Origin of the sequence: Curtobacterium sp. MCPF17_003, assembly GCF_003224385.1 — a bacterium.
Classification (GTDB): domain Bacteria; phylum Actinomycetota; class Actinomycetes; order Actinomycetales; family Microbacteriaceae; genus Curtobacterium; species Curtobacterium flaccumfaciens.
In genome coordinates, this window is sequence record NZ_QKLC01000006.1 from 168,965 (window position 1) to 215,726 (window position 46,762).

41 protein-coding genes and 1 pseudogene are annotated in these 46,762 nt (G+C 70.0%); 31 read left to right on the plus strand and 11 right to left on the minus strand.

The annotated features are described in order from the left end of the window. The first annotated feature begins 655 nt into the window (after positions 1 to 655). The 3 genes from DEJ30_RS08460 to DEJ30_RS18135 all read left to right on the plus strand — a co-directional run bounded on the left by DEJ30_RS08460 (position 656) and on the right by DEJ30_RS18135 (position 2,809). Positions 656 to 949, plus strand: coding sequence for a hypothetical protein (locus tag DEJ30_RS08460; RefSeq protein WP_110860387.1), 294 nt, complete (start codon positions 656 to 658; stop codon positions 947 to 949). A 776-nt stretch (positions 950 to 1,725) separates the two neighbouring features. Continuing rightward, positions 1,726 to 2,115, plus strand: coding sequence for a nuclease-related domain-containing protein (locus DEJ30_RS18650; RefSeq protein WP_375231873.1), 390 nt, complete (start codon positions 1,726 to 1,728; stop codon positions 2,113 to 2,115). 340 nt (positions 2,116 to 2,455) lie between these two features. After that, positions 2,456 to 2,809 carry a nuclease-related domain-containing protein gene (locus DEJ30_RS18135; protein ID WP_181420057.1) on the plus strand — a complete coding sequence of 118 codons (354 nt, stop codon included), beginning with the start codon at positions 2,456 to 2,458 and terminating at the stop codon, positions 2,807 to 2,809. Between the two features lie 709 nt (positions 2,810 to 3,518). Here DEJ30_RS18135 and DEJ30_RS08475 read toward each other — a convergent pair. The 5 genes from DEJ30_RS08475 to DEJ30_RS08495 all read right to left on the minus strand — a co-directional run bounded on the left by DEJ30_RS08475 (position 3,519) and on the right by DEJ30_RS08495 (position 10,659). After that, a complete protein-coding gene (locus DEJ30_RS08475) occupies positions 3,519 to 4,235 on the minus strand; it encodes an NYN domain-containing protein (protein ID WP_110860391.1) in 717 nt (238 codons plus the stop codon). Between the two features lie 457 nt (positions 4,236 to 4,692). Further along, the gene (locus DEJ30_RS08480; RefSeq protein WP_110860393.1) at positions 4,693 to 5,835 is read right to left on the minus strand and encodes a plasmid recombination protein; all 1,143 of its coding nucleotides are present in this window, start codon (positions 5,833 to 5,835) and stop codon (positions 4,693 to 4,695) included. A gap of 481 nt (positions 5,836 to 6,316) precedes the next feature. Next, entirely contained in the window at positions 6,317 to 7,756 is a 1,440-nt protein-coding gene (locus DEJ30_RS08485; protein WP_181420058.1) for a phage/plasmid primase, P4 family, read from the minus strand. A gap of 574 nt (positions 7,757 to 8,330) precedes the next feature. Further along, positions 8,331 to 8,660, minus strand: a complete 330-nt coding sequence (locus DEJ30_RS08490) for a helix-turn-helix domain-containing protein (protein ID WP_220032940.1) — start codon at positions 8,658 to 8,660, stop codon at positions 8,331 to 8,333. Between the two features lie 466 nt (positions 8,661 to 9,126). Beyond that, on the minus strand, positions 9,127 to 10,659 hold the full coding sequence (locus DEJ30_RS08495; RefSeq protein WP_110860399.1) for a recombinase family protein: 1,533 nt from the start codon (positions 10,657 to 10,659) through the stop codon (positions 9,127 to 9,129). Between DEJ30_RS08495 and DEJ30_RS18655 the strand changes: the two are divergent. Further along, positions 10,620 to 11,726 (plus strand): annotated as a pseudogene (locus DEJ30_RS18655) (ComEC/Rec2 family competence protein); the annotation flags it as partial. The gene DEJ30_RS08495 and the pseudogene DEJ30_RS18655 sit on opposite strands and share 40 nt — an antisense overlap. 616 nt (positions 11,727 to 12,342) lie before the next feature. Then, positions 12,343 to 13,362, plus strand: a complete 1,020-nt coding sequence (holA, locus tag DEJ30_RS08505; protein ID WP_027465301.1) for a DNA polymerase III subunit delta — start codon at positions 12,343 to 12,345, stop codon at positions 13,360 to 13,362. A gap of 184 nt (positions 13,363 to 13,546) precedes the next feature. On the opposite strand, the gene rpsT is transcribed toward holA, so the two are convergent. Next, entirely contained in the window at positions 13,547 to 13,807 is a 261-nt protein-coding gene (gene rpsT / locus DEJ30_RS08510; protein WP_017886662.1) for a 30S ribosomal protein S20, read from the minus strand. A gap of 222 nt (positions 13,808 to 14,029) precedes the next feature. Between rpsT and DEJ30_RS08515 the strand changes: the two genes are divergently transcribed. Together DEJ30_RS08515 and lepA are read left to right on the plus strand one after the other, a co-directional pair. Beyond that, positions 14,030 to 15,196 carry a pyridoxal phosphate-dependent aminotransferase gene (locus DEJ30_RS08515; RefSeq protein WP_110860401.1) on the plus strand — a complete coding sequence of 389 codons (1,167 nt, stop codon included), beginning with the start codon at positions 14,030 to 14,032 and terminating at the stop codon, positions 15,194 to 15,196. Positions 15,197 to 15,343: 147 nt separating this feature from the next. Next, positions 15,344 to 17,191, plus strand: coding sequence for a translation elongation factor 4 (lepA, locus tag DEJ30_RS08520; RefSeq protein ID WP_110860403.1), 1,848 nt, complete (start codon positions 15,344 to 15,346; stop codon positions 17,189 to 17,191). Between the two features lie 90 nt (positions 17,192 to 17,281). Here the strand turns inward: lepA and DEJ30_RS08525 are convergent, their stop codons facing one another. After that, positions 17,282 to 17,779, minus strand: a complete 498-nt coding sequence (locus DEJ30_RS08525) for a hypothetical protein (protein ID WP_110860405.1) — start codon at positions 17,777 to 17,779, stop codon at positions 17,282 to 17,284. A gap of 131 nt (positions 17,780 to 17,910) precedes the next feature. Here DEJ30_RS08525 and DEJ30_RS08530 point away from each other — a divergent pair, with 131 nt between their 5' ends. Beyond that, positions 17,911 to 18,558 (plus strand): DUF1990 family protein, encoded by a 648-nt coding sequence (locus DEJ30_RS08530; protein WP_110860407.1) that lies wholly within the window; start codon positions 17,911 to 17,913, stop codon positions 18,556 to 18,558. Between the two features lie 95 nt (positions 18,559 to 18,653). On the opposite strand, the gene DEJ30_RS08535 is transcribed toward DEJ30_RS08530, so the two are convergent. After that, positions 18,654 to 19,346, minus strand: a complete 693-nt coding sequence (locus tag DEJ30_RS08535) for an HAD family hydrolase (RefSeq protein ID WP_181420059.1) — start codon at positions 19,344 to 19,346, stop codon at positions 18,654 to 18,656. Positions 19,347 to 19,374: 28 nt separating this feature from the next. Between DEJ30_RS08535 and hemW the strand changes: the two genes are divergently transcribed. Then, the gene (gene hemW, locus DEJ30_RS08540) at positions 19,375 to 20,628 is read left to right on the plus strand and encodes a radical SAM family heme chaperone HemW (RefSeq protein ID WP_110860411.1); all 1,254 of its coding nucleotides are present in this window, start codon (positions 19,375 to 19,377) and stop codon (positions 20,626 to 20,628) included. A gap of 35 nt (positions 20,629 to 20,663) precedes the next feature. On the opposite strand, the gene DEJ30_RS08545 is transcribed toward hemW, so the two are convergent. After that, positions 20,664 to 21,137, minus strand: coding sequence for a DUF4870 domain-containing protein (locus DEJ30_RS08545; RefSeq protein WP_309146762.1), 474 nt, complete (start codon positions 21,135 to 21,137; stop codon positions 20,664 to 20,666). Between the two features lie 110 nt (positions 21,138 to 21,247). Here DEJ30_RS08545 and hrcA point away from each other — a divergent pair, with 110 nt between their 5' ends. The 15 genes from hrcA to DEJ30_RS08620 all read left to right on the plus strand — a co-directional run bounded on the left by hrcA (position 21,248) and on the right by DEJ30_RS08620 (position 36,717). Continuing rightward, a complete protein-coding gene (gene hrcA, locus DEJ30_RS08550; RefSeq protein WP_110860413.1) occupies positions 21,248 to 22,267 on the plus strand; it encodes a heat-inducible transcriptional repressor HrcA in 1,020 nt (339 codons plus the stop codon). A 33-nt stretch (positions 22,268 to 22,300) separates the two neighbouring features. Then, on the plus strand, positions 22,301 to 23,416 hold the full coding sequence (gene dnaJ / locus DEJ30_RS08555; protein ID WP_110860415.1) for a molecular chaperone DnaJ: 1,116 nt from the start codon (positions 22,301 to 22,303) through the stop codon (positions 23,414 to 23,416). Then, entirely contained in the window at positions 23,416 to 24,153 is a 738-nt protein-coding gene (locus DEJ30_RS08560; protein WP_110860417.1) for a 16S rRNA (uracil(1498)-N(3))-methyltransferase, read from the plus strand. Before dnaJ ends, DEJ30_RS08560 begins: the two co-directional genes overlap by 1 nt. 38 nt (positions 24,154 to 24,191) lie before the next feature. Next, positions 24,192 to 24,545, plus strand: coding sequence for a histidine triad nucleotide-binding protein (locus DEJ30_RS08565; protein WP_110860419.1), 354 nt, complete (start codon positions 24,192 to 24,194; stop codon positions 24,543 to 24,545). Continuing rightward, entirely contained in the window at positions 24,535 to 25,677 is a 1,143-nt protein-coding gene (locus DEJ30_RS08570; RefSeq protein ID WP_110860422.1) for a PhoH family protein, read from the plus strand. Before DEJ30_RS08565 ends, DEJ30_RS08570 begins: the two co-directional genes overlap by 11 nt. Continuing rightward, positions 25,674 to 26,135, plus strand: a complete 462-nt coding sequence (gene ybeY, locus DEJ30_RS08575; protein ID WP_017886675.1) for an rRNA maturation RNase YbeY — start codon at positions 25,674 to 25,676, stop codon at positions 26,133 to 26,135. Before DEJ30_RS08570 ends, ybeY begins: the two co-directional genes overlap by 4 nt. 3 nt (positions 26,136 to 26,138) lie before the next feature. Then, complete coding sequence (locus DEJ30_RS08580; RefSeq protein ID WP_110860424.1) at positions 26,139 to 27,461, plus strand: hemolysin family protein; 1,323 nt, start codon at positions 26,139 to 26,141, stop codon at positions 27,459 to 27,461. Next, complete coding sequence (gene era / locus DEJ30_RS08585) at positions 27,458 to 28,396, plus strand: GTPase Era (RefSeq protein ID WP_110860426.1); 939 nt, start codon at positions 27,458 to 27,460, stop codon at positions 28,394 to 28,396. The genes DEJ30_RS08580 and era overlap by 4 nt, the downstream gene beginning before the upstream one ends. Before the next feature lie 73 nt (positions 28,397 to 28,469). Beyond that, positions 28,470 to 29,708, plus strand: a complete 1,239-nt coding sequence (locus tag DEJ30_RS08590) for a sensor histidine kinase (RefSeq protein WP_220032941.1) — start codon at positions 28,470 to 28,472, stop codon at positions 29,706 to 29,708. Continuing rightward, positions 29,705 to 30,394: a response regulator transcription factor gene (locus DEJ30_RS08595; protein WP_110860430.1), complete on the plus strand. Its 690-nt coding sequence runs from the start codon at positions 29,705 to 29,707 to the stop codon at positions 30,392 to 30,394. Before DEJ30_RS08590 ends, DEJ30_RS08595 begins: the two co-directional genes overlap by 4 nt. Positions 30,395 to 30,505: 111 nt before the next feature. Beyond that, the gene (locus DEJ30_RS08600) at positions 30,506 to 31,258 is read left to right on the plus strand and encodes an ABC transporter ATP-binding protein (RefSeq protein ID WP_110860432.1); all 753 of its coding nucleotides are present in this window, start codon (positions 30,506 to 30,508) and stop codon (positions 31,256 to 31,258) included. Then, positions 31,255 to 32,655, plus strand: coding sequence for an ABC transporter permease (locus DEJ30_RS08605; protein WP_110860434.1), 1,401 nt, complete (start codon positions 31,255 to 31,257; stop codon positions 32,653 to 32,655). Before DEJ30_RS08600 ends, DEJ30_RS08605 begins: the two co-directional genes overlap by 4 nt. 433 nt (positions 32,656 to 33,088) lie before the next feature. Next, on the plus strand, positions 33,089 to 34,858 hold the full coding sequence (gene leuA, locus DEJ30_RS08610) for a 2-isopropylmalate synthase (protein WP_110860436.1): 1,770 nt from the start codon (positions 33,089 to 33,091) through the stop codon (positions 34,856 to 34,858). Between the two features lie 210 nt (positions 34,859 to 35,068). Further along, positions 35,069 to 35,923: a DNA repair protein RecO gene (gene recO, locus DEJ30_RS08615; protein WP_110860438.1), complete on the plus strand. Its 855-nt coding sequence runs from the start codon at positions 35,069 to 35,071 to the stop codon at positions 35,921 to 35,923. Next, a complete protein-coding gene (locus DEJ30_RS08620; RefSeq protein ID WP_110860440.1) occupies positions 35,920 to 36,717 on the plus strand; it encodes an isoprenyl transferase in 798 nt (265 codons plus the stop codon). Before recO ends, DEJ30_RS08620 begins: the two co-directional genes overlap by 4 nt. A 158-nt stretch (positions 36,718 to 36,875) precedes the next feature. Here DEJ30_RS08620 and DEJ30_RS08625 read toward each other — a convergent pair whose 3' ends face one another. Beyond that, positions 36,876 to 37,823, minus strand: a complete 948-nt coding sequence (locus DEJ30_RS08625; protein WP_110860442.1) for a LysR family transcriptional regulator — start codon at positions 37,821 to 37,823, stop codon at positions 36,876 to 36,878. Between the two features lie 70 nt (positions 37,824 to 37,893). Between DEJ30_RS08625 and DEJ30_RS08630 the strand changes: the two genes are divergently transcribed. From DEJ30_RS08630 to DEJ30_RS08645, 4 genes are all read left to right on the plus strand, one after another. Then, a complete protein-coding gene (locus DEJ30_RS08630; protein ID WP_110860445.1) occupies positions 37,894 to 38,949 on the plus strand; it encodes an aminotransferase class V-fold PLP-dependent enzyme in 1,056 nt (351 codons plus the stop codon). A gap of 107 nt (positions 38,950 to 39,056) precedes the next feature. Continuing rightward, positions 39,057 to 40,442, plus strand: a complete 1,386-nt coding sequence (locus DEJ30_RS08635) for a glycine--tRNA ligase (RefSeq protein ID WP_110860447.1) — start codon at positions 39,057 to 39,059, stop codon at positions 40,440 to 40,442. A gap of 128 nt (positions 40,443 to 40,570) precedes the next feature. Further along, positions 40,571 to 41,305 carry a DsbA family protein gene (locus DEJ30_RS08640; protein ID WP_110860449.1) on the plus strand — a complete coding sequence of 245 codons (735 nt, stop codon included), beginning with the start codon at positions 40,571 to 40,573 and terminating at the stop codon, positions 41,303 to 41,305. After that, complete coding sequence (locus DEJ30_RS08645; protein ID WP_110860451.1) at positions 41,302 to 41,556, plus strand: hypothetical protein; 255 nt, start codon at positions 41,302 to 41,304, stop codon at positions 41,554 to 41,556. The genes DEJ30_RS08640 and DEJ30_RS08645 overlap by 4 nt, the downstream gene beginning before the upstream one ends. An 8-nt stretch (positions 41,557 to 41,564) precedes the next feature. Here DEJ30_RS08645 and DEJ30_RS08650 read toward each other — a convergent pair whose 3' ends face one another. Further along, complete coding sequence (locus DEJ30_RS08650) at positions 41,565 to 42,050, minus strand: aminoacyl-tRNA deacylase (protein WP_110860453.1); 486 nt, start codon at positions 42,048 to 42,050, stop codon at positions 41,565 to 41,567. A 47-nt stretch (positions 42,051 to 42,097) separates the two neighbouring features. Here DEJ30_RS08650 and dusB point away from each other — a divergent pair, with 47 nt between their 5' ends. From dusB to dnaG, 3 genes are read left to right on the plus strand one after another with little or no spacing between them, the layout of a single operon-like run. Next, positions 42,098 to 43,264, plus strand: a complete 1,167-nt coding sequence (dusB, locus tag DEJ30_RS08655) for a tRNA dihydrouridine synthase DusB (protein ID WP_110860455.1) — start codon at positions 42,098 to 42,100, stop codon at positions 43,262 to 43,264. Beyond that, the gene (locus DEJ30_RS08660) at positions 43,261 to 44,556 is read left to right on the plus strand and encodes a deoxyguanosinetriphosphate triphosphohydrolase (RefSeq protein ID WP_110860457.1); all 1,296 of its coding nucleotides are present in this window, start codon (positions 43,261 to 43,263) and stop codon (positions 44,554 to 44,556) included. Before dusB ends, DEJ30_RS08660 begins: the two co-directional genes overlap by 4 nt. 40 nt (positions 44,557 to 44,596) lie before the next feature. After that, positions 44,597 to 46,516, plus strand: a complete 1,920-nt coding sequence (gene dnaG / locus DEJ30_RS08665) for a DNA primase (RefSeq protein WP_110860459.1) — start codon at positions 44,597 to 44,599, stop codon at positions 46,514 to 46,516. Positions 46,517 to 46,762 lie beyond the last annotated feature (246 nt).

The following is a 46,762-nucleotide window of genomic DNA, read 5'->3' on the forward strand; positions in this document are numbered from 1 at the left end:
AGCAAGGGTGCGGCACTTCCAGTCGGGTGACGCCAGCGCGGGGACCAGATCGCTGCGCGTCCCGCTCGAGCACGTCCCTGCCGAACGCCGTGTTCACCCCGCCGGCGACCTAGCGCGCACGGCACGCTGCTCCTGACTCGCCGGGAGGCGACCCCTGACGAAGGCAGCACCGAGGAACGCGCTGCGGCGACAAGTTGTGTGCGAAGGAGACAAGTTATTCGCGCGGCGACACCGGGGCTCCTCGATTCACCCCCCGGCATCAGCTTCCGAGAATGACTATTATCGGAACTGAGAAGGTCGGGGCCACAGGGCCGTTCTGGACACTGTCGTCCGTCAGCTCATGTGAAGTGAAGGACAAGCTGCCGTCTTGAAATGCAAGTTCTCGCGATTGGTACCCAACTTGTCGCGCCACCAGTGGCCAATTTGCCCCTCACCGATGAGCCGAAGTAGTGGCGGATGCAGGACCCTTGCGACTACAACGAGGGCGGCTGCCACCACCTGGTGCACGCGTTTGGCGAACCGGGCCCGCTCTGCTACCTCATCGACGCCGGCGGTGCGCAGCTCGCAGTACGGGCGGTGGAGCTGATTCACCACCGGCGGTACACAGCGATGCAGGTCCATCAGCCGGCGGGCCCGGCTTCGGTACGGTGAATCTGTGACCGCCGAGAGTACACCCCAGGATCCGACACACTTTCTGCCCGCCGAGCTGCCACCCGTCGACGGCAACTACCGCTACTACCGCTGGCGTAACCAACACTTCGCCATCCGCCAGTTCGAGCCGAACGAGTGGACGCTCCGCGACGACGACTCGACGACACTCGGCACACTGTCGCAGCTCGACGACGAGACGTGGCGCTTTGTTGGCAACACTCACTTGGGTGTCCCAACCATCGAGTCCCGCCACTGGCAAACCGTCCTCGCCTACGCCTCCGTGCCCGTGTTCGAGTAGCGGCACGACCAGCGACGTCGTCTGCGCACAGCCCCAGTGACAGCACCTCGACCGAGTAGGAGACACCCAGGACATCAGAGCACAAGCCTGAGTAGATCGGACGTACATCCAAGGTGAGAGTCGCCTGATCGATGACGTGTCGCGCGTGCCGGTAGCTGTCGCCGCGCTCCTACTGGCGTCAGCATCATGGAAACTGCATCGGGGAGCGTGTGTCCGTCATCGCCGCGATGGGTTGTCGCTCATCGCTGTCGTGTTCGCCTTCGCCGTCGTGGGTGACCATCACAACGACCCTCGCTAGTGAACGCGCGAGCGGCGACGTCCCGGCGTTCCAAGGCCCGACCAGGGGTTGCCGCCCGGTACGATATCGCCATCGCGGAGGCTCTCGGTTTGGGAAGAATGCCGTCAGCGTAGGCGGCGCTGGTCGAGTGCAGTGGGCGGAGATGAGCCTTCCGAGCGCGAAGGCTGAGACCACCGCGCCGACGAACGCTACCATCAAACTCGCTCAGAGTTGCCAGTGGACAGCGCCGGGCACGAGCGCGGGTCGTGCCGTTTGAACGTGACGAACCAGCTGTAGAGCGGTTTGGAAGACATCCGGAGCAGGATGCGAGACCTGAAGCGACTCGCTGGCCCACGTCCTTGCAATGGTGTCCCTTCAACTGGGAGGGGAGAGCGTGTGCCGCTTCTCGCTACCGTCGGCGAGGAGGTGGGGGATGGTTCAAGGGTCGTTGCAGGACCGTTTGCCGGGGGAGTCGCTGTTCGAGACGCTTCGGGCGCAGATGCCAGTTGCGGACAGAAGGGGCCCGTTGGGTCGTCTCTTTGGCGTACATCCCATCCCGTCGGAGCATCGTGCCTGGTACGTCGGTGCAGTCGGCGAGCTGGCAGTTGCCCGTGCCCTGGCGAAGCTTCCCGACGGATGGGTGGTGTTGCACTCTGTGCCCGTGGGGGAGCGCGGCAGCGACATCGATCATGTTCTGCTCGCGCCAACCGGCCGGGTCATCACTGTCAACACCAAGCATCACGAGGGCGCGACGTCTGGGTCGCGTCGAAAGCGATCCTCGTCAACGGGCGGAAACAGCCGTACCTTCGCAACTCTCGCTTCGAAGCGGAACGCGCCGCGCGGAAAATCGCTGCCGCGATCGGCTCCCCGGTCGATGTTCTCGCAATGATTGTCGTCGTGGGCGCGAAGAGGCTCATCATTCGCGAGGAGCCCGAGGGGATCGCCGTTGTCCGCCTCGAGCGGGTACGATCCTGCCTCGCTCGTCGAGTCAAGCCACCGCGGGGACCGGTCGACGTCGCGGCCGTTCGAGATGCTGTTCTCCGCCCGCAGACGTGGTCGACGACGGAGTTGCCGCATCGGGATGGCACGCTGGATGCGTGGTCCAACAGCCTTCGGCGGAGCGTGGACGTTGCACGGTGGCGACGCACGGGTTGGTCCGGCGGCGGACTCGTGGCGATCGCCGTTGCGCTGCTTTCGTCAGGGGCACTCGAAACGGCGATGCACCTCCCGTGATCGACGAGTTCAACGGGAGCGGATTCGCGGCGACGGACCTTCGGGGGCGAGCGCCCGCGTTCTCGCTCATCGCGCGACTACGGCAGGAAATGAGTGGCACGGGCGGAAACCCGCAGGCGGGCATCCCGAGTCATGCCCGTAGTTGGTTCGTAGGCATTCTCGGGGAACTCGAAATCGCCGGTCTCCTCGACGCCCTCCCGTCCGGGTGGCTCGTCCTGCACAGCGTCCCTCTCGGTGAGAGCGGCACGGACATCGACCACGTCGTCGTCAGCCCCCGCGGCGTGGTGATGACGATCAACACGAAACGGCACGCCGGAAAGCGGATCTGGGTCGGCGAGCACGCCTTGTAGGTCGATGGGAGCCCGACAAGCTACCTCCCGAAGGCCCGAGCCGAAGCGGAGCGAGCAGCGGCCCCTCTCAGCCGCGGCGCGGGACGCTTTGTCACCGTTCGACCGTTCCTGGTGTTCGTTGGCACGCGACCGTTGAGCATGAAGCAGCAGCCGGCAGGCGTCACGGTCGCGACTCCTGACAACCTCGTCAGGTTTCTCCGAGCGGCGGGATCTGAGCAGACTTCGGAAGACGGGCCAGCCGTTAAGCGGGCGGCGGCAGTCTCCACCACCTGGAGTAGCGCCCGCCTTGACTCTTCGAAGTCAGGTGAGCTCCTGAACTGGTTCCTGTCCGTCAGGGAAGCGGTCTCGCCACACGCCGGGGTTCCTCGCCCGGGAGCCATGGGAAGCCACTCGATGTCCCGGCCCGATGGCGTCTACCGACCACCATCACGAGCCCGCAGGGCGCCGCATCCGTTGAAGGTGATCGGGATCGTTCTCGGGTCCGTCTTCGGGTCCCTCTGGGCGCTTGGCATGATCCTCGGACTCCTCGCAGCAGCGGCGCATGGCGGGTGAAGGGCCCTGGACGCCGTCAGGGTCGTGTCCGGCCTTGAAGTTGAATGCCCGCGTGGGAATTCCTGCAGATGAGGAGTTGCTGTCCGGTTTGGATGATCCGGAGCAGCTGGGCTTCGCGAAGCGTGTCGAGCCCCTCGACTTCTTGCTTAAGTCAGCTTCAGGACTCTGCACTCACGCGAACTCTGTGTCCAGTCGCTGTTGGTTCAACCAAGAACTGGTCAGTTGCGTGCACGATTTCGGAAGGCTTGGCGTAGCCCCAGTTGCGAGAATCGAAGTCTGGCTGCCATTTACGAAGCAGTTGGCCGACTGTGGCGAGACTTGCCCAGCCGTCGTCGGAAGAGGCGCTCCTGACGCTGCTTCTCAGACCTTCGACGAGCCGAACGTCTTCTTTCACTTGCGTCCTCGGTGGCTCCGGTGAAACGACTGCGGTGTCCGCGGCGCCGAGAATGTCAAGGTAAGTGAACTGGTCGCAGGCGTTACGGAAGGACGCCGGCGTCTTCCGCTCGCCGAATCCGTACACGGTGATTCCCTGCTCTCGAATGCGGGAAGCGAGGCGGGTGAAGTCGCTGTCGGACGAGACGATGCAGAACCCCTGGAACCGACCCGTGTAGAGCAGGTCCATTGCGTCGATGATGAGCGCGCTGTCCGTTGAGTTCTTGCCCTTGGTATGCGCGAACTGCTGCATGGGTTGGATGACGTGTTCGTTGGCTGCGGTCTTCCAGCTATTGAGTTGGGTCGTCGTCCAGTCGCCATAGACCCTCTTGACCGCCGCGGTGCCAAATCGGGCCACCTCCGCAAGAACGGCCGTGATTCGAGACGGCGGAACGTTGTCTGCGTCGATGAGAACTGCGAGCGAGCTACTGAGCGGCTTCATAACGACAGCCTGGCAGCGTGAAGAGCGACTCGAAGCACCCGGAGCCCAGCGACACGCGGACAGTAGGAACTTTGACCACCAAGCGGACTCAGCGTCGGGCCCTCCTCACTGGCAGACGTGAGCACTCTTCGGGCAACGCGTGCTCAAGTACCCAACGGGCTTGCGGCGGTGCGCCCTTCGGTCCGTCGCGAACGGCATCTGATGACACTCAGGCGCGCCTCGCCGGTGGTCAGTACGTGACCGTACTGTGGTCAGCTTACGGTCGCCGTTGGCCGTTTCTTGGCCACTTGTCGCCCTACTCATTCGGCACCGATCCGGTGGTCGGCGGGTGGCCGACTGGTGGCCAAAAAGCGGTCACAATCAGGTGAAAGTGGGTAGCACCTGGTCAGTTGCTGCCCACTCAATATCGTATACGCCAATGTGACCGTTGTATGGCCATCATGTGACCGGCTGCTGGTCAGAGGCTGGCCTCGGGAGGCGTACTGCGTGGCTGTCCGTGTTCGCCGTCCATCAGTCGCTGCAATCCTGCCCGGGCGGCACGCCTGCGAGCCATGTCTGCCTGATACAAGGCGCGCAGCGGCTCACCTTTGCTCATCCGCTTGTCGAGCCAGGTTTCGAACTCCGGAGGCACCTGCTGTAGCCGCTCGTTCGTTGCACGCAGTTGGTCTCGCTCCTGTTCTGCTTCTTCCCGAATACGCTGCGCAACCGTCTGGGCCACCGTCGCAGCGCGGCTGGCCGCTTCAGCAGCCTCGTGTGCGCGTTGAGCCTGTTCGCGGGCGGCGGCGAGTTCTGTCTCCCGGGTGCTGATGCTCGCCTCCCGCTGGTCGAGGTTCTTCGAACGGTTGGTGAGGCTGACGAGCATCGTCTCGTAGGTCGCCTTCTCTGCTTCGGCGTCCGCGGTGGCGTCGCGCAACCGATCGGCCTTCGCCTGGAACTCGCTGCTGCTGAGATGCTCACGTGATCGTTCGGTGACGCGATCCTCGACGTCGTAGCCGGCCGCTGCCATGTGCGCGCGGAGGTCCTTGTGCTGGCGGCGGAGGTCGCCTGGTCCCTTGAAGTAGTCCTTCTGAGACAGTCGGCCGTCGGGGGTGACGGGCGTGATCAGGACCTGCAGCTGCGGGCTGTACTCGTCCAGGTGGAGCGAGAATCCCAGCACGTTGTCCTGCCCGAACTCCTCGGTCGCCCAGTCGAACGAGGCGCCCATGTAGTTGACGGCTTCCTTGTTAGGTCCGTGCGTGCGCCACTGCGGGTTGAACTCGTCGAACCACTTCGGATCGAGCTGCAGGATGAGGCCGCGTATCAGGACGGCATCCTTCCGCAGAGGGCGCTTGACGGTCGCGAGACGGCTGTTGAGGTAGGTCTGGAATTCGTCCGACGGCGGCTTGCCGTCGACCGAGACGAGCGTGCGGAAGTCTCCTGCGCCGTCGTTGATCAGGGTGCGGTTGTTGTGCGTCCGTCCCGGCACGATGTTCTTGTTCGTCTGCGCGAAGTGGAAGCCGGCCTGCTGGTCGGCCTCCCGTGCGATGTGGCGGAAGAAGCGCTGCGCGTGGCCTCCGCGTCCCACCTTGTGGGACGCGTCGAACGTCATTGTGTAGCTCATGCTTCGCCACCCTCGACGCTGATCGAGGGGTGCACCGACTTCGCCGTCGCACCCCTCGATGCCTTCGGCGACTCTCCCGAGGGGCTTCTCCTGCCGCGACTCCGACCACCACCCCGGTGCGCCTCCGGGAGGGTGATGGTCTCCTTCGCGGCAGAAGAAGGTGTAGCCCCATACACTTCGGCGTCGCTGCGCTCGCCAAAGTCCTTGGGGCCCCGCGGGGCGCCGACGCGCAGAGCGCGTCGAGAGCAGCCCTGAGGCTGCACTACGGGCCCGAGTCGCTGGTCGCTCGTCGGGCCTACGAGCGCGGCGCAGAGTCCGGCCGCTGTCGCGGTCGTCCTCGCGCCCCGCTCACGGAGCATGGACCGCGCGAGGGCAAAGTCCCTCGCCGGGGGAGCGGGGAAGAGGAGGGCCGCGCGAGCCCCTTCAAGGTGCCGCACTCCTGCGGCGCCCTGGATCGCGCTGAAGTCGTACGACATTCGCTTCACGCCGCCGTCTGATCGATGACGAGACCCACGCGCACGGCGCCCTTCTTCATGCGCGTCGCGGTGTAACCAAGCTTGTCTAGCGCTTCCCCGAACTTCGTCCGGCCAAGCTGGTGCGCGGCGTGGATGCCCTCCTCCGACGCCCACAGCTGGTAGGCGTCCAACAGGGCGGTGGTCGTGTCTCCAGTGGACGGGTCCTCCACGCAGCGTGCGTCGACAAACCGGCGCACATCGTCCTGGGAGTTCGCGTAGGCCTGCGTCGCGGAGGAGACCGACGTTGGCTCACCAAGACCATTCGCAAGGTAGTCCGCCAGGCCTTCGATGGCCCAAGCGAGAACCGCGTCGCGGTCGAGCCTGAGCTTGGATCCGAGCTCCGGGTCCTGCTTGTCCTTCGGGATCACGACGTTGAACGGAACGACACGTACGCGCGCCCACGTGGCCGGATCGTTCGCGGGAAGCTTCGGCAGGAAGTTCGTGATCATGAGGATGAGGAACGCGGGCGTGAACTGGAACGGGGCGCCGTAGAGCTCGCGGGCGGTGATCTCGTCACCGCCGGTCATGCGCTTCATGAACGCCGCCGAGATGCGGGCGTTCTCCTCGAGTTCGGATGCGACCAGGAGACGGACCCCCCGCAGCTTGGCAAGACCCGGAGTTGCGCTCTGTGCGTTGCCGCCGCGCTGGACCTCGAAAAGGCCGGCCTCCGCCACAGCTGCATAATCACCAAGTGCATAGGTGCACGAGGTGTAGGCCACTCCCTTGCCGTTGCGTCCTTCTCCCGTCGCGATGGGGAAGATGTGCTCGCGCACTTCACCGAGGAGGGCTAGTCCCATCAGCCGCTGGAAGAAGCACTGCACGCCCTTGTCTGGCAGCACCTGATCGAGGAAGCGCTGCCAGGTGGCGGACTGCGCTGGAGCGTTTGGATCGAACGAGGCGCGAGCCAGCTTCGTGATGAGGTCCGCGGGATCGTGGGGACGTATCTGCCTCGTCAGCAGGTCGAGCGTCCCGTTCGGCAAGTTGAGCGTGTACCGGTCCGCATCGAGCTGATCGATCGTCGCGGTCATGCCCGGAAGACTCGACGCGATCTTCAGGACCCCTGAAAGACCACCAGCGCTCTCGCATGCCTGGACAAGCGAGAGTAGGTCCTTGCCCCTCTTCGCGAGGAGATCGTCGTGTTCGAACTTGCCCTTTGCGAGCGCATCCGTGGCCTCAACACGAAGGCGGCGAAGCGTCTTGAGAAGAGCGTCCTGCGTCAGCCCGGTGTCAGCGACCCAGCGCATTCCATCGAACGCCATCCATCCGACGTTGCGCACGAAGAGGAACTGCCCCATGTTGTCGAGCGCGAACTCGTAGGCGATCTGAGCCTGGTTTCGGTGCGTGTCGGCACCGTACCGGAGCTGGGCGAGCAGGGTTGACTGAGGTACAGTGATGGTGTTGTTCACGATCATCTTTCTGGTGATTGACCGGACTCGGCGTCTCTAGCGCCGAGGCCTTCTACTTGTGTGATGGATGCGCGGCGAGCTGCGGCCGAGGCGCAGTGCGCCGCGCATCCGTCAACGCACGGCGGACTGGGCGTGCTCGGTTTGCCAGGCGATCCCGAACGGCCGCCCTCGGTGATCTCCCGGAGGAAGCGCTCGCAGGGTGACTAAGAAGCGTGCTGAAGAGCGAGCGGTGACGTTGATGACGTTACGAAACAGAACTCCTGGCTGAGGAGATCTGAGAGTTCCGAAGGTGATGAGGAGTCTTGTGTGGTGACGTCACCAACGTCACCACATCAACATCGCTGGCACACCTGTTTCAACGGCGCCCCGGCACGGTCGGCGGCATGCCCGAACTTCTCCGGAGCCGGAGGCTCGACCAACTGGCGTGATGCTTGTGCGGTCGTATCAGCGGCGGCGCAGCATGTGAAGTGCCGAGGCGCCCCTGAAGCTGTCGCTTGTCACTGCGATGCCCAGCCGCAACGTCGCCGCAGCTCGTGCTGTGTATCGGTGAGTGGCCGTTCAACGCCCTCTGGCGTCATTCGCCGCGGAGCGTCGATGCGAAGGCACTCATGATGATCGCGCGCTGCTCGGCTTTGAAAGGCGGCGCTTTCGCGGCGACCCGCTTGGCCCACTCCTGCAGGCTCTCCTCAGTCGAGTTCATGTCGACTGGTTCGGCGAACTCGTCGAGGTCTTCCGGCTTGATGAAGACGCGACCCTTGGCCTTGACGGCAGGAAGGCCACCTTCCTTGATGTGGCGACGTAGCGTCGAAACTCCGTAGCCGCTGCGCTCCGCGGCTTCGGTCAAGGTCAGACCGAATACTCGCTGGGACGCAGCGACGCGAGCATCGGTGGCAGTGTTGGTCAATTGCTGCTCCATGAAATCTAGAGCACAACGAACGATCAGGTAAAGGAAAAGTCAACCAGTTGATCGGCAACTGGTATCGCACCCTGTGCCTCGCGGCATCGGGAATTAGATCTTGTGAAGTTGTGCGTTCAACGCTTGTCGAACGGCTAATAGTCAAGCATCGATTTCGAGCTGTGCAGATTTCGTTCGAGGGAATTTTGTGCCCAGTTCGGGGGTGGTCGATCCGCTCCGGAGCGGAGCGTGGAGACGTGGAGACGTCGAGACGTGGAGGGGCGGGTACCAAGCTCTGTTTCGACGTACGGCATGACGGCGGAAGCCTCGGTGGGAGGATCTTCCGCCGCCCCAGCAGGTAGAGGGCCTGCTGCCGTTGACAACCCGCGAAGCGGGCGCCGGGTCCCTATGAGGTCCTCATCGATGCTTCGCCGCCGACAGGCGCCAGGGGAACCCAGCGAGCCCCGTCGCGGCCTCAGCGCCAGGCCACGACGACGCGATCGCGGTTCACGCCCTGCTTCCCACGCCACCCCCGACCAACGGGCTTCACCATCGGTGTGAGGACCGCCCGAACGAGCCTTCGCTTCTCCTGCAGCTCCATGCCGTGCCAGCGATCGCGAAGGCCGCCTTCGGACACGAGCCTTGCCACAAGCGGATCGAGTGTCGACAACTTGCCGAGTCGCTCCCGTGCCGCCTCGATCTGCGGGAGGACACGAGCCTCCTGATCGACGATGAGGTCAAAGCGCATCTGAGCGGCGGCCTGCGCGCGAACGCCCTCGAGGTACTCCTCGTAGCGCTCAATTTCTGCCAGGAGCGCTTCGCGCTGGAGGTCTGCTTTGTCGTCCTCGTCCTCGCTCGCAGCAAGGAAGTCAGGACGTTCGAGGCGTTCGAAGAGGATCTCGACGACAACTTCATCAAGCAGCTCTTCCCGCATGCTCACGTGGAACCCTGACTCACCAGGTGCCCCGGGTCTCCTCGACGCCCCGTCGCAAACGTAGGTCTTGTACGTCTGCCGTGGCAGTGGGTTCCCCTCGGCGTCGATCTTCTTCTTGCCGGCGTTCTGGCGGCCGACATGCAGGCGCCCGCCGCACACGCCGCAGATCGCGATCCCGGCAAGTAGATGCTGTGCGGGCCAGTCGTTCGTTCGACGGCGTGATGCCGGATACATCACGGCCTGGAGCTTCTGCCACGTGTTGAAGTCGTAGAGCGCTGGCCAGACCGCATCAGCAACGATCTCGCCCTTATGCTCCCGCTTGCCTGCATAGGCGGCGGTCGTCAGCATCTGCTTAACTGCTGGCGCCGTCCAGCCGAGATCGCTGCGGTGCTCCACGCGACTCGGACGCCGAGCAGGCAACCCGCGCGTGTTGAAGTCTCGAGCGATCGCCCGGAACGAGTCGCCGCCGAGAATACGGCGGGCTGCTTCGCGGACGACAGCGGCCTGTTCAGGATGCTCCTCGACGCGGAGGAGGCGACGAGTCTGCGGGTCGTACACGCGGACGTACCCGTAGAGGTTCTTGCCGTGAGGTGCGCCGCGCTCTGCGGCGGCGCGAACGCTCCGCAGCAGCCGTTCGGACGTCTTGTCCGACTCGTACTCTGCGTCGACGGCGTCCTCGAGAAGGCTCCGTCGGTCTCGCGCGTTCTTGGGGTCGTAGAGCCGGCCGTGTGTCGTGACCCAGATCTGCACCTTCCGCTCTTTGCAGAGGTCGACCAGGTCCACCCATTCGCCGACGCGTCGCGAGCCGCGGCTGGACTCCCAGATGGCGAGGATGTCCGCGCCGAAGTCGCCCGACTCGAGGTCGTCGATGAGACGCTTGAAGTCCTCGCGCTGCTTCGTGGCGTACCTGCTCGCGCTGCGATCGGTGTCTCGGTACGGCTCGTCAGGGTGCAGGATCCAGCCCTGGCGCATGATCGCGGCAAGGTTTTCATCATGTTGCTGATCTGGGCTTTTCCCCTCGCCAGATCGATCCCGTGACACGCGCAGGTACTCACGAACGCTCAGCTGCGGCATATGACCCTCCCTTGGTAACAGTATCCGGGGCGAACTGCGCCGTGGTGGTCGGACTCGTCGTGGTCCTCGGCCGCGCCTGTGGTCTGGCACGAGGCCTGCGGGCCGCGGCGGCCGTCGCCGTGCTCCTGGTGTTCGTCGTGCTCGTGCGGCCCGACCCCTCGATCGTCCGGGCGACGGTGATGGCGATCGTGGTGCTCGTCGTGCACCTGGCCGGTCGACCGGTGCGGGGCGTACCGCTCATCGCCCTCGCCGCGGTCGGCATGCTCGTGGTCGACCCCTGGTTCGCACGGTCGTTCGCGTTCGCCCTGTCCGTGCTCGCCACGAGCGGGATCGTGGTGCTCGGCCCGCCGCTCACCGAGCTCCTGGCACGTCGTGTGTGGCCGCCGGTCGCCGCCGCACTCGCGATCCCGGTCGCAGCGCAGGTGGCCTGCTGGCCGGTGACGATCCCGCTGTCGGCGGCGCTCCCGACCTACGCGGTGCCGGCGAACCTGCTGGCGGAGCCGTTCGCGCCGGTCGTCACGGTGATCGGGCTCGCCGCGTGTGGCGTCGCTCCGGTGTGGCCGGTGGGTGCGCAGGGGCTCGCGGCCGTCGCGTGGGTCCCGGCCGCCGCCGTCGGGGGCATCGCGCACGGGGCGGCGGCCCTGCCCTACGCCTCGGCACCCTGGCCGGCCGGGGTGCTCGGTGTGGCCGCCGCCGTGCTGGTGTGCGGCTGCATCGCGGTCGCCGTGCTGGTCCGGGGGCGGCTGGGCTCCCGGTTGCTGCTCGCCGCAGGGGTGGTGGTCGTGGTCGGTGTCGCAGCGGTCACCGTCCCGGTGCTCGTCGTCCGGGGATCGGTGCCGGGCGACTGGTCGGTCGCCGCGTGTGACGTCGGGCAGGGGGACGGCGTGCTGCTCCGTGGCGACGATGCCGTCGCGCTGGTGGACACCGGCGACGACGAGGAACGGCTCCGGGCGTGTCTGGACCTGCTGGGGGTCACCCGGATCGACCTGCTCGTCCTGACGCACTTCGACCGTGACCACGTCGGCGCGGTGAACGCTGTGGTCGGCACCGTCGACACCGCGTTGGTCGGACCCGTGGGCCGCGAGTCGGACGAGCGGGTGGTCGACGACCTCCGGCGTGCCGGTGTCGACGTCCGGACGGCGGACGACCGGGTCTCCGGCACCCTCGGGCCGCTCACCTGGCGCGTGGTGTGGCCCCCGGGCGACGACCGTGCCGCCGGCAACGACGCGAGCATCGTGCTGGTCACGGGGCCGGCCGACGGAGACTCATGTGCGGCGTGCCTGACCGGGGTCTTCCTCGGCGACCTGGGGGAGTCGTCGCAACGTCGGCTGCGCAACGCCGGTGGTCTGCCGGCGGGGCCGATCGACGTCGTGAAGGTGGCGCACCACGGCTCCGCGGACCAGGACCCGCAGCTCTACCGAGGGCTCGCTGCGCGGGTCGGACTCATCGGGGTCGGCGCGGACAACACCTACGGGCATCCGACGCCGTCCGCGCTCGGCATGCTCGAGACCGCGGGCACGCTGCCGCTCCGCACCGACGAGCGCGGCACCGTGGTGCTCGCCCGCTCCGGCAGCGACGAGGTGCGGGTGTGGACGGAGCGCTCGTCGTCGGCGGCCGCCCGTAGGATCGTCGGTGCACCACTCGACCCGGCACCGTCCGGGCCGGCACCACCGGAAGGACCACATGGCCGCCAAGAAGCCCGCGCGCGCCGCAGCAAAGATCGACCAGGTGCCCTGGTCGGGGATCCGTCCGGCACCCGTCGTGCTCATCACCGGGCCCGAAGCATTCCTCGCCGACCGTGCCCGCGGTGTGCTGAAGGACCTGCTGCAGGGCGAGGACCCCGCGCTCGAGGTGCACGACCTCGAAGCCGACCAGTACGCCCCCGGGCTCCTCGCCACCCTCGCCAGCCCGTCGCTGTTCGGCGAGCCGCGACTCGTGCAGGTCACGAACGTCGAGAAGTGCACCGACGCCTTCATCACCGAGACGATCTCGTACCTGCAGGCCCCCGCCGACGACGTCACCCTGGTGCTCCGGCACGGGGGTGGCGTGCGCGGCAAGAAGCTCCTCGACACGATCCGCAGCGGTGTCGGCGGCGGGGTCGAGGTGCTGTGCGACGAGCTCAAGCGCGAGACCGACCGCATCGACTTCGTGAACGCCGAGTTCCGCGCCGCACGACGCCGGATCGCGCCCTCCGCCGTCCGGACCCTGGTGACCGCGTTCGCCGACGACCTCGCCGAACTCGCCGCCGCGTGCCGACAGCTCCTGGCGGACGAGGCCGAGGAGATCACCGACAAGGTCGTCGACAAGTACTACGGCGGTCGCGTCGAGACGAACGCGTTCAAGGTCGCCGACATCGCCCTCGCGGGTCGGTCGGCACCGGCGATCGTCGAGCTGCGGCACGCCCTGGCCACCGGCGAGGCACCCGTGCCGATCGTCGCCGCGTTCGCGAGCAAGATCCGCACGATGGCGAAGGTCAGCGCCTTCCGGGGCCCGAGCGGGCAGGCGGCCTCGGCGCTCGGCATGGCGCCGTGGCAGGTGCAGCGCGCGCAGCGTGACGTCGCCGGCTGGAGCGAGTCCGGGCTGGCGAACGCGATCATCAGCATCGCCGAGGCGGACACCGCGGTGAAGGGTGGGTCACGCGACGCGCACTATGCGCTCGAGGTCATGGTCCGCACCATCGCCCGACGCGGCGAGCCCCGCTGAGGCGAGTCGGGTCTCCCGGCCGTCCCGGCCGTCCCGCGTCGTCGAGTGAGCAGAAGACGACGTGTGATCCCCGGTGACCCGTCGTCTTCTGCTCACTCGAGAGCCCACGCAGCCCACACAGCCCACACACGACGAAGGCCCCGCACCAACGGTGCGGGGCCTTCGGACCAGAAGGGTCAGGACGTCAGAGCGACGAGACCTTCTTCGCGATGGCCGACTTGCGGTTCGCGGCCTGGTTCTTGTGGATGACACCCTTGCTCACGGCCTTGTCGAGCTTCTTCGACGCGAGGGCCAGGGCGGCAACGGCCTTGTCCTTGTCACCGGCGGCGACGGCGTCGTTGGCACGACGGATGTGCGTCTTGAGCTCCGACTTGTAGGCCTTGTTGCGCTCGGTGGCCTTGAGGTTGGTCTTGATGCGCTTGATCTGCGACTTGATGTTCGCCATGAATTGCTCCTGCTCGTCTCGTACGGGTGGGCGCGACCGCAGGGTAGAGGGGCCCTTGGTCGCATCGCGTTCCACCCGTGGGCGGGGAACGCGGAAGCCAGCCACCAACACTACCAGGCAAGCGGGCTGCCACCAAAGCACGAAACACCGCCGGATCGGCGGAAGCCCGCGGTCGACCGCGCCGAAACCCCTCGGCAACACGCACCGGATACCGTGACGGACATGCCCTCCCTCGCACCGCGCATCGACACCGTGCCCGCCTCCGGCATCCGGAGGGTCTTCGAGCAGGCGGCCCTGCTGCAGTCGAGCGGCACGGACGTCACGATGCTCGTGATCGGTGAGCCGGACGTCCCGGTGGCGCCGCACATCGGTGAGGCGGCCCGTCGCGCCTGGACCGAGGACCGCACCGGGTACACGCCGAACGGCGGGATCGCGCCCCTCCGCGAAGCCGTCCGCGACAAGCTCCGCCGTGAGAACCGGATCGAGGCCGACCTCGAGCAGATCTGGATGACGATCGGTGCGACCCAGGCGCTCTTCCAGGCGATGACGCTGACCCTGAGCCCGGGTGACGAGGTGCTCGTGCCGGACCCCGGCTACACGACCTTCACGATGAACGCCCAGATCATCGGTGCGACCCCGGTGCCGTACCGGCTGGAGCCGCAGCACGGGTTCGAACCCGACCTGCAGGCCCTCGAGGCGAGCGTCACCGAACGCACCCGGGTACTGATCGTCAACTCGCCGTCGAACCCGCTCGGCTCGGTCTTCGGCGAGGAGACCCTCCGTGCGCTCCTGGCCTTCGCGAAGCGGCACGACCTCTGGGTCATCAGCGACGAGGTCTACGAGTACTTCACCTACGGCACCCGCCACGTGAGCCTGGCGGCGCTCGACGAGGACGACCGCGTGTTCTCGGCGTTCTCATTGAGCAAGACGTACGCCATGACCGGCGTCCGCGTCGGCTACCTCGTCACGCCGAAGGGGCTCGGCGCGACGATGCGGACCACGCAGGAGGCCATGATCAGCTGCGTCGCCGAACCCGACCAGTACGCGGCCCTCGCGGCGATCGTGGGGGACCACTCGGCGGTGCGCGACGCTCGGGAGCACTACCGCGCGAACCTCGAGGTCGCGAAGGCGACGCTCGACGCCGCCGGAATCCGGTACCTCGACCCGCGCGGGGCGTTCTACCTGTGGGTCGACATGTCGCACGCGTCCGACGGGGACATCGCCGAGTGGGCGCTCGGGTTCCTGCAGCGCGAGCGGGTCGCCGTCGCACCGGGCAGCGCCTTCGGACGCACCGGCGAGGGGTGGATCCGCGTGTGCCTCGCAGCCACCGCGGACGACCTCCGGCGCGGCCTGGGTGCCCTGCCGGCTCCGGCGCACGCGACGGTCTGACCGGCGGCCGACGCCCGCCTCGTCGACCGGACCACGGCCCTGGAGGCACGGCCCGCGTCCGTCAGGCACGTGGCGGACGCGCGCCGTGCCTCCAGGGCGGGTGAAGCGTGGGAGACTGTTGCGACCGTCCGACCCACCTGAGGAACCGTGAGCCCACAAGCATCCGCTCCGCTGGAGCCCGCAGCGACCCCGGCAGACGCGATCCGCAACTTCTGCATCATCGCGCACATCGACCACGGCAAGTCGACGCTGGCCGACCGCATGCTCTCGATCACCGGCATCGTGGAGGACCGTGCGATGCGTGCGCAGTACCTCGACCGCATGGACATCGAGCGCGAGCGCGGCATCACGATCAAGTCGCAGGCCGTGCGCATGCCGTGGGAACTCGACGGTGAGACCTTCGCGCTGAACATGATCGACACCCCCGGGCACGTCGACTTCTCGTACGAGGTCTCGCGCTCCCTGGCGGCGTGCGAGGGAGCGATCCTGCTCGTCGACGCCGCCCAGGGCATCGAGGCGCAGACGCTCGCGAACCTGTACCTGGCGCTCGAGAACGACCTCGAGATCATCCCGGTCCTCAACAAGATCGACCTCCCGGCGGCCGAACCGGACAAGTACGCGGCCGAGCTCGCGCAGCTCATCGGTGGCAAGCCGGAGGACGTCCTCCGGGTGTCCGGCAAGACCGGCGTCGGGGTGCCCGAGCTCCTCGACCTGGTGGTCCGTCGCGTGCCGGCCCCCGTCGGCGACGCCGAGGCAGCGCCCCGCGCGATGATCTTCGACTCGGTCTACGACAGCTACCGCGGCGTCGTCACCTACGTCCGCATGATCGACGGCACCATCTCGCCCCGCGAGAAGGTCCAGATGATGTCGACCAAGTCGACGCACGAGATCCTGGAGATCGGGGTCTCGAGCCCGGAGCCGAAGCCCACGAAGGGTCTGTCCGTCGGCGAGGTCGGCTACCTGATCACCGGCGTGAAGGACGTCCGCCAGTCCAAGGTCGGCGACACCGTCACGAGCGCGCAGAAGCCCGCGACCCAGGCGCTGCCCGGCTACACGGACCCGAAGCCGATGGTGTTCTCGGGCCTGTACCCGATCGACGGCAGCGACTACCCGGTGCTCCGCGAAGCGCTCGACAAGCTGAAGCTCTCCGACGCCGCACTGGTCTACGAGCCGGAGACCTCGGTCGCGCTCGGCTTCGGGTTCCGCTGCGGGTTCCTCGGGCTGCTGCACCTCGAGATCATCACCGAGCGGCTGTCCCGCGAGTTCGGTCTCGACCTCATCACGACGGCCCCGAGCGTGATCTACGAGGTCACGACCGAGGACAACTCCGTGACCGAGGTCACGAACCCCTCGGAGTTCCCGACCGGGCGCATCGTCGAGGTCCGCGAGCCGATGGTCCGCGCCGCGATCCTGGCCCCGAAGGACTACGTCGGCGCGATCATGGAGCTGTGCCAGCAGCGCCGCGGCTCCCTGCTCGGCATGGAGTACCTCGGCGAGGACCGCGTCGAGATCCGCTACGAGATGCCCCTCGGCGAGATCGTCTTCGACTTCTTCGACCAGCTGAAGAGCAAGACCCAGGGCTACGCGTCGCTCGACTACGAGCCCACCGGCGACCAGGCCGCCGACCTCGTCAAGGTCGACATCCTGCTGCAGGGGGACCAGGTCGACGCCTTCAGCGCGATCGTGCACCGCGACAAGGCGTACGCCTACGGCACGCTCATGACCGAGCGGCTGCGCAAGCTCATCCCGCGCCAGCAGTTCGAGGTGCCGATCCAGGCTGCCATCGGCGCCCGCATCATCGCCCGCGAGAGCATCCGCGCGATGCGCAAGGACGTCCTGGCGAAGTGCTACGGCGGCGACATCACCCGCAAGCGCAAGCTCCTCGAGAAGCAGAAGGAGGGCAAGAAGCGCATGAAGACCATCGGTCGGGTCGAGGTCCCGCAGGAAGCCTTCATCGCGGCGCTCTCCGGCGACGTCGAAGAGAAGAAGAAGTAGCGCCGGGCGCTCAGCGCGTTTCGCGCTGAGCGACCGCTCACGCACTGCGACCGACGTGATCTGTCGGTGAGCGCGAAAGCTCGGTGCGGGTCAGTCGGTACGGCGGGCGCGAGCACGCAGGGCGGCCAGGCAGAGGGCCGGGAGGCTCGCTGCGGCCAGTCCCGCCAGTGCGGTCCGCAGGATGGCCCAGTGGGCAGCCGCGTCGAAGTCGGTCTGCTCGCCGGAGGCCACCCCGGCGACCACGGCGCCGACGACCATCGCGAGCGTCACGACCGCGAGGACCAGCGGCAGCCGACGACCGCGCTCACGCCGGACCGCCGACACCAGTGCCGCACCGAAGAGCAGCACCCCGGCGCCGGCGCAGCTCGCCCCGACGGCGGCGATGACGTTCGCGGTGTCGAAGCCGTTCCACGCCTCCGGAGCGAGCGCGACGGTGGCGTACCGGGCGGGTGACGCCGCGGCCGACGTGGTCACGTCCACCAGCACCCGGGCGGTCGCCGCCACGCCGAACGCGACGAGCGCGAGCACGGCGAGGACGGCGGTCCGGCGGTCGACGGACCGCGGACGGACGGGGGTGGGGCGGGGCACCTGCTGACGATAGCCCCGGGGCGGGCGGTTGTCGGGCCTCCAGTTCGGGGTGCAGGGCGGGTGGGCCGATCCGACGGAGGTGAGCGCGGATCGGTTCGATCCGGGGCGGCCTGCCCAAGTAGCATGGCGGCATGAGCATCCGCGGGAGCTACCGGACCGCCCTGACGTACGGCGCGGTGGGGGCGACCCAGGCGTCGGACCTCATGACCTACCCGCCGGACGGCTTCACGCCGGCCGAGTCACGCGCGCGGATCGGACACGGCGACCAGCGGTTCGAGACCGCCGTCGTGCAGGCGCTCACGTGGCAGATCCAGGAGCGCAGCGGGGTCCGCGTGCACGTCGAGGAGCAGCCCGACGACGACGAGGTCCGGTACAACCCGGTCACCTTCGACGACGACGGCGTGCCGATCGCCCCCGCGTCCATCGGGACGCCCCGGGTCGAGAAGTTCGCACCCGACGGCACCCCGCTGCTGACGGCGGGCACCAGCGCGACGCTGACGATCCACGCGTTCGGGCAGACCGTGCTGGCACCGGTGCGCGTCGTGTCGATCATCGACGAGCACGACCGCAAGGGGTTCGCCTACGGCACGCTCGAGGGGCACCCGCTCTCCGGCGAGGAGTCGTTCGTCGTCGAGCGCACCCCGGACGGCTCGGTGTGGCTGCAGGTCCGGCAGTTCTCGCAGCCGGCGAGCCGGAAGTGGCGCTTCGTCGCGCCGTTCGTGCGACGGCAGCAGAAGGTCATGGCGGAGAAGTACCTGGCGGCGCTGCGGGGCGACTAGGCGGTCCTGATCGCGGTCGTGGTCGCTCCTGCTCCTGCACCCGCTCCAGCCCCCGCTCCCGCTCCCGCTCCCGCTCCAGCCCCCGCTCCCGCTCCTCAGCGGAGCGGCGGGAGTGCGGCGATCGCGTCCTCGATGAGGGCGGCGTCCTGCTGGCAGTCGCGTGCGACGGTCACGGCGTTCGTGTGGCGCAGCGCGTCGACGTCGTAGACACCGGTCGCCACGGCCAGGAAGGGGATGCCCGCGGCGTCCGCGGCCTCGCCGTCGCGCGGGGTGTCGCCGACGATGACCGCCCGCGTGCCGACCAGTTCGGCGGCGGCGCGCAGGGTGACCCCGGCCCGCTCGACCTCGGTGTCGCCGAAGTACGAGTGCTCCCAGTCGAAGACGTCGGGGTCGAACCCGGCGCCGGCGAGCTTCACCCGGGCGCGGTACTCGGAGTTGCCGGTGAGCAGGCCGTTGCGCCACCCGAGGTCGGCGAAGCGGGTCAGGAGCGCCTTCGCTCCGGGGACGGGACTGCGGTGGTCGCCGGAGGCGTGCCGTTCGGCCGTCAGATCGTGCAGGTGCCTGCTGACCGTGGGGATCAGGGTGTCCTCGAACGCGTGGGCATGCACGTGTTCGGCGATGAGCCCGGCGTCGGTCCGGCCGTGCTGGTGCCCGACCCGCAGGGTGAGGTCGCGGCCCACCGCCCGCTCGAGGGCGAGGTGGTAGAGGTTGCCCGGAGACGACGCGTTCATCACGAGGGTGCCGTCGATGTCCCACAGGACCGTGGTGGGGACGGGATGGTGCTCCATGACTCCATCATGACGGAGAATGGAGTCCATGCCGAGTGCTCTCCCGATCGCCGATCCAGCACCAGCGGACGGGCTGATCACCCCGTGGGCGGCAGCGGGCTCCGCTGCCGGGCCGGGGGCTGGTTCCGCCGCCGGTGACGTGCCCTTCGGCGTGTACGTGCACGTGCCGTTCTGCCGCGTGCGCTGCGGCTACTGCGACTTCAACACCTACACGGCGTCGGAGCTCCGCGGCGTCCGCCGTGACGACTACGCCGGGCACGCCGTGCGCGAGATCGAGTGGGCGGCGACCGTGCTCGACCGTTCCGGTGTGCCGCGGCGGCCGGTGTCCACCGTCTTCTTCGGCGGAGGCACCCCGACCATGCTGCCGGCGTCCGACCTGGCGATGATCCTCCGTGCGATCGACGACACCTGGGGCATCCTGCCCGGGGCCGAGGTCACCACCGAGGCGAACCCGGACTCCGTCGACGCGGCGTCGCTCGAGACCCTGCGGGCCGGCGGCTTCAACCGGATCAGCTACGGCATGCAGTCCGCCGTGCCGCACGTGCTCGCCACGCTCGACCGCACGCACGACCCGCTCCGGGTCCCAGTGGTCGTCGACCTCGCGAAGCAGCAGGGACTCGACGTCTCGCTCGACCTCATCTACTCGACCCCGGGGGAGTCCCTCGCCGACTGGCGGACCTCGCTCGACGCCGCGATCGCCTGCGAGCCCGACCACGTGTCGGCGTACTCGCTCATCGTCGAGGACGGCACCGCGATGGGCCGCATGGTCGCCCGCGGCGAGCTCCCCGCCCCCGACGACGACCTGGCCGCCGACATGTACGAGCTCGCAGACCAGGTGCTCGGCGACGCCGGCTACTCCTGGTACGAGGTGTCGAACTGGGCACGCGGTGACGCGCACGCGAGTCGCCACAACCTGTCCTACTGGAAGGGCCACGACTGGTGGGGCGTCGGACCCGGCGCGCACTCCGCCGTCGCCGGCACGCGCTGGTGGAACGTCAAGCACCCGGCCGCGTACGCGAACCGGGTGCTGTCGGGGGAGTCGCCGGCCGCCGGCCGCGAGACCATCGACGACGAGACGCGGTACGTCGAGCGACTGCTGCTGGCGGCGCGGGTCCGCGGGGAGCTCGCGACGAGCGAGATCCGCCAGGAGGCCCGTGGCCGGGTCGCCGGCCTCATCGCACGCGGACTCGTGGACGGGTCGGCCGCGGTGCGGGGACGGATCGACCTGACCCTGCAGGGCCGCCTGCTCGCCGACGCGGTGGTGCGGGAGCTGCTCGACTGAGCGGCGTGCGCCGCTCGGTCGGGCTCGTGGGGGCGCTACTGCTTGATGAACTCGATCGAGAGCGGGTAGCGGTAGAACTGTCCCTGGTTCGCGGCGATCGCGGCCATGATGCTGAAGATCAGCGACACGATGCCCGCTGCCAGCACGATCAGGACCCCGACGCCGAACACCGACGTGAGCGAACCGACCACGTAGGCGATGCCCATCGTGATGTGGAAGTTCAGCGCGACGCGGGTGTGCTCGCGGACGAAGCCGCCGCGGTCGCGGAGGACCAGGTAGGCGACCAACGGCGCGATGAAGTTGAAGAAGATGCCGCCGATGTGCGTCAGCGTGGCCCACAGGCGCTGGTCCTCGGGGCTCATCGGCCGGGGCGGGGTGTAGCCGGCGGGGTACTGCGGTCCGCCGGGGTACTGCGGTCCGCCGGGCTGCTGGGGGCCACCGGGGCCGTGGCCGTACGGGCCGCCGGGCTGCTCGGGTCCGTGGCCGTCGGGCTGCTGTCCGTAGGTCATGGCGGAAGCGTATCGGCCGACCGCCCGGAAGTCCCGGGCCGTCAGCGGTCGGGCGTAGGATCAGCAGTCGACACGTCCGAGTGCCAGGTCGATCGGGAAAGGAGGCGCTCGTGGTCAGTGAACGCAGCCTCGAGGTCCTCAAGGCCATCGTGCGCGACTACGTGGCGTCGCGTGAACCCGTCGGGTCGAAGACCATCGTCGAGCGGCACGCCTTCGGGGTCAGCGCCGCGACGATCCGCAACGACATGGCCCTGCTCGAGGACGAGCAGCTGATCGCCGCACCGCACACCTCGTCCGGCCGGGTGCCGACCGACAAGGGGTACCGCGTCTTCGTGGACCACCTGGCGGGTGCCCGTCCGCTCTCCAGCGCGCAGCGGCACGCCATCGAGACCTTCCTCGGCGCCCCGAACGACCTCGACGAGGTCCTCGGGCGCACCGTCCGGCTGCTCAGCCAGCTCACCAACCAGGTCGCCCTGGTGCAGTACCCCTCGATGGTGCGCGCCCGGGTGCAGCACGTCGAGCTCGTCCGGCTCGGTGACGCCCGGTTGATGGTGGTGCTCATCACCGACACCGCTCGCGTCGAACAGCGCGTGGTCGAGACCGACGTCCCGCTCGACGAAGGCTCGCTGGGCGAACTCCGCACCGTGGTGAACGGCGCGACGGTGGGCCTCCTGCTGCAGGACGTCCCGACCGCGCTCCGAGCCGTGCCGCAGCAGCTCCGCCCCGACGCCCAGACGCTCGGCGGGGTCGTCGTCGCCACGCTCATCGAGCAGGTCGCGGCGAACCGGCAGGACCGCCTGCTGATGGCCGGTGCGGCCAACCTGGCGAAGAGCGAGCAGGACTTCTCCGGCGGGCTCTTCCCGGTGCTCGAAGCGATCGAGGAACAAGTCACCCTGCTCCGGTTGTTCGGGGAGATGCAGGTGGACGACATCGCGGTGGCGGCCAGCATCGGCGTCGAGAACGCCGAGTACGGGCTCGACGCCACGAGCATCGTCGCCGGCGGCTACCTGGCCGGTGGCGAGGTGGCCCGCCTGGGCGTCCTCGGACCGACCCGCATGGACTACGGCACGAACATGGCGGCCGTCCGCGCCGTCGCCCGGTACCTGTCCAAGCTCCTGGGCGAACACTGACCAACCGACCGAACCCAACCGACTGAGGGATACGTGGCAGACCACTACGACGTCCTCGGCGTCCAGCGAGACGCCTCCGATGCCGACATCAAGAAGGCCTACCGCCGCCTGGCGCGTGAGCTCCACCCGGACGTGAACCCGGCACCCGACGCCGCCGAGCGCTTCAAGGACGTGACGCACGCGTACGACGTGCTGAGCGACCCCGAGCAGCGGCGCCGGTACGACGCCGGGCCGCAGGCCGACAGCCCCTTCGGTGGTGGCGCCGGTGGCTTCAGCGACATCTTCGACGCCTTCTTCGGCGGCGGCGGTGGTGGCGGCGGCCGGGGGTCGGGCCCGCGCAGCCGTGCCGAGCGCGGACAGGACGCCCTGCTCCGCATCGAGGTCGACCTCGACGAGGTCGTCTTCGGCACCCACAAGGACGTCGAGGTCGACACGGCGGTGCTGTGCGAGACCTGCCACGGCTCCTGCTGTGCGCCGGGCACCAGCCCCCGCACGTGCGACATCTGCGGTGGCTCCGGGCACATCCAGCGCCAGGTCCGTTCGCTCCTCGGCAACGTGGTGACGAGCGCACCGTGCGGCACGTGCCGCGGGTACGGCACCGTCATCCCGAGCCCCTGCCCGACCTGCCAGGGTCAGGGCCGCGTCCGCGCGCGTCGCACCGTGCCGGTGGACGTCCCCGCCGGCGTCGACTCCGGTCTCCGACTTCAGATGCCCGGCCAGGGCGAGGTCGGTCCGGCCGGCGGCCCGTCCGGCGACCTGTACCTCGAGATCCGCGTGCGCCACGACGACGTCTTCAGCCGTGACGGCGACGACCTGCTGGCGACGCTCGAGGTCGGCATGACCGACGCCGTCCTCGGCACGACCACCACGATCGACGGCCTCGACGGTCCGGTCGAGCTCGAGATCCGACCCGGTGTGCAGAGTGCCGACGTCCTCGTCATCAAGGACCGCGGCATCACGAAGCTGCGCGGGAACGGCCGCGGTGACCTGCGGGTCGGCGTGCAGGTCGTCACGCCGACCAAGCTGTCCCACAAGGAGCGGCAGCTGGTGGAGCAGCTCGCGAAGTCGCACAAGACCACCGCCCCGCAGCTCGCCCGGTTCCAGCAGGGCATGTTCGGCAAGCTCCGCGACCGGTTCTTCAACCACTGATGGCGTCGCTGTACCTCGTCGACTCGCTGGACGGCGTCACCGTCGGTGACCCGGTGTCGCTCGACGGGGCCGAGGGCCGGCACGCGGTCTCCGTCGCGCGCGTCCGGGTCGGCGAGGTCCTGCGGATCGCCGACGGTCGGGGCACGGTGGTCTCCGGTCCGGTGACGGCACTCGGCAAGGACACGCTGGAGCTCGCGGTCCACACCGTCGAGCACCAGGACGCACCGCGCCCGTCGCTGACGCTCGTGCAGGCCCTGGCCAAGGGCGGTCGTGACGAGATGGCCGTGCAGGCGGCGACCGAGATCGGGGTCGACCGGGTCGTGCCGTGGTCGGCCGCACGCAGCGTCTCCCGGTGGGACGGCGCGAAGGTCGAGAAGGGCCGCGCGCGGTGGGCCGCGATCGCGCACGAGGCCGCGAAGCAGGCGATCCGTCCGCGTGTGCCCGTCGTCGCGCCGCTGGTGACGACCGGACAACTCGTGTCCGCGCTCGGTGAGGGGACCACCCTCGTCCTGCTCGACCCGACCGCGACCGTGCGGCTCGCCACCTGGGAACCCCCGACGGGCGCCGAGGACATCGCCCTCGTCGTCGGCCCCGAAGGAGGCATCGACGGCGCGGAGCTCGACCGGCTCGAGGCCGCGGGCGCCGTGCGGGTCCGGCTCGGCGACAGCGTGCTCCGCACGTCCACCGCCGGACCGGCGGCACTCGCTGTCCTGCAGGCGCGACTGGGTCGCTGGTGAGCCGGACCACGCCGTCGGGCGCGTCCTACGATGGAGCCATGAGCACCAGCACGCCCAGCGTCTTCTCCAAGATCATCGCGCGCGAGATCCCGGCGACCATCGTCGCCGAGGACGACCGTGTGATCGCGATCGAGGACATCGCTCCGAAGGCTCCCGTCCACGTGCTCGTCGTCCCCAAGACCGAGCAGTACGCGAACGTCGGCGAACTCGCGGCGGGTGACCCCGACCTGCTGGCCCACGTCGTCGCCACCGCGCAGCGCATCGCCGACGAGCGCGCCGACGGCCAGTTCCGACTCGTCTTCAACACCGGCGAAGCCGCCGGTCAGACCGTGTTCCACGTGCACGCGCACGTACTCGCAGGTGAACTGCAGGAAGGCACCCTTGCCGGTTAACGAACCAGTACAGCCCACCGCCGCCGACGACGAGCCCGTCTCGGTCTCGCTCCAGGTCGACGGCATCGCCATGGTGCAGCTGCTCGGCCCCCAGGACCGGCTGCTCAAGACCGTCGAGCGCCAGTACCCCGGCGTCCGGGTCGTCGTGCGCGGCAACGAGGTCACGCTGACCGGGCCCGAGCGCGACGTCGCCCGCGCGAAGGCGCTCGTCGACGAGCTCGTCGGCATGGTCAGGCGCGGGCAGGAGATCGGCCCGGCCGACATCCCGATGTCCGCACGCATCCTCGACGACGACCGCAAGCCCTCCGACACCTTCGGCACCCCGATCGTGTCGAGCCGCGGCAAGTCCGTCCGGCCGAAGACCGACGGGCAGCGTGCCTACGTCGACGCCATCGACGAGCACACCATCACGTTCGGCATCGGTCCGGCCGGTACCGGCAAGACGTACCTGGCGATGGCCAAGGCCGTGCAGGCGCTGCAGCGGCGCGAGGTCAACCGGATCATCCTCACCCGTCCCGCGGTCGAGGCCGGCGAGCGGCTCGGCTTCCTGCCGGGCACGCTCACCGACAAGATCGACCCCTACCTGCGCCCGCTGTACGACGCCCTCAACGAGATGATGGACCCGGAGCTGGTCCCGAAGCTCCTGGCCGCCGGCACCGTCGAGGTCGCCCCGCTGGCGTACATGCGTGGCCGGACCCTCAACGACTCCTTCGTGGTGCTCGACGAGGCGCAGAACACCACGCCCGAGCAGATGAAGATGTTCCTGACCCGGCTCGGGTTCGGCTCGAAGATGGTCATCACGGGTGACATCACCCAGGTCGACCTGCCGGGCAACGTCTCCGGTCTGCGGCTCGTGACCCGCATCCTCGACCAGGTCGAGGACATCCACTTCGCCCGTCTCGGCAGCGAGGACGTGGTCCGCCACACCCTCGTCGGCCGGATCGTCGACGCGTACACGGTCTACGACGAGGAGCGCCTCGCCGAGCAGGCCGGGCAGCGCCCCGGTGGCCGTGGCACCGCCCCGGTCGGCAACCCCGACGGTGCCAACCGCGCCGAACGCCGTGGGCGCCCGCCGCAGGACCGCGCACGACCCCCGTACCCCCAGAACGACGCCCGAGGAGGCAACCGGTGAGCATCGAGCTCAACAACGAGTCGGGCGTCGAGGTGGACGAGGCCGCGATCCAGCGGCTCGCGGCCTTCGCCCTGGACGCGATGCACGTCCACGCCGATGCCGAGCTCGCGATCGTGCTGGTCGACGAGGGCGCGATGGAGCAGCTGCACGTCCGGTGGATGGACGAGCCCGGCCCGACGGACGTCCTGAGCTTCCCGATGGACGAACTGCGCCCCGGCACCGAGGACGACCCCACGCCGGCCGGGCTGCTGGGCGACATCGTGCTCTGCCCGCAGGTGGCCGAGGAACAGGCGAAGACCGCCGGGCACTCGAGCACCGACGAGATGCTGCTGCTCACCTGCCACGGCATCCTGCACCTGCTCGGCTTCGACCACGCCGAGCCCGACGAGAAGGCCGAGATGTTCGGCATCCAGGGCGAGATCCTGACCGCCTTCGCCGCCCAGCACCGAGGGCGGTAGCCGGTGGTCGTCGTCGCCGGACTCCTCGCGGTGGCGCTGGGGCTCGTCGTGCTCGGCGGGCTCCTCGCCGCGAGCGACGCCGCACTCTCGGTGGTCTCCCGTGCCGACCTCGAGGAGATCGCCAGGGGCAACAAGCGCCGCCGCGCCATCGAGGCGATCGCTGACGACGTCGGGGCGCACGTCAACGCGCTGAACTTCTTCCGGGTCCTCGCCGAGACCGCGGCCGCGGTGCTCGTGACGATCGCCCTCGTGGGCGCCTTCGACAGCTGGTGGATCGCACTCGTCGTCTCCGCCGCGATCATGACCGCGGTGTCGTTCGTGCTGGTCGGGTCGAGCCCGCGCAGCGTCGGACGCGCCCACGCCGAGCGGCTGATCGGTGCGACCGGCGGCATCGTCCGTGGGGTCCGCATCGTGCTCGGTCCGCTGGCCGGACTGCTCGTCCGGATCGGCGACCGGGTCACCCCCGGCCGCGGCCGGAGCGCCTCCACCGTGTCGAGCGAGGAGCAGCTGCTCTCGCTCGTCGACGAGGCCACCGAGAGCAACGTGCTCGAGGACGAGGACCGCGAACTCATCCACTCGGTGTTCGAGTTCAGCGACACCCTGGTGCGCGAGGTCATGGTGCCCCGCACGGACATGCTCACCGTCGACGGTGCGGAGACGCTGGCCGCGGCCATGGAGCAGTTCCTGGCCGCCGGGGTGTCCCGGATGCCGGTGACGGGCAAGGACAGCGACGACGTGCGGGGTGTGCTCTACCTGCGCGACGTCGCGCGGTCGCTGTACGAACGGCCGGCATCCCGCACTGAACGGGTCAGCCGGCTGCTGCGGCCCGCCGAGTTCGTGCCGGAGTCGAAGCACGCCGACGACACCCTGCGGCACATGCAGGTCGCCAAGAACCACCTGGTGCTGGTGGTCGACGAGTACGGCGGTGTCGCCGGGCTCGTGACCATGGAGGACCTCATCGAAGAACTCGTCGGCGACATCTCCGACGAGTACGACCGCGCCGTCGTCGACCGGACCGAGGTCGAACCGGGCATCTGGCGGATCTCCGCCCGGCTGCCGATCGACGAGCTCGGCGACCTGTTCGGCATCGAGCTCGACGACGACGACGTCGACACCGCCGGTGGCCTGCTCACCAAGGAGCTCGGACACCTGGCCGTCTCCGGCGACACCGTCACGGTGTCCGGGGTCGTCCTGACCGCCGACCGGGTCGAGGGCAAGCGCCGCCACCTCATCACCGTGCTCGCCGAGCGCACCCACGCCCTGGCCGACGTCGAGGACGCCTTCGACGACGCCGAACCCACCACGACGGGAACCACGCACGCATGACCGACCCCGACACCACCCAGGCCGGCTCGGAGAAGCCCTACCGCGCGGGCTTCGTCTCGTTCGTCGGCCGTCCGAACGTCGGCAAGTCGACGCTGACCAACGCCCTGGTGGGCGAGAAGGTCGCCATCACCTCGTCGAAGCCGCAGACCACCAGGCGCGCCATCCGCGGGATCGTGCACCGGCCCGACGGTCAGGTGATCATCGTCGACACCCCGGGCGTGCACCGTCCGCGCACCCTGCTCGGCGAACGGCTCAACGACCTCGTGCAGTCCACCCTCGGCGACGTCGACGTGATCGGTTTCTGCGTGCCGGCGAACGAGCCCGTCGGTCCCGGCGACCGGTTCATCAACGACACGCTCGACCAGTACCCGCGCGCCAAGAAGATCGCGATCGTCACGAAGATCGACAGCACCTCCAAGGACCGCGTCGGTGAGCAGCTGCTGGCCGTCTCGAAGCTCCGCGACTGGGACGCCGTGGTGCCGACCTCGGGCACCAGGGGCATGCAGCTCGACGACCTGCTCGGCGTGATCACCGCCCTGCTCCCCGAGTCGCCGCAGCTGTACGACTCGAGCGCGGTGACCGAGGAGACCGACGAGGAGCGCATCGGCGAGCTCATCCGCGAGGCTGCGCTCGAGGGCGTCCGTGACGAGCTGCCGCACTCGCTCGCCGTGGTCATCGAGGACATCGTCGAGCCCGATGCCGACGACGACGCCGACGGCCCCCTGCGCATCTTCGCGAACCTGTTCGTCGAGCGGGACAGCCAGAAGGCGATCGTCATCGGACACAAGGGCGAGCGCCTGAAGGACGTCGGTTCGCGGGCCCGCGTCGAGATCGAGTCGCTGCTCGGCGGCCGGCACGTCTACCTGAACATCCGCGTGAAGGTGGCCAAGGAGTGGCAGCGTGACCCGAAGCAGCTCGGACGCCTCGGCTTCTGACCGTCCGCCGCTCGCACCCCGGGTCATCCGGGCGAGGGACGCGGGGACGAGCGGCCCGCCGTACCGTGGACGGGTGTTCCGTCCCATGCTGCGCGCGCAGGTCATCACCGACCTGCTGATCGCCGTGCTGCTCGGCGGCCTCGTGCTGGTCGCCAGCGGGCGCGGGCTCGACGGGCCGCTGTCCGTGGTCACCGTCGTCGGGATGACCGCCGCCCTGGCACTCCGACGACTGTCACCCGGGCTCGCCCTGGCCGTGGCGTGGGTGTTCGCGGTCTTCGAGATGGTCACCCTGCAGGTGCCGGACGTGTCGAACGCGTTCATCGCCGGCGTCATGTACACGACGAGTGCGTACGGCAGCCGCCGTGTGCGGCTGGCCGGGCTCGTGTCGGCGATCCTCGGGTCCGTGGCGGCGGCGGCGTACATGGGCTTCGACGACTACCGGAACCGCTTGACCTACGAGACCACCTCGACGTCGGTGCCGGAGTCGCTGCAGGTCATCCTGTCGTTCTTCGCCGTCGTCCTGCTCCTGCTGCTGCTGCCGTGGCTCGCCGGACTCGTGGTCCGGACCCGTCGCTCGGCGAGCATGAGTCGCGAGGCCCAGCTGCTGGCCGAGCGTGACGCCGCGCGGGCCGACCGGGCCGTCGCGGTCGAGCAGGAGCGCGTGCGGATCGCCCGCGACATGCACGACATCGTCGCGCACTCGCTCGCGGTCGTCATCGCGCAGTCCGACGGTGCCCGGTACGCCCTGAAGGCCGACCCCGCGGTGGCCGACCAGGCCCTCAGTACCATCTCGACCACGGCCCGCCGGGCCCTCGGCGACGTGCGCGAACTCCTCGGCGCGCTCCGGCACGAGCAGGGGACCGCGCCGACGCCCGAGATCGACGACATCGACCGGCTCGTCGACGAGATGCGGCAGCTCGGGCTCGACGTGCGGGTGGAACGCGAGGGCGACCCCGCCGGGCTGCCCACCACCACGCAGCTCGCTGTCTACCGGATCGTGCAGGAGAGCCTGACGAACGCGTACAAGCACGGAGAGCCCGGCAGCCCGGTGCGTGCCGCCCTGACCTACCGGCCGGACACCGTCGAGATCGCCGTCGTGAACCGACGTGCCGACGACGGGGTCCGCGGCCCCGGCACAGGCCACGGCCTGGTCGGCATGCGCGAGCGCGCCGTGATGACCGGCGGCACCATGACCGCCGGGGCCCGAGGGGACGACTTCGCGGTCGCCGTCCGGATGCCGACCGTCCCGGCCAGCGGGCAGATGCCCCGCGGCCGGATCACCCCCACCGAGCAGGAGCGCACCGCCCGATGACCACGATTCCGACCGACGAGCACCGGATCCGTGTCGCCCTCGTCGACGACCAGGCGCTGTTCCGCACCGGCATCCGGATGCTCATCGACTCGCAGCCCGACCTGCGGTTCGTCGGCGAGGCGGGCGACGGTGCCGATGGGGTCGAACTCGTCCGACGGACCCGTCCCGACGTGGTGCTGATGGACGTGCGGATGCCCGTGATGGACGGCATCACGGCGACCGGCCACATCGTCGAACAGTCCGGAACCGACGGCGCGAAGGTCCTCGTGCTGACCACGTTCGACTTCGACGAGGCCGCCGCCAAGGCCATCCGCGCCGGCGCGAGCGGGTTCGTGCTCAAGGACGCCGACCCCGAGTTCCTGCTCGCGGCGGTCCGGACCGTGCACGCCGGCACCGCGGTGTTCGCCGCGTCGGCCACGCGGGAGCTCCTGCGACGGTACGACGACTCGGTCGGACGCGCCGCCGCAGTCCCCGCGGCGTTCGCCGACCTCACGCCACGCGAGCGCGAGATCTTCGACCTGGCCGCCCGTGGGTTCAGCAACAGCGAGATCGCCCAGCACGAGTACGTCAGCGAGGCGACCGTGAAGACGCACATCTCGCGGGTCCTGACGAAGCTCGAACTCCGCGACCGGGTGCGACTCGTCGTCTTCGCCCACGAACACGGGCTCGTCACCAAGGCCGACTGATGCCGGGTCATCCGCGGGGATGACCCCTCCACAGGCAACCGAGCCGAGCGGACGATCCACAGGAGCCGAGCGGGCGACGCGGACGGGTCCGCTGACCGCCATCGTGGATGCATGACCACGAGCCACGCCCCGATCATCCGCCTCGACCACGTGTCCAAGCACTACGGCGACGACGCCCGACGTGTGACCGCGCTCGACGACGTCAGCGTCGACATCGGCGCCGGGGAGTTCACCGCGGTGATGGGCCCGTCCGGGTCCGGCAAGTCGACGCTCATGCACGTCGCCGCCGGCCTCGACGCCGTGTCCGCCGGCCGGATCCAGATCGACGGCGTCGACATCACGGCCCTGGGCGACAAGGACCTCACCGAGCTGCGTCGTCGGCGGCTGGGCTTCGTGTTCCAGTCGTTCAACCTCGTCCCGACGCTCGACGTCAGCGAGAACATCCGGCTGCCGTTCCTGCTCGGTGGGCACAAGCCCTCGCACGAGGAGACCGCCTGGATCGACCGGCTGGTCGAGATGCTCGGGCTCGGCAACCGGCTGACGCACCGGCCGCACCAGCTCTCCGGCGGGCAGCAGCAGCGCGTCGCCATCGCACGGGCGCTCGCTTCGCGGCCGGCGGTGGTCGTCGCCGACGAACCGACCGGCGCGCTCGACTCCCGCACCGGACGCGACGTGCTCGCGATCCTCCGCGGTGCTGTCCAGGAATGGGGCCAGAGCGTCGTCATGGTCACGCACGACCCGGTGGCGGCCGCGAACGCCGACCGCATCCTGTTCCTGGCCGACGGCCGGATCGTCGCCGACCGCCCCGCGATGGACGCCGGCGCGATCTCCACGACGATGCTCGGGATGGAGGCAGCAGCGTGAACGGCGTCCGCTCCTTCGCCCCCACCGTCCTGGTCGCCGCCCTCGGCACCACGTTCGGCTCCGCCCTCGTCATCGCACCGGGGATCGTGACCGAGGCGCTCCGAGCCGCCGGGGTCGCCGACCTCGGTCCGATCAAGGCGATCCTGTCGGTGGTCGGGTGGCTGTTCCTCGGCATCGCGCTCTACGTCGGCGCGATCGTCACCGCGAACACCTGCGCCACCCTGATCGCCGGACAGACCCGGATCATCGCCCTGCAGCGGCTCGTCGGCGCGACCGGTGCGACCCTCCGTGCGCGGATCACCCGCAGCGGCCTGGTCGTCGGCGTGCTCGGCGGGGTCGTCGGCGCCGTCGTGGGGACCGCGCTCTCGGCCCTGTTCGTCGTCGTCCTGCGGGGCAACGGGGTCCTGCCCGAGACCGAGTACACGTACGTGCCGTGGGAGCTCGTCCTGCCGGTCGTGGCCGTCGTCCTCGCCACCTGGGGTGCCTTCGCTGCCGGGTCGCGCCGTGTGCTCACCGTCACACCACTCGAAGCGCTGTCGTCGTCCGTCGAGCCGAGCCACGACGACGTCCGGTCCGGAACGGCCCGCAAGGTCTGGGCGATCGTGCTCATGGCCGGTGGCGCGGTGCTGATGCTGCTCGGGCTCGCGGTGAGCTCGCTGTCCCCGGTCGCGGTCCTGCCGGCAGCGCTCGGCGGGTTCGTGTCCTTCGCGGGGGTCGCCGTCGGGGCGACGATCGTGATGCCGCCCGTGCTGCAGCTCATCGGCCGCATCGGCTCGCACGACCCCGTCGTCCTGCTCGCCGGACGGAACGCGATGCGGGCGCCGGGGCGGTCCTCGCGGGCGACCATCGGGCTCGTCATCGGTGTCACCCTGCTCGTCACCTTCGCGGTCGCGCTCGGCATCATGCAGCACGTGCTCGAGACCGAGATGCGCGCCATGAGCGCGGGGGCTGCCACGCCCGAGATGATCGAGGCGCAGCGTGACCTCTTCGTGCAGATCAACGCGGTCGTCAGCGTGATCGTCGGGTTCTCCGCCGTGATCGCCGCCGTCGGGGTCGTGAACGCCCTGGCGCTCGGGGTGCTCCAGCGTCGACGCGAACTCGGGCTGCTGCGGGTGCTCGGCCTGACCGGTGCGCAGGTCCGACGGATGATCGTGACCGAGGCCGTGCAGATGGTCGTCGCAGCCGTCGTCGCGGGGCTCGCACTCGGCACGGTGTACGGCTGGGTCGGCGGGCAGACGCTGCTCGGCTCGCTCGGGACGCCCGTGGCACCGGTGCTGCCGCCGCTGACCATCGGCATCGTGGTGATCGGCGCGCTGGTCCTGGCGGTCGTCGCCACCATCGCCCCGGTGCGGCGCGCGATGCGCGTCCCGCCGACCGAGGCGCTCGCGGTCGACTGACCCGTCGCCCTGGTCGCACCACACGACGACACGGGAGGCCCGTTGCCAGCTGGCACCGGGCCTCCCGTGTCGTCGTGTGGGCGCACCGACGTGCCCTGGCCGGCCCCGCCGCGCCGCTCACGTCCGCCGAGGTGTCACCAGCCGTCGTTCGGACGCGGCCCGGGCGACAGATCGCGACCTCTCGGCGACCGGCCCGTGGCAGGTCTCGACCACTCGGCACCTCACTCGGCAACCCCGTTCGACGGCGCCGGGCGGTCCCGCGTCACACGCTTGCGCCAGCCTGGTACACCGGTGCTACCGTGGGTCTCGATGTACTCGGCACTCCTCCTCCTTCGCTGCCGCGACGAGGCCTGACACTCCGGCCCACCTCGTCGCGGAGTCCGTCGTGGCCGCACCACAAGAGCTCACGAACACGCGACGAAAGCGAAGAACGATGCAGAACACGCAGCAGCCCTCCGGGATGCCGATCCACAAGTACGTCCCGTTCCACGAGCAGATCAGTGTCGACCTGCCGGACCGCACCTGGCCCACGAAGCGCATCGACAAGGCGCCGCGCTGGTGTGCCGTCGACCTGCGTGACGGCAACCAGGCGCTCATCGACCCGATGGACGCCGAGCGCAAGCGGGCGATGTTCGACCTCCTCGTCCGGATGGGCTACAAGGAGATCGAGGTCGGCTTCCCGAGCGCCTCGCAGACCGACTTCGACTTCGTCCGGTCGCTGATCGACGAGGGCGCGATCCCCGACGACGTGACCATCCAGGTGCTGACCCAGGCGCGCGAGCACCTCATCCAGCGCACCTACGAGGCGATCGACGGCGCGAAGCAGGCCATCGTCCACCTGTACAACTCCACGAGCATCGTGCAGCGCGAGGTCGTCTTCCGCACCGACGTGCAGGGCGTGGTGGACATCGCGGTCACCGGTGCGAAGCTCTGCAAGGCCGCCGAGGCGACGCTGCAGCACGACACGACGATCTACTACGAGTACTCGCCGGAGTCCTACACGGGCACCGAGCTCGAGGTCGCACTGGAGATCTGCAACGCCGTCCTCGAGGTCTTCGAGCCGACGCCCGAGCGCAAGGTCATCATCAACCTGCCCGCCACCGTCGAGATGGCCACACCGAACGTCTACGCCGACTCGATCGAGTGGATGTCACGCCGCCTCGCCCACCGCGAGGACGTCATCCTGTCGCTGCACCCGCACAACGACCGCGGCACCGCGGTCGCGGCCGCCGAGCTCGGCTACATGGCCGGCGCCGACCGGATCGAGGGCTGCCTGTTCGGCAACGGTGAGCGCACCGGCAACGTGGACCTGGTCGCCCTCGGGATGAACCTGTTCACGCAGGGCATCGACCCGGAGATCTCGTTCGCCGACATCGACCAGGTGAAGCGCACCGTCGAGTACTGCAACCAGCTGCCGGTGCCCGAGCGCCAGCCGTGGGCGGGCGACCTCGTGTACACGGCGTTCAGCGGCTCGCACCAGGACGCCATCAACAAGGGATTCGAGGCGATGAAGGCCAAGGCCGCCGCCGCGGGCAAGGACATCGACGAGATCGAGTGGGCGGTGCCGTACCTGCCCGTCGACCCGAAGGACATCGGCCGGTCGTACGAGGCCGTCATCCGCGTCAACTCGCAGTCCGGCAAGGGCGGTGTGGCGTACCTGCTCAAGACCGACCACGCCCTCGACCTGCCCCGCAAGCTGCAGATCGAGTTCTCCGGCGTCGTGCAGCGGCACACCGACACCGAGGGTGGCGAGTTCTCGTCGCAGCGCATCTGGGACGTGTTCCAGGACGAGTACCTGCCCGCGTCGATCGACGACGAGAAGTGGGGCCGGTACGAGCTCACCAAGACGGCGACGTCGAGCGACTTCGAGGGCACGACCTCGCTGTCCGTGGCACTCCGGGTCGACGAGGGCGCGGTCACGGCCGAAGCCGTCGGCACCGGTCCCATCGACGCGTTCCTGAAGGTGCTCGCCGAGCAGGGCGTCCAGGTCACGCTGTACGACTACTCGGAGCACACGATGAGCGCTTCCGGTGACGCGAAGGCCGCGTCCTACGTCGAGCTCGACGTCGACGGCGTGCGTCTCTGGGGCGTCGGCATCGACGCCGACATCTCGACGGCGTCGCTCAAGGCGATCGTGTCCGCGGTGAACCGCGCGGTGCGCGCGGGTGCCGCGGCCGGCGCACCGGAGCTCGTCTCGGCCTGAGACGCAACCAGCCCTGGAGGCACGGTGCGGGTCCGTCCCGCACCGCGCCTCCCGTCTGTGCCCGGTCTTTCCCCCGTCACGCGCGATGGCAGGTCGAATCGGGCGTACCTGGTCGATTCTTCCGACCAGGTACGCCCGATTCCACTCGGTACCCCCGAGCCCCCGCCCGCAGCACACGCGGCTGTCGGCGGGGCGGGGGATACTGGGGGCATGCCGCTGTACCGGGACGAGTGCGTCGTGTTGCGCACCCACAAGCTCGGTGAAGCCGACCGCATCGTCACGATGCTCTCGCGGCAGCACGGCAAGATCCGCGCCGTGGCCAAGGGCGTGCGGCGGACCGCCTCGAAGTTCGGCAGCCGCCTCGAGCCGTTCATGGTCGTCGACGCCCAGTTCTACGAGGGCCGGTCGCTCGACATCGTCACCCAGGCGGAGTCCCTCGGCGCGTACGGGGCCCAGATCGTCGCCGACTACGGCGCGTACACCGCGGCCAGCGCCATGGTCGAGACCGCCGACCGATTGAGCGAGGCCGATGCCGGGCTGCAGCAGTACCTGCTCCTCGTCGGGGCGCTCCGGTCGTTGTCGCGCGGTGAGCACCAGTCCAGCGCGACCCTCGACTCGTACCTGCTCCGCGCGATGAGCATCGCGGGATGGGCCCCCTCGTTCAGTGACTGTGCGGTGACGGGGGAGCCCGGCCCGCACTCGGCGTTCGTGGTGCAGCTCGGTGGTGTCGTCGCCGACCGTGCGGCGCCCCCGGGGACGCCGCGGCTCGACCCGGCGACGCTCGGGGTGCTCGGCTCCCTGCTCGCCGGCGACTGGGCGACGGTCGACGCCACCGACGAGCGGACGCGTTCGCGGGCCTCCGGCGTGGTCGCGGCCTACGCCCAGTGGCACCTGGAACGATCGCTCCGGTCCCTGCCGCACGTCGACCGCTCCGAGCACCCGCTGCCGGTGCCGCAGACCCACGGCGGACCCGAGGCGACGGCGCGCGCGGTGGCCTCGACCCCGGCACCCGCCGTGCCCGAGCCCGACCCTGATCCCGCTGTCGAAGGAGCCCCCACCGCATGAGCCCCCGCCGCCCCGACGACGTCGAACCGCTCCGCCCGATCGACTGGACCGGCGAGACGCCCCCGGCGATCCCGGCCCGGTTCGTGCCGGAGCACGTGGCCATCGTCATGGACGGCAACGGCCGGTGGGCGAACGGCCGCGGCCTGACCCGGATCGAGGGGCACAAGGCGGGCGAGGCCTCGCTGCTCGACGTCGTCGCCGGGGCGATCCAGATCGGCGTCGGGCACGTGTCCGCGTACGCGTTCTCGACGGAGAACTGGAAGCGCTCCCCGGAAGAGGTCCGGTTCCTGATGGGCTTCAACCGCGACGTCATCCGCCGTCGCCGTGACCAGCTGCACCAGTGGGGCGTCAAGGTGCGGTGGGCGGGTCGGCGTCCGAGGCTGTGGCGGAGCGTCATCGACGAGCTCGAGACCGCCGAGCGGATGACGGCGGGCAACGACGTCCTCACGCTGACGATGTGCGTGAACTACGGCGGCCGGAACGAGATCGTCGACGCCGTGCGGGGCATGGCCGAGGACGTCGCCGCCGGACGCCTGAAGCCGAGCCAGGTCACCGAGAAGGCACTCGCCAAGCGCCTGTACGTGCCCGAGATGCCCGACGTCGACCTGTTCCTCCGGAGCTCGGGGGAGCAGCGCACGAGCAACTTCCTGCTGTGGCAGTCCGCCTACGCCGAGATGGTGTTCCTCGACCGGCTCTGGCCGGACTTCCGTCGCACCGACCTGTGGGGTGCGATCGAGGAGTACGCCAGCCGCGACCGACGCTACGGCGGCGCGGTCGACGCTCCGACGGCGTAGCCCCGGCCGCTGCGGCCGCGGCCCAGCCGCCCGGCCGCGGCCCGGCCGCCCGGCCCCCGGGCCGCCGGGCCGAGACCGAGTCTCGGTTCCGCGGACAGCTTGCGCCGTCTGGCCGGCGCGGAGTGTCCGTGCAGCCGAGACTCGGCGCGCGCCCCGGCTCAGCCCGGCAGCGGCCCCTCGAGCAGGTGGGCCGCGGAGCGCACCGCGTCGAGTGCCGCACGGACGCTCGGCACACGGTCGGCACCACGGGCGACGACGACCTCGACCCGCCGGGCGAGCTCGTCGTCCACGGGGTCGATCGCGACACCGGCGGGGATGACCGTCGTCGCGAGTGCCAGCCGGGGGAGCAGCGCCACCCCGAGCCCTGCGGCGACGAGTCCCACCACCGCGGCCGCGTTGTCCGTCTCCAGCACGATGTCCGGCGTGAACCCCGCGCTCGCGCACGAGGCGAGCAGGTGCCCACGGCAGCGCAGGCAGCCCCCGATCCACCGGGCGTCGTGGTGGGACGCGAGGTCCACGACGGTGGAGCCGGCAGGGCGGAGTCGCTCCGCGCCTCCCGGCTCGACCGGCGTCACCAGCGCGAGCGGGTCACGACCGAGTGCCCGGGTGACGAGGCCCGGGTCCGGGGTGGTCCCGACCTCGTCGCCGACGTAGGTGAAGGTGAGGGCGACGTCCACCTCGCCGCCGCGCAGCAGGTCGAGTGCCTCAGGAGGCTCCACCTCGACGTACGAGGTCGTCACGCCGGGCGCCGTCGCGGCGAGCCGGGCGAGCACCGCGGGCACGAGGGCGGAGGACGCGCTCGGGAACCCGGCGAGTCGCACCCGGCCACGGCTGAGTCCGCCGACGGCGTCGAGGTCCTCGCGAGCCGCGGTCAGCGCGGCCTGGACGTGCAGGGCGTGGTCGGCGAGCACCTGCCCCGCATGCGTGAGGGTCGCGCCACGTCCGCCGCGCAGGACCAGCGCGTGGCCGAGACGCTGCTCGGCCCGGGCCAGCAGCTGGCTGACGGCCGGCTGGCTCGACCCGAGCGCGGCGGCGGCGCGGGTGATCGACCCACCGTCGGCCACGGCGCGCAGGACCCGGAGCAACTGGGGATCGATCTCGTCCATCACCCGATGTTATCGGTGGCACAACGAACCGGCTCTGGTGTGATGGGACGGGAACGAGGACGCTGTCCGCATGGACTCCTTCCCCGCCGGCCGCGGCTACCTGGCGGCGTGCACCGCGGGCCTGCCGACCCGCGGCACCCTCGCCGCCCAGCGGGCCGACCTCGACGCGTGGTCCCGGGCCGAGACGTCGCCCGCCCGGTACGGCGCGCTGGTCGAGCAGGGACGTGCGCTCTTCGCCGCGCTGGTCGGCGTCCCGGCTGAGCGCGTCGCGACGGGATCGCAGACCTCGGTGATGGCCGCGGTCGTCGCCGACGCGCTGCCGGACGGCGCCGAGGTGGTCGTCCCCGACGGCGACTTCAGCTCGGTCGTCTTCCCGTTCCTCGCCCAGGCGCACCGCGGCGTCCGGGTCCGGAGCGTCCCGCTCGAGCGGCTCGCCGCCTCGGTCGGGCCCGGGACCGCCCTGGTCGCGTGGTCCGCGGTGCAGTCCGCGACCGGCGTGGTCACCGACCCCGACCCGGTCGTGGCCGCCGCCCGTCGCGTCGGCGCCCTGACCCTCTGTGACCTCACGCAGGCCGCCGGCGTGCTGCCCGTCGACGCCGCAGCGTTCGACGTGACGCTCACGCACACCTACAAGTGGCTCTGCGCTCCGCGCGGCGTCGCCTTCATGACGCTCTCCGACACCGCCCTCGGCCGGCTCCGCCCGGTGCAGGCCGGCTGGTACGCGGGCCAGGACGTCTGGTCCTCCTGCTACGGCCCCGCCATGCACCTGGCCGACGACGCGCGTCGCTTCGACGTCTCGCCGGCCTGGCAGGCGTGGCCCGGTGCCGTGGCCGCGCTCGAACACGCGGTCGTGCTCGATCAGCGGGCGGTCTGGAGGCACGCCACCGGTCTCGCGGATCGGCTGTGCGACGCCCTCGGGTCGCCTCGGCAGGGCGACGGGCAGGCGATCGTGACGTTCGCGGACGCCGACGGGGCGGCCCTCCGGGCACTCACCGCCGCAGGCGTCACCGCCTCGGGGCGCGCCGGGCGACTGCGCGTCGCGTTCCACCTGTGGAACGACGAGTCCGACGTGACCGACGTCGTGGCCGCGCTGGGTGGGGTGGGGCCGGGCACGTCGGCAAGGTGAGCGTGGAGGGCGGACCCGTGGCGGGCCTCCCGGGCCTCGATCGCCGGTAGTCTTGCCCGGACCGTTTCCGCACCGAGCACCCAGCTCGGCGACCTCTGGAGCACCCTTTGGCACAGCCCTCCCGTCTCGACAGCGTCATCGCCCTGGCCAAGCGCCGCGGCTTCGTCTTCCAGTCGGGTGAGATCTACGGAGGCTCCCGCTCCGCATGGGACTACGGGCCCCTCGGTGTGGAGCTCAAGGAGAACATCAAGCGCCAGTGGTGGCAGCGGTTCGTCCGCGGCCGTGGGGACATGGTCGGCCTCGACTCCGCGGTGATCCTGCCCCGCAAGGTGTGGGAGGCCTCCGGGCACGTCGCGACCTTCACCGACCCGCTGGTCGAGTGCCTGCACTGCCACCACCGGTTCCGCGAGGACCACCTGCTCGAGGCGTTCGAGGCAAAGAAGGGCCGCGCCCCCGAGGGTGGCATGGCCGAGGTCGCCTGCCCGAACTGCGGCACCCGCGGCGAGTGGACCGAGCCCCGCGAGTTCTCCGGGATGCTCAAGACCTACCTCGGCCCGGTCGAGTCGGAAGAGGGCCTGAACTTCCTGCGCCCCGAGACGGCGCAGGGCATCTTCGTCGACTTCGCGCAGGTCGTCACGACGAGCCGCATGAAGCCCCCGTTCGGCATCGGTCAGGTCGGCAAGGCGTTCCGCAACGAGATCACGCCCGGCAACTTCATCTTCCGCACGCGCGAGTTCGAGCAGATGGAGATCGAGTACTTCGTGCCGCCGACCTCCGCCCAGGAGCACTACGAGCAGTGGATCGCCGACTCGGTGGCGTTCTACACCGACCTCGGCATCGACCCGGAGAACCTGCGTCGCTTCGACGTGCCGGACGGCGAGCGGGCGCACTACTCCGACGCCACCGCCGACATCGAGTACCGCTTCGGCTTCACCGGCTCGGAGTGGGGCGAGCTGATGGGCGTCGCGAACCGCACCGACTTCGACCTGAACAACCACATCGAGGCGTCCGGCCAGGACCTCCGCTTCTTCGACCAGGCCGCCAACGAGAAGTACGTGCCGTACGTCATCGAGCCGTCGTTCGGTCTGACCCGTGCGCTCATGGCGTTCCTGCTCGACTCCTACCACGAGGACGAGGCGCCGAACGCGAAGGGCGGTGTCGACAAGCGCACGGTCCTGCGCCTCGACCCGCGCCTGGCCCCGGTGAAGGCCGCCGTCCTGCCCCTGTCGCGCAACGAGCAGCTCTCGCCCGTCGCCCGCGGTCTGGCCGACGACCTGCGCAAGAACTGGAACGTGGACTTCGACGACGCCGGTGCGATCGGCCGTCGCTACCGTCGCCACGACGAGATCGGCACGCCGTTCTGCATCACGGTCGACTTCGACACGCTCGAGGACAAGGCCGTGACGGTGCGCGAGCGCGACACCATGGGCCAGGAGCGCGTCTCGCTCGACCAGCTGCAGGGGTACCTGGCGCAGCGGTTGCTCGGCGCGTAGGGGGTCGTCCTTCCGCAAGACACCGGTGTTCGTGCGTTGCACACCCGCAGTCGGGTGTTCGACCTGCGAACACCGGTGTCTTGCTGCCGGCCCGGGAATGCGCGCGCACGCCACGCGTTGGGCTGAGCATGAACGACTCCGTGAAGGTCGATGTCTGGTCGGACATCGCCTGCCCCTGGTGCTACATCGGCAAGCGCAAGTTCGAGGCCGGCGTCGCCGCGTTCGGCGCCTCGAGCGAGGGCCGCCCCGTCGAGGTCGAGTACCACTCCTTCGAGCTGAGCCCCGACACCCCCGTGGACTTCGAGGGCACCGAGGCCGAGTTCCTCTCGGGCCACAAGGGCATGCCCGTCGACCAGGCGCAGCAGATGCTCGACCAGGTCACCGCCATCGCCGCGGGCGTCGGCCTCAGCTACGACTTCGAGGCCATGCACCACACCAACACGGTGAAGGCCCACCAGGTCATCCACCTCGCCAAGCAGCACGGCAAGCAGCTCGAGATGGTCGAGCGCCTGTTCGCCGCCTACTTCGAGCGCGGCGAGCACGTCGGACAGGAGTCCTCGCTCGCCGACCTGGCGGCGGAGATCGGCCTCGACCGCGACGAGGTCCTCAGCACCCTGCGCGACGACGCCCAGCTCGCTGCGGTCCGCGCCGACCAGGCCCAGGCGCAGGCGTACGGGATCAACGGCGTGCCGTTCTTCGTCATCGACGGCAAGTACGGCGTCTCCGGCGCCCAGGACCCCACGGCGTTCGAGCAGGTGCTCCGCCAGGTGGTCGCGCTCCGCGAGACCACGCCGGAGGAGGTCGCCTCGACGGCCGAGCGCGCTGCGGACGACGCGAGCGCGGACGTGGCGGTGACCCGATGACGGACATGACCATCAGCGACCAGGGTGCGGTGCGCCTCCAGGCCGTGACGTCGGTGCCGTCCGTACCGGACGCGCTCACGGGGCTGCCGGGCGTCTCCGGTTCTCCCGGCGTTCCCGGCCTGGAGGCCCGTCCCGCGTTGTTGACGCTCGTCACGCCCGGCGGTGCGCCGGTCTGCGAGGGCGACGCGTGCCTGATCGACGCCGGCTCGTTCGCCGGCGCCGAGGGCGACTGGTCCGAGGTGCCGGACTGACGGCTGCGTCAGCCGCGCTGAGGTTCCTCGTCGGTGATGTCGGCGACGGTCGCGCCGTAGGCGGCAACGAGCTCGTCGGCGTCGACGAAGGCGCTCGCACCGTGCCGGCCGGCGCCCAGGGCGACCCGGCGGCCGGCGATGCGTTCGTCGGCGTACACCGGCAGGTCGCCCGTGGCACCGATCGGCGTGATGGTGCCGCGCTCGTAGCCGGACGCCTCGAGCGCGGTGGCGGCGTCGGGCATCGAGAGCTTGTTGACGCCGACGACCGTGCGGAGCTTCTTCCAGGCGATGCTGCGGCCACCGGGCACCAGGGCGAGCAGGAACCCGCCGTCGTGGCGCTTCACCACCAGGGTCTTGACGATGTCGCCGGGCTCGATGCCGAGCAGTTCGGCGGCCTCGTGCAGGGAGTTCGCGGCCGGGCGCTCGACCACTTCGACCGGCAGGCCACGGGCCCGGGCGTCGGCGTCGAACCGGGTGCTGGCGTCGGTCGTCATGTGGAGAACGCTACCGGCGCGCACCGACGTGGGAAGATGGGACAGGTATGACGATCACACAAGCACCCGCCTCGCGAGTCGGCGGCCCCCTGCGCATCGGCCCGATCGAGGTCGACGTGCCGGTGGTGCTCGCGCCGATGGCCGGGATCACGAACATGGCGTACCGCCGGCTGTGCCGCGAGTACGGCGCCGGGCTCTACGTGTGCGAGATGATCACCTCACGGGCGCTGGTCGAACGGACCCCCGTGTCGATGCAGCTCATCCAGCACCACGAGTCCGAGACCCCGCGATCGATCCAGCTGTACGGCGTCGAGCCGAACACCGTGGCCGAAGCGGCGTCGATCCTGGTGGGCGAGGACCGTGCCGACCACATCGACCTGAACTTCGGGTGCCCGGTGCCCAAGGTCACCCGCAAGGGCGGCGGTGCGGCCCTGCCCTGGAAACTCGACCTGTTCCGCGAACTCGTCACCAAGACCGTGCGTGCCGCGGGCGACGTCCCCGTCACGGTGAAGATGCGCAAGGGCATCGACGAGGACCACCTGACCTACCTCGACGCCGCACGCATCGCGCGCGACGCCGGTGTCGCCGCGGTGTCGCTGCACGCCCGCACCGCGAACGAGCACTACTCCGGCCACGCCGACTGGTCCGCGATCGCCACGCTGAAGGAGACCGTCACCGACATCCCGATCCTCGGCAACGGCGACATCTGGTCGGCCGCCGACGCGCTCCGGATGATCGACGAGACCGGTGCCGACGGCGTGGTCGTCGGGCGTGGCTGCCTCGGCCGTCCGTGGCTGTTCGGTGACCTGGCCGCGGCGTTCCGTGGCGAGGGGCTCCGGTACATGCCGTCCCTGGGCGAGGTCGCCGACGGGTTCCGCCGGCACGCCGAGCTGCTCGTCGAGTTCTTCGGCGACGAAGAACACGCCTGCCGCGACATCCGCAAGCACGTGGCCTGGTACTTCAAGGGGTACCCGATCGGCAGCGACGTCCGGGCCGGCTTGGCGATGGCGTCGAGCCTGCAGGAGATCGACGACTTCCTCGGCCAGCTCGACCACGACGCGCCGTACCCGGGTGCGGACGCCGAGGGGCCGCGCGGTCGTGCCGGGCACCCGAAGCGCACCGCGCTGCCCGACCGCTGGCTCGAGAGCCGCGACGTCGACTCCGAGTTCCGCAAGGTCCTGGCCGCCGCCGAGCTGCACCACAGCGGCGGATGAGCGCCACCGCCTCGTACGGCCCGGCCGACGCGGAGCGCTGGCTCCCCGAAGAACACGGCAACCGCCGCTCGGACTTCGCCCGTGACCGTGCCCGACTGCTGCACTCCAGTGCCCTCCGGCGTCTGGCCGCCAAGACCCAGGTGCTCAGCCCGACGGCGGGGCTCGACTTCGCCCGCAACCGGCTGACCCACTCGCTCGAGGTCGCGCAGGTCGGCCGCGAGCTCGCCGACTCGCTCGGGCTCGACCCCGACGTGGTCGACACCGCGTGCCTGGCGCACGACATCGGGCACCCGCCGTTCGGGCACAACGGCGAGACCGCCGTGAACGCCTGGGCCACCGGCATCGGGGGCTTCGAGGGCAACGCGCAGACGCTCCGGCTGCTGACGCGGCTCGAGCCGAAGGTCTACGGTGTCCGGCCGGGCTCCGACGTCGACCGTCCGTACGGGCTCAACCTGACCCGCGCGTCGTTGGACGCCAGTTGCAAGTACCCCTGGCCGGCGGCGCAGGGGGTCTCGGAGTCGTCCTCCGGACGCACCAAGTTCGGCTTCTACGACGACGACCACGACGCCTTCGAGTGGCTCCGCGCCGGCGCCCCGCGTCGCCAGCGCTGCATCGAGGCGCAGGTCATGGACCTCGCCGACGACATCGCGTACTCCGTGCACGACTTCGAGGACGCCGTCGTCGCCGGGTTCATCGACGTCGCGGCCCTGGGTGACCGCGTCGGCGAGAACGACATCGTGACCGCCATGCACGCCTGGGTCGGTGACGACCTGAGCCGCGACGAGCTGCTCGAGGCGTTCGACCGCCTGCGCGAGTTGCCGCTCTGGATGACCGCGTACGACGGCTCCCGACGTGATGCCGCACGCCTGAAGAACCTGACGTCGCAACTGATCGGACGCTTCGCCCGCACCGCCACGACGGCCACCCGCGAGTCCTACGCCTCGGGGTCGCTCGTGCGGTTCGCCGCGTCGGTCGTCACCCCGCCCGAGATCATCGGCGAGATCGCGGTGCTCAAGGGCATCGTCGCGGCCTTCGTGATGACCCACGGCGACCGCCAGCCCGTGTACGAAGACCAGCGCCGCGTGCTCACCGAACTGCTCGACGCGCTGGCGGCGACGGGTGCGTCCGACCTCGAGCCCGGCTTCGCCGCCGATTGGCACGCCGCGGGCGACGACGCCGGCCGACTGCGTGCCGTCGTCGACCAGGTCGCGAGCCTGACCGACCAGGGCGCACTCGCGTGGCACCGACGTCTGGTGGTGGGCGACCGTGACCCGGTCCACATCGCCGTCTGACCGGTCCGCCGACGTCGGTCCCACGAACTAGGATCGAGGGGTGGCTGGCAGGATCGCGCGGAACGACATCGACGAGGTCCGCTCGCGTGTCAACATCGCCGACGTCGTGGGCGACTACGTCACGCTGAAGCACGCGGGCGTCGGGTCGATGAAGGGCCTCTGCCCCTTCCACGACGAACGCTCGCCGTCGTTCCACGTCCGGCCCCAGGTCGGCCGCTACCACTGCTTCGGCTGCGGCGAGGACGGCGACGTCTTCAGCTTCATCATGGCGCAGGACCACACCACCTTCGCCGAGGCCGTCGAGCGCATGGCCGCGAAGATCGGCTTCACCCTGCACTACGAAGAGGGCGACGGGCCGCGCACCGACTACAACACCCGGGCCCGGCTGATCGCCGCGAACGAAGCCGCGCTCGAGTACTTCACGGGGCAGCTCACCACCGCTGCCGCCGACCCCGCCCGCCGGTTCCTGGGGGAGCGCGGGTTCGACCCCTCGGCCGCCCAGCACTTCGGCGTCGGGTTCGCGCCGAAGTCCTACGACATGCTCAAGGACCACCTGCGCGGACGCGGCTTCACGATGGAAGAACTCGTGTCGGCCGGCCTGGTCAGCCAGGGTGACCGCTCGCCGTACGACCGGTTCCGCGGGCGGCTGATGTGGCCGATCCGCGACGTCACCGGGGCGACCATCGGCTTCGGGGCGCGCCGCCTGCTCGAGGACGACAAGGGTCCCAAGTACCTCAACACGCCCGAGACCCCGATCTACCACAAGAGCCAGGTGCTCTACGGGCTCGACCTGGCCCGTCGCGACATCTCGAAGCAGAAGCAGGTCGTCATCGTCGAGGGCTACACCGACGTGATGGCGTGTCACGTCGCGGGTGTCACGACCGCCGTCGCCACCTGCGGCACGTCGTTCGGCGTCGACCACATCAAGGTGCTGCGCCCGATGCTCGGTGACCTGGCCGGCGCCGACCCGAACGCCAACGGTGAGGTCGTGTTCACGTTCGACCCCGACGAGGCCGGGCAGCGTGCCGCCTCGCGTGCCTTCGCGGAAGAACAGCGCTTCGCCGCCCAGACCTACGTCGCCGTGGCGCCCGGCGGGCTCGACCCGTGCGACCTCCGGCTCGCCCGCGGTGACGACGCCATCCGCCGACTGGTCACGAACAAGCGCCCGATGTTCGAGTTCATGATCCGCCGCACCCTGGACGGCCACGACCTCGAGACCGTTGAGGGTCGCGTCGGGGCGCTCCGCGCGGCTGCGCCTGTACTCGCGGGCATCCGCGACCGCTCACTGACGCAGGGGTACGTCCGCGAACTCGCCGGCTGGCTCGGCATGGAGATCCCCGAGGTCCGTCGGTCGGTCGAGACCGCCCGGCGCCGTGCGGGCTCCGCCGGCCAGGACGACCGGTCCGCAGGCACGGGGCGCGACGGCCGTGCCGGAACCGGCACCGACGGGGCCGACACCCCCGACGAGCCCGTCGCCGGGATCCGCTCGCTGCCGAACGACCCGATCAGCCGCATGGAGCGCGACGCCGTGATGGCGATGGTGCAGCAGCCCACGTCCGTCGGAGCACCGATGCTCGGGCTCGCCGCGTCGGCCACGTTCTCGACGCCGATGCTCGCCGCCGTGCGGGACGCCGTGGTCGCCAACGTCGACGTCATCGGCGCGGGGGACTGGCTCGACCGGCTGCTCGCCGACGTGCCGGCGCCACTCCGCACCCTGACGCACGAACTCGCCCTCGCACCGATCCCCGCGCGCAACGCGGAGGACCTGGCGGCCTACTGCCGGAGCATCGTCGTGGCCCTGGTCGAGCGCGACCTGCTCGCCCGCAAGGCCTCGTTGCTCGGACAGCTGCAGCGCGCCGACCCGCACGAGCAGGCCGAGCGTCGCGCCGAGATCCAGCGGCAGCTCGTCGACATCGACGGGCAGCGGATGCGGTTGCGGGCCGACGCCGAGGCGTCCTAGCCCTCTTCGCGCGGCCGGTGCCGGACGTGCACGAGGTCGCACGACGCGCTGCGTGCGCTTCGCCGAGGTCGCGCGAACTGTCGCCCGGCGAGGCTGCGAGCGGCAGTTCGTGTGTTCTCGGGGGTGCGTGAGTGGTCGGGACGTGTCGCGTGTGGGGCGTCGAGTGGTCCCAGACCGTCGGCTGGGCGGGGTCCGGCCGACGGGACGTGACCGCGCGGGGTGTGGCGCTGTCTCTTATACACATCT

Bases quoted from the DNA above. Each gene is read 5' to 3' on its own strand.
- DEJ30_RS18650 (WP_375231873.1), top strand. From the start codon at position 1,726: ATGCCAGTTGCGGACAGAAGGGGCCCGTTGGGTCGTCTCTTTGGCGTA.
- DEJ30_RS08475 (WP_110860391.1), bottom strand. From the start codon at position 4,235: ATGAAGCCGCTCAGTAGCTCGCTCGCAGTTCTCATCGACGCAGACAAC.
- DEJ30_RS08480 (WP_110860393.1), bottom strand. From the start codon at position 5,835: ATGAGCTACACAATGACGTTCGACGCGTCCCACAAGGTGGGACGCGGA.
- DEJ30_RS08495 (WP_110860399.1), bottom strand. From the start codon at position 10,659: ATGCCGCAGCTGAGCGTTCGTGAGTACCTGCGCGTGTCACGGGATCGA.
- holA (WP_027465301.1), top strand. From the start codon at position 12,343: ATGGCCGCCAAGAAGCCCGCGCGCGCCGCAGCAAAGATCGACCAGGTG.
- rpsT (WP_017886662.1), bottom strand. From the start codon at position 13,807: ATGGCGAACATCAAGTCGCAGATCAAGCGCATCAAGACCAACCTCAAG.
- DEJ30_RS08515 (WP_110860401.1), top strand. From the start codon at position 14,030: ATGCCCTCCCTCGCACCGCGCATCGACACCGTGCCCGCCTCCGGCATC.
- DEJ30_RS08530 (WP_110860407.1), top strand. From the start codon at position 17,911: ATGAGCATCCGCGGGAGCTACCGGACCGCCCTGACGTACGGCGCGGTG.
- DEJ30_RS08535 (WP_181420059.1), bottom strand. From the start codon at position 19,346: ATGGAGCACCATCCCGTCCCCACCACGGTCCTGTGGGACATCGACGGC.
- hemW (WP_110860411.1), top strand. From the start codon at position 19,375: ATGCCGAGTGCTCTCCCGATCGCCGATCCAGCACCAGCGGACGGGCTG.
- DEJ30_RS08545 (WP_309146762.1), bottom strand. From the start codon at position 21,137: ATGACCTACGGACAGCAGCCCGACGGCCACGGACCCGAGCAGCCCGGC.
- DEJ30_RS08560 (WP_110860417.1), top strand. From the start codon at position 23,416: ATGGCGTCGCTGTACCTCGTCGACTCGCTGGACGGCGTCACCGTCGGT.
- DEJ30_RS08565 (WP_110860419.1), top strand. From the start codon at position 24,192: ATGAGCACCAGCACGCCCAGCGTCTTCTCCAAGATCATCGCGCGCGAG.
- era (WP_110860426.1), top strand. From the start codon at position 27,458: ATGACCGACCCCGACACCACCCAGGCCGGCTCGGAGAAGCCCTACCGC.
- DEJ30_RS08595 (WP_110860430.1), top strand. From the start codon at position 29,705: ATGACCACGATTCCGACCGACGAGCACCGGATCCGTGTCGCCCTCGTC.
- DEJ30_RS08600 (WP_110860432.1), top strand. From the start codon at position 30,506: ATGACCACGAGCCACGCCCCGATCATCCGCCTCGACCACGTGTCCAAG.
- leuA (WP_110860436.1), top strand. From the start codon at position 33,089: ATGCAGAACACGCAGCAGCCCTCCGGGATGCCGATCCACAAGTACGTC.
- recO (WP_110860438.1), top strand. From the start codon at position 35,069: ATGCCGCTGTACCGGGACGAGTGCGTCGTGTTGCGCACCCACAAGCTC.
- DEJ30_RS08620 (WP_110860440.1), top strand. From the start codon at position 35,920: ATGAGCCCCCGCCGCCCCGACGACGTCGAACCGCTCCGCCCGATCGAC.
- DEJ30_RS08625 (WP_110860442.1), bottom strand. From the start codon at position 37,823: ATGGACGAGATCGATCCCCAGTTGCTCCGGGTCCTGCGCGCCGTGGCC.
- DEJ30_RS08630 (WP_110860445.1), top strand. From the start codon at position 37,894: ATGGACTCCTTCCCCGCCGGCCGCGGCTACCTGGCGGCGTGCACCGCG.
- DEJ30_RS08640 (WP_110860449.1), top strand. From the start codon at position 40,571: ATGAACGACTCCGTGAAGGTCGATGTCTGGTCGGACATCGCCTGCCCC.
- DEJ30_RS08645 (WP_110860451.1), top strand. From the start codon at position 41,302: ATGACGGACATGACCATCAGCGACCAGGGTGCGGTGCGCCTCCAGGCC.
- DEJ30_RS08650 (WP_110860453.1), bottom strand. From the start codon at position 42,050: ATGACGACCGACGCCAGCACCCGGTTCGACGCCGACGCCCGGGCCCGT.
- dusB (WP_110860455.1), top strand. From the start codon at position 42,098: ATGACGATCACACAAGCACCCGCCTCGCGAGTCGGCGGCCCCCTGCGC.
- DEJ30_RS08660 (WP_110860457.1), top strand. From the start codon at position 43,261: ATGAGCGCCACCGCCTCGTACGGCCCGGCCGACGCGGAGCGCTGGCTC.